Origin of the sequence: Pseudomonas sp. NUPR-001, assembly GCF_052147955.1 — a bacterium.
Taxonomy (GTDB): Bacteria; Pseudomonadota; Gammaproteobacteria; order Pseudomonadales; family Pseudomonadaceae; genus Aquipseudomonas.
Genome location: NZ_CP197353.1, coordinates 4,015,001 through 4,072,040 on the forward strand (window position 1 = coordinate 4,015,001; position 57,040 = coordinate 4,072,040).

51 protein-coding genes (2 of these 51 cut by a window edge) are annotated in these 57,040 nt (G+C 60.3%); 25 read left to right on the forward strand and 26 right to left on the reverse strand.

Annotated features, from left to right (window positions below):
- Both rhtA and ACP6KB_RS18320 read left to right on the forward strand, forming a co-directional pair.
- On the forward strand, positions 1-352 hold the 3' portion of the coding sequence (gene rhtA, locus ACP6KB_RS18315; protein WP_442108746.1) for a threonine/homoserine exporter RhtA. It extends 536 nt beyond the left edge of the window; the window shows 352 of its 888 coding nt (coding positions 537-888); the start codon falls outside the window, past its left edge; the stop codon is at positions 350-352.
- A 183-nt stretch (positions 353-535) separates the two neighbouring features.
- Positions 536-817 (forward strand): hypothetical protein, encoded by a 282-nt coding sequence (locus ACP6KB_RS18320; RefSeq protein ID WP_442108747.1) that lies wholly within the window; start codon positions 536-538, stop codon positions 815-817.
- A gap of 62 nt (positions 818-879) precedes the next feature.
- On the opposite strand, the gene ACP6KB_RS18325 is transcribed toward ACP6KB_RS18320, so the two are convergent.
- Together ACP6KB_RS18325 and ACP6KB_RS18330 are read right to left on the reverse strand one after the other, a co-directional pair.
- Positions 880-2,688 (reverse strand): aminopeptidase P family protein, encoded by a 1,809-nt coding sequence (locus tag ACP6KB_RS18325; RefSeq protein ID WP_442108748.1) that lies wholly within the window; start codon positions 2,686-2,688, stop codon positions 880-882.
- Positions 2,689-2,744: 56 nt separating this feature from the next.
- Positions 2,745-3,905, reverse strand: coding sequence for a cysteine desulfurase family protein (locus ACP6KB_RS18330; RefSeq protein WP_442108749.1), 1,161 nt, complete (start codon positions 3,903-3,905; stop codon positions 2,745-2,747).
- Between the two features lie 243 nt (positions 3,906-4,148).
- On the opposite strand from ACP6KB_RS18330, the gene ACP6KB_RS18335 reads away from it, so the two are divergent.
- Both ACP6KB_RS18335 and ACP6KB_RS18340 read left to right on the forward strand, forming a co-directional pair.
- Positions 4,149-5,264 carry a DUF3182 family protein gene (locus ACP6KB_RS18335; RefSeq protein WP_442108750.1) on the forward strand — a complete coding sequence of 372 codons (1,116 nt, stop codon included), beginning with the start codon at positions 4,149-4,151 and terminating at the stop codon, positions 5,262-5,264.
- Positions 5,251-6,021, forward strand: coding sequence for an alpha/beta hydrolase family protein (locus ACP6KB_RS18340; RefSeq protein WP_442108751.1), 771 nt, complete (start codon positions 5,251-5,253; stop codon positions 6,019-6,021). Before ACP6KB_RS18335 ends, ACP6KB_RS18340 begins: the two co-directional genes overlap by 14 nt.
- Here ACP6KB_RS18340 and ACP6KB_RS18345 read toward each other — a convergent pair.
- Entirely contained in the window at positions 5,997-6,380 is a 384-nt protein-coding gene (locus tag ACP6KB_RS18345) for an antibiotic biosynthesis monooxygenase (RefSeq protein ID WP_442108752.1), read from the reverse strand. The genes ACP6KB_RS18340 and ACP6KB_RS18345 overlap by 25 nt on opposite strands.
- A gap of 88 nt (positions 6,381-6,468) precedes the next feature.
- Here ACP6KB_RS18345 and soxR point away from each other — a divergent pair, with 88 nt between their 5' ends.
- Positions 6,469-6,939 (forward strand): redox-sensitive transcriptional activator SoxR, encoded by a 471-nt coding sequence (gene soxR, locus ACP6KB_RS18350; protein ID WP_442108753.1) that lies wholly within the window; start codon positions 6,469-6,471, stop codon positions 6,937-6,939.
- A 15-nt stretch (positions 6,940-6,954) separates the two neighbouring features.
- Here the strand turns inward: soxR and ACP6KB_RS18355 are convergent, their stop codons facing one another.
- Positions 6,955-7,932: a GlxA family transcriptional regulator gene (locus ACP6KB_RS18355; RefSeq protein WP_442108754.1), complete on the reverse strand. Its 978-nt coding sequence runs from the start codon at positions 7,930-7,932 to the stop codon at positions 6,955-6,957.
- Positions 7,933-8,042: 110 nt separating this feature from the next.
- Between ACP6KB_RS18355 and ACP6KB_RS18360 the strand changes: the two genes are divergently transcribed.
- On the forward strand, positions 8,043-8,600 hold the full coding sequence (locus ACP6KB_RS18360) for a cysteine hydrolase family protein (protein WP_442108755.1): 558 nt from the start codon (positions 8,043-8,045) through the stop codon (positions 8,598-8,600).
- 50 nt (positions 8,601-8,650) lie between these two features.
- Here the strand turns inward: ACP6KB_RS18360 and ACP6KB_RS18365 are convergent, their stop codons facing one another.
- Complete coding sequence (locus ACP6KB_RS18365; RefSeq protein ID WP_442108756.1) at positions 8,651-9,214, reverse strand: helix-turn-helix domain-containing protein; 564 nt, start codon at positions 9,212-9,214, stop codon at positions 8,651-8,653.
- An 83-nt stretch (positions 9,215-9,297) separates the two neighbouring features.
- Here ACP6KB_RS18365 and ACP6KB_RS18370 point away from each other — a divergent pair, with 83 nt between their 5' ends.
- The 7 genes from ACP6KB_RS18370 (at position 9,298) to ACP6KB_RS18400 (ending at position 16,455) form a co-directional block, all read left to right on the forward strand.
- Complete coding sequence (locus tag ACP6KB_RS18370) at positions 9,298-10,245, forward strand: DMT family transporter (RefSeq protein WP_442108757.1); 948 nt, start codon at positions 9,298-9,300, stop codon at positions 10,243-10,245.
- Between the two features lie 149 nt (positions 10,246-10,394).
- Complete coding sequence (locus ACP6KB_RS18375; protein WP_442108758.1) at positions 10,395-13,310, forward strand: monovalent cation/H+ antiporter subunit A; 2,916 nt, start codon at positions 10,395-10,397, stop codon at positions 13,308-13,310.
- The gene (locus ACP6KB_RS18380; protein ID WP_442108759.1) at positions 13,310-13,654 is read left to right on the forward strand and encodes a Na+/H+ antiporter subunit C; all 345 of its coding nucleotides are present in this window, start codon (positions 13,310-13,312) and stop codon (positions 13,652-13,654) included. Before ACP6KB_RS18375 ends, ACP6KB_RS18380 begins: the two co-directional genes overlap by 1 nt.
- Positions 13,651-15,333: a monovalent cation/H+ antiporter subunit D gene (locus ACP6KB_RS18385; RefSeq protein ID WP_442108760.1), complete on the forward strand. Its 1,683-nt coding sequence runs from the start codon at positions 13,651-13,653 to the stop codon at positions 15,331-15,333. Before ACP6KB_RS18380 ends, ACP6KB_RS18385 begins: the two co-directional genes overlap by 4 nt.
- Positions 15,330-15,818 carry a Na+/H+ antiporter subunit E gene (locus tag ACP6KB_RS18390; RefSeq protein WP_442108761.1) on the forward strand — a complete coding sequence of 163 codons (489 nt, stop codon included), beginning with the start codon at positions 15,330-15,332 and terminating at the stop codon, positions 15,816-15,818. Before ACP6KB_RS18385 ends, ACP6KB_RS18390 begins: the two co-directional genes overlap by 4 nt.
- Positions 15,815-16,093 (forward strand): K+/H+ antiporter subunit F, encoded by a 279-nt coding sequence (locus tag ACP6KB_RS18395; protein WP_038612978.1) that lies wholly within the window; start codon positions 15,815-15,817, stop codon positions 16,091-16,093. The genes ACP6KB_RS18390 and ACP6KB_RS18395 overlap by 4 nt, the downstream gene beginning before the upstream one ends.
- Positions 16,090-16,455, forward strand: a complete 366-nt coding sequence (locus tag ACP6KB_RS18400; protein ID WP_442108762.1) for a Na+/H+ antiporter subunit G — start codon at positions 16,090-16,092, stop codon at positions 16,453-16,455. Before ACP6KB_RS18395 ends, ACP6KB_RS18400 begins: the two co-directional genes overlap by 4 nt.
- 3 nt (positions 16,456-16,458) lie before the next feature.
- Here the strand turns inward: ACP6KB_RS18400 and ACP6KB_RS18405 are convergent, their stop codons facing one another.
- A complete protein-coding gene (locus tag ACP6KB_RS18405) occupies positions 16,459-16,668 on the reverse strand; it encodes a hypothetical protein (RefSeq protein ID WP_442108763.1) in 210 nt (69 codons plus the stop codon).
- Positions 16,665-17,135 carry a hypothetical protein gene (locus ACP6KB_RS18410; RefSeq protein WP_442114336.1) on the reverse strand — a complete coding sequence of 157 codons (471 nt, stop codon included), beginning with the start codon at positions 17,133-17,135 and terminating at the stop codon, positions 16,665-16,667. Before ACP6KB_RS18410 ends, ACP6KB_RS18405 begins: the two co-directional genes overlap by 4 nt.
- 315 nt (positions 17,136-17,450) lie before the next feature.
- Between ACP6KB_RS18410 and ACP6KB_RS18415 the strand changes: the two genes are divergently transcribed.
- A complete protein-coding gene (locus ACP6KB_RS18415; RefSeq protein WP_442108764.1) occupies positions 17,451-17,663 on the forward strand; it encodes a hypothetical protein in 213 nt (70 codons plus the stop codon).
- Positions 17,664-17,671: 8 nt separating this feature from the next.
- Here ACP6KB_RS18415 and ACP6KB_RS18420 read toward each other — a convergent pair whose 3' ends face one another.
- The 5 genes from ACP6KB_RS18420 to pqqA form a co-directional block, all read right to left on the reverse strand.
- Positions 17,672-17,887 (reverse strand): hypothetical protein, encoded by a 216-nt coding sequence (locus ACP6KB_RS18420; protein ID WP_442108765.1) that lies wholly within the window; start codon positions 17,885-17,887, stop codon positions 17,672-17,674.
- 172 nt (positions 17,888-18,059) lie between these two features.
- Positions 18,060-18,464: a TraR/DksA family transcriptional regulator gene (locus tag ACP6KB_RS18425; protein WP_442108766.1), complete on the reverse strand. Its 405-nt coding sequence runs from the start codon at positions 18,462-18,464 to the stop codon at positions 18,060-18,062.
- A gap of 284 nt (positions 18,465-18,748) precedes the next feature.
- The gene (locus tag ACP6KB_RS18430; RefSeq protein ID WP_442108767.1) at positions 18,749-20,413 is read right to left on the reverse strand and encodes a PAS domain-containing hybrid sensor histidine kinase/response regulator; all 1,665 of its coding nucleotides are present in this window, start codon (positions 20,411-20,413) and stop codon (positions 18,749-18,751) included.
- Complete coding sequence (gene ercA, locus ACP6KB_RS18435; RefSeq protein WP_442108768.1) at positions 20,397-21,560, reverse strand: alcohol dehydrogenase-like regulatory protein ErcA; 1,164 nt, start codon at positions 21,558-21,560, stop codon at positions 20,397-20,399. Before ercA ends, ACP6KB_RS18430 begins: the two co-directional genes overlap by 17 nt.
- A 150-nt stretch (positions 21,561-21,710) precedes the next feature.
- Positions 21,711-21,782, reverse strand: a complete 72-nt coding sequence (gene pqqA, locus ACP6KB_RS18440; protein WP_009394664.1) for a pyrroloquinoline quinone precursor peptide PqqA — start codon at positions 21,780-21,782, stop codon at positions 21,711-21,713.
- A gap of 196 nt (positions 21,783-21,978) precedes the next feature.
- Here pqqA and ACP6KB_RS18445 point away from each other — a divergent pair, with 196 nt between their 5' ends.
- Positions 21,979-26,520 carry a hypothetical protein gene (locus ACP6KB_RS18445; protein WP_442108769.1) on the forward strand — a complete coding sequence of 1,514 codons (4,542 nt, stop codon included), beginning with the start codon at positions 21,979-21,981 and terminating at the stop codon, positions 26,518-26,520.
- Between the two features lie 56 nt (positions 26,521-26,576).
- Here ACP6KB_RS18445 and ACP6KB_RS18450 read toward each other — a convergent pair whose 3' ends face one another.
- The 8 genes from ACP6KB_RS18450 to ACP6KB_RS18485 form a co-directional block, all read right to left on the reverse strand.
- Positions 26,577-27,350: an enoyl-CoA hydratase gene (locus ACP6KB_RS18450; RefSeq protein WP_442108770.1), complete on the reverse strand. Its 774-nt coding sequence runs from the start codon at positions 27,348-27,350 to the stop codon at positions 26,577-26,579.
- A gap of 14 nt (positions 27,351-27,364) precedes the next feature.
- Complete coding sequence (locus tag ACP6KB_RS18455; protein ID WP_442108771.1) at positions 27,365-28,492, reverse strand: acyl-CoA dehydrogenase; 1,128 nt, start codon at positions 28,490-28,492, stop codon at positions 27,365-27,367.
- An 8-nt stretch (positions 28,493-28,500) separates the two neighbouring features.
- The gene (locus ACP6KB_RS18460; protein ID WP_442108772.1) at positions 28,501-29,694 is read right to left on the reverse strand and encodes an acetyl-CoA C-acyltransferase; all 1,194 of its coding nucleotides are present in this window, start codon (positions 29,692-29,694) and stop codon (positions 28,501-28,503) included.
- Between the two features lie 17 nt (positions 29,695-29,711).
- On the reverse strand, positions 29,712-30,479 hold the full coding sequence (locus ACP6KB_RS18465) for an SDR family NAD(P)-dependent oxidoreductase (protein ID WP_442108773.1): 768 nt from the start codon (positions 30,477-30,479) through the stop codon (positions 29,712-29,714).
- A gap of 12 nt (positions 30,480-30,491) precedes the next feature.
- Positions 30,492-32,144, reverse strand: coding sequence for an AMP-binding protein (locus ACP6KB_RS18470; protein WP_442108774.1), 1,653 nt, complete (start codon positions 32,142-32,144; stop codon positions 30,492-30,494).
- A 129-nt stretch (positions 32,145-32,273) separates the two neighbouring features.
- The gene (locus tag ACP6KB_RS18475; protein ID WP_442108775.1) at positions 32,274-36,776 is read right to left on the reverse strand and encodes an NEL-type E3 ubiquitin ligase domain-containing protein; all 4,503 of its coding nucleotides are present in this window, start codon (positions 36,774-36,776) and stop codon (positions 32,274-32,276) included.
- 77 nt (positions 36,777-36,853) lie between these two features.
- Positions 36,854-37,876 carry an AraC family transcriptional regulator gene (locus ACP6KB_RS18480; RefSeq protein WP_442108776.1) on the reverse strand — a complete coding sequence of 341 codons (1,023 nt, stop codon included), beginning with the start codon at positions 37,874-37,876 and terminating at the stop codon, positions 36,854-36,856.
- A 73-nt stretch (positions 37,877-37,949) separates the two neighbouring features.
- The gene (locus tag ACP6KB_RS18485; RefSeq protein WP_442108777.1) at positions 37,950-38,813 is read right to left on the reverse strand and encodes a LysR substrate-binding domain-containing protein; all 864 of its coding nucleotides are present in this window, start codon (positions 38,811-38,813) and stop codon (positions 37,950-37,952) included.
- Between the two features lie 112 nt (positions 38,814-38,925).
- Here ACP6KB_RS18485 and ACP6KB_RS18490 point away from each other — a divergent pair, with 112 nt between their 5' ends.
- A complete protein-coding gene (locus ACP6KB_RS18490) occupies positions 38,926-40,032 on the forward strand; it encodes a 2-aminoethylphosphonate--pyruvate transaminase (RefSeq protein ID WP_442108778.1) in 1,107 nt (368 codons plus the stop codon).
- A 30-nt stretch (positions 40,033-40,062) separates the two neighbouring features.
- Positions 40,063-40,890, forward strand: a complete 828-nt coding sequence (gene phnX / locus ACP6KB_RS18495) for a phosphonoacetaldehyde hydrolase (RefSeq protein WP_442108779.1) — start codon at positions 40,063-40,065, stop codon at positions 40,888-40,890.
- Positions 40,891-40,958: 68 nt separating this feature from the next.
- Here phnX and ACP6KB_RS18500 read toward each other — a convergent pair whose 3' ends face one another.
- Positions 40,959-41,513: an NADPH-dependent FMN reductase gene (locus ACP6KB_RS18500; protein ID WP_442108780.1), complete on the reverse strand. Its 555-nt coding sequence runs from the start codon at positions 41,511-41,513 to the stop codon at positions 40,959-40,961.
- A 144-nt stretch (positions 41,514-41,657) separates the two neighbouring features.
- On the opposite strand from ACP6KB_RS18500, the gene ACP6KB_RS18505 reads away from it, so the two are divergent.
- On the forward strand, positions 41,658-41,876 hold the full coding sequence (locus tag ACP6KB_RS18505; RefSeq protein WP_442108781.1) for a hypothetical protein: 219 nt from the start codon (positions 41,658-41,660) through the stop codon (positions 41,874-41,876).
- On the opposite strand, the gene ACP6KB_RS18510 is transcribed toward ACP6KB_RS18505, so the two are convergent.
- The 4 genes from ACP6KB_RS18510 to ACP6KB_RS18525 form a co-directional block, all read right to left on the reverse strand.
- The gene (locus ACP6KB_RS18510) at positions 41,860-44,121 is read right to left on the reverse strand and encodes an Orn/Lys/Arg decarboxylase N-terminal domain-containing protein (protein WP_442108782.1); all 2,262 of its coding nucleotides are present in this window, start codon (positions 44,119-44,121) and stop codon (positions 41,860-41,862) included. The two genes, ACP6KB_RS18505 and ACP6KB_RS18510, sit on opposite strands and share 17 nt — an antisense overlap.
- Positions 44,122-44,199: 78 nt before the next feature.
- On the reverse strand, positions 44,200-44,943 hold the full coding sequence (gene dnaQ, locus ACP6KB_RS18515; protein ID WP_442114337.1) for a DNA polymerase III subunit epsilon: 744 nt from the start codon (positions 44,941-44,943) through the stop codon (positions 44,200-44,202).
- A 91-nt stretch (positions 44,944-45,034) separates the two neighbouring features.
- Positions 45,035-45,481 (reverse strand): ribonuclease HI, encoded by a 447-nt coding sequence (rnhA, locus tag ACP6KB_RS18520; protein ID WP_038613019.1) that lies wholly within the window; start codon positions 45,479-45,481, stop codon positions 45,035-45,037.
- Positions 45,482-45,534: 53 nt separating this feature from the next.
- Positions 45,535-46,293, reverse strand: a complete 759-nt coding sequence (locus ACP6KB_RS18525; RefSeq protein WP_442108783.1) for a methyltransferase domain-containing protein — start codon at positions 46,291-46,293, stop codon at positions 45,535-45,537.
- A gap of 79 nt (positions 46,294-46,372) precedes the next feature.
- Between ACP6KB_RS18525 and gloB the strand changes: the two genes are divergently transcribed.
- The 7 genes from gloB to ACP6KB_RS18560 all read left to right on the forward strand — a co-directional run bounded on the left by gloB (position 46,373) and on the right by ACP6KB_RS18560 (position 56,252).
- Positions 46,373-47,152, forward strand: coding sequence for a hydroxyacylglutathione hydrolase (gene gloB, locus ACP6KB_RS18530; protein ID WP_442108784.1), 780 nt, complete (start codon positions 46,373-46,375; stop codon positions 47,150-47,152).
- Between the two features lie 99 nt (positions 47,153-47,251).
- Complete coding sequence (locus ACP6KB_RS18535; protein WP_442108785.1) at positions 47,252-48,673, forward strand: transglycosylase SLT domain-containing protein; 1,422 nt, start codon at positions 47,252-47,254, stop codon at positions 48,671-48,673.
- Positions 48,674-48,843: 170 nt separating this feature from the next.
- The gene (locus ACP6KB_RS18540) at positions 48,844-50,676 is read left to right on the forward strand and encodes an extracellular solute-binding protein (RefSeq protein ID WP_442108786.1); all 1,833 of its coding nucleotides are present in this window, start codon (positions 48,844-48,846) and stop codon (positions 50,674-50,676) included.
- Positions 50,673-52,526, forward strand: coding sequence for an extracellular solute-binding protein (locus ACP6KB_RS18545; protein WP_442108787.1), 1,854 nt, complete (start codon positions 50,673-50,675; stop codon positions 52,524-52,526). The genes ACP6KB_RS18540 and ACP6KB_RS18545 overlap by 4 nt, the downstream gene beginning before the upstream one ends.
- 1 nt (position 52,527) lies before the next feature.
- On the forward strand, positions 52,528-53,601 hold the full coding sequence (locus ACP6KB_RS18550; protein ID WP_442108788.1) for a microcin C ABC transporter permease YejB: 1,074 nt from the start codon (positions 52,528-52,530) through the stop codon (positions 53,599-53,601).
- A 1-nt stretch (position 53,602) separates the two neighbouring features.
- Positions 53,603-54,622 (forward strand): ABC transporter permease, encoded by a 1,020-nt coding sequence (locus ACP6KB_RS18555; protein WP_442108789.1) that lies wholly within the window; start codon positions 53,603-53,605, stop codon positions 54,620-54,622.
- A gap of 1 nt (position 54,623) precedes the next feature.
- Positions 54,624-56,252 (forward strand): ABC transporter ATP-binding protein, encoded by a 1,629-nt coding sequence (locus tag ACP6KB_RS18560; RefSeq protein WP_442108790.1) that lies wholly within the window; start codon positions 54,624-54,626, stop codon positions 56,250-56,252.
- Positions 56,253-56,345: 93 nt separating this feature from the next.
- Here the strand turns inward: ACP6KB_RS18560 and ACP6KB_RS18565 are convergent, their stop codons facing one another.
- A protein-coding gene (locus ACP6KB_RS18565) for a SurA N-terminal domain-containing protein (protein ID WP_442108791.1) crosses the window boundary here: on the reverse strand, positions 56,346-57,040 show its 3' end. Its footprint extends 1,177 nt past the window's final position; only the last 695 of its 1,872 coding nucleotides appear in the window; the start codon falls outside the window, past its right edge; its stop codon occupies positions 56,346-56,348.

Below are 57,040 nucleotides of genomic sequence, written 5' to 3' on the forward strand. Positions count from 1 at the left end.
TGCAGCGCTTGGCGTAATGATCGCAGCACTCTTTGTTGCACCGATCGGCATTGCCCATGCCGGCAGCGCCCTGCTCACGCCAGCCTTGCTGCCAATCGCCCTTGGTGTGGCGGTGCTTTCTACCGCCCTGCCCTACAGCCTGGAGATGGTCGCGCTCACGCGCATGCCCGCCAAGACCTTCGGCACCCTGATGAGTGTTGAACCCGCCTTCGCCGCGCTCTCGGGGTTACTGTTCCTCGGAGAAGTCCTGAGCGTCACTCAGTGGCTGGCCATTGGTGCAATTATCACGGCTTCGGTGGGCGCAACGATGTCGATGCGCAAAGAGAGTCCTGCGCTGGTTGCCGCCGACTGATTTGAGAAATATTTTCATTTAAATCAAGACTGGTCATTGTGCCGCACATCCACGATCTTTAAGCTGTCATGGAACGTCAACTTTTATGTTATCTAATTGACAAGACAGGGACGCAAGGGAGCATCAGGAAGAAGCTGCAGAAATTGACCCGGGCGATAGATCCGGCACGTATTAAGGACGGGAATGAAACGAATTTTGCTCATCCTGGCCATAGTGGCCATTGCCGGATGCGCGGCGACTGCAAAAACTGAAGTCAAACGCGGCAAGAAAGGCCTGCACATCAATTGCTCTGGCCTCTCATCATCCTGGGATCAATGCTATAGCAAGGCGATCAAAGCCTGCGGCGAAAAGGGCTACAAGGTAATTGCCCGCTCTGGCGAAGATGACGCCGAGCCTGGCGACTACCTGTTCGGGCTCAATCCAGCGGGATACACCAGTCGCAGCATGATCGTGATCTGCAAATAAAGAACATTACGTACAAAGGGCAGCCAGATGGCCGCCCTTTGTGCTTTTAGGCATTCTCCGTATCAGATCGCCTGGGTGCGGTTCAGCAACCATTGCAGTGCCGCCCCGTCGAGCAGCGGCGCAAGGCGATCACGCACCTGCTGATGGTAGCCGTTGAGCCAGTTTCGTTCGCACTCGCTCAACAACTCCGGCAGCAAGCAACGCGTGTCAATCGGGCACAGGGTCAAGGTTTCGAACTCAAGGAAGTCGCCAAACTCACTACGCCCCACTTCGCGATTGAACACCAGGTTCTCAATCCGAACCCCCCACTGCCCAGGCCGGTAGGTGCCCGGCTCGATCGATGTGATCATCCCGGCCTGCATGGCTGTTTGCGGTGTGCTTGCCGCTTGGTAGGCAATCACCTGCGGCCCTTCGTGCACGTTCATGAAATAGCCAACGCCGTGACCTGTGCCATGACCGTAATCGACCTGATCGGCCCAGATCGGCGCGCGAGCAATGGCATCGAGCAAAGGCGAAAGAATGCCGCGTGGGAATCGCGCACGGGACAGGGCAATCACCCCTTTGAGCACACGGGTGCAATCCTGTTTCTGCGCTTGACTCGGCGCCCCTACGGGCACCATGCGGGTGATGTCTGTCGTCCCTCCTAGGTATTGGCCGCCCGAATCAATCAATAGCAGGCCATCACCTTCAATACGCGCGTGAGACGCTTCAGTTGCCCGATAATGTGGCATGGCGCCGTTGGCGTTGAACGCCGCAATGGTCGCAAAGCTCAGGGAAACGAAACCCGGACGGCGCGCGCGGGCAGCACTGAGCTGCTCATCGATCGTCAGCTCCGACACTGGCTCACGCCCCAACGCCGCCTCCAGCCAGGCAAAAAACTCGCACAACGCTGCGCCGTCCTGCTCCATCGCATTACGAATGTGAGCCAGGTCCTCGACACTTTTTTGCGATTTGGCCAGGGTGGTGGGGTTGAGCCCTTCAACCAGGCGCACTTGGGCAGGCACATTGTCGATCAAGCCTTGAGTGACCCGAGCAGGATCGACCAGCAACCGACTGCCCGCCGGCAGTTTGGCCAATGCCCAATGGATGGCTGCATAGTCGCGCACATCGATGCCTTCGGCTGCAAGCGCGTGGCGCAGATCATCGTCTAGCTTGTCTGGCGCCACGAAGAGTGTTGCCTTTTCCATGTTGATCAACGCAAACGACACAAACACCGGATTGTAGGGGACGTCGCTGCCACGCAAATTGAACAGCCAGGCAATATCGTCCAGGGTGGCAATGAAGTGGCAGTCAGCTCCCCGCTCACGCATCACCTGGCGCAACTGCGCAAGCTTGTCTGTGCGACTGACCGTAGCCTCCGGTGGCAGGTGGGCATACACCGCGTTGCCCGGCAAAGGCGGGCGCCCTTCCCAAACCTGTTCAAGCAGATCTCTGGACGTCAACAAACTCGCGTTACGGGCAGCCAGGCGCTCGCGCAGTTGACGCGCTGAAGCCAAGGCCATGACCGCACCGTCAACGGCTACCACGCCACCCTCTTTGACCTGTTCACCCAGCCATTCCAGGGGCCCCGGCTTGCCTGGCTGCAGTTTCACCAATTCAATACCGCTACCGGCAAGCTCTTTCTCAGCTTGCTCCCAATAGCGGCTATCCGCCCACAAGCCGGCGAACTCCGGCGTCACAACCAAGGTACCGACCGAGCCGAGAAAACCAGACAACCATTGCCTGCCCTGCCAGTACTCCGGCAGGTATTCGGACAGGTGCGGATCAGCCGAAGGCACCAGCAAGGCGTCGATCCCTTCTCGATTCATGACCTGACGCACTGCTGCCAGGCGTACGTGCACAGCGCCTTGCGGTGAAGATTGGGTGTTCATGCTGACTCCTGCTACCACGGCATCCGTTGTTATAGCCGCAGATAATGGAACAGCCTTCAGCCTCCGGCAACCGCCCAGAACGGCTGTGTCTGTAACGAAGCTTTGATTGCTGCCACAGCCTGATCGATATCGTCCTCCTGAGTGTATCGACCAAGGCTCAGGCGAATGGTCTGGCGCGCGGCCTGCGCCTCAATCCCCAATGCCAACAAGACGTGCGAGGGCTGGTTGCTGGATGAATTGCAGGCCGATGTGGATGAAAACGCCAGGCTGTCAGCCAACGACGCAAAATCAGGGCTCTGAGCGTTGAACGTCAGGCTCAGGGTATGCTCGATACGCTGGGAGGGACTGCCGTTAAGTACCAACCCGGGAATTTCAAGCAGCTGGGCTAGCAGCCGCCTGCGTAACAGAGCAATACGCTGCACCTCTTCATCCTGTAAGGCTGCCGCCAAGGCAAACGCTACCCCCATGCCGGCAATCTGATGGGTAGCCAGGGTGCCTGATCGCAAGCCGCCCTCGTGCCCTCCCCCATGTATTTGCGCGCACAGCAATGGCCGGGCTCGCTCACCGACGTACAAGGCACCCACACCTTTGGGCCCATAGACCTTGTGGGCAGAGAATGACATCACATCTACAGCCCACTGCTTCACATCGATGGTTAGCTTGCCAACCCCTTGTGCAGCATCCACATGCAACAAGGCGCCGTGTCGACGAACGAGCTGGCCGATGCTGGCGATGTCATTGACGGTACCGAGCTCATTATTCACCAGCATCAACGAGACCAGCACCGTGTCATCGCGCAGCGCAGCCAATACCGCTTGCGGACTGATCAGGCCCTGAGCGTCGGGTGCCAGGCGCGTCACCGCAAAGCCTGCTTGCTCCAGTTGCGAGACGGTATCCAGCACGGCTTTGTGCTCAATCTGACTGGTGATGATATGGCCACCCTGATGGCCCTGGGCGAGCCCCTTGAGCGCAAGGTTGTTGGATTCGGTAGCACCCGAGGTCCAGATAATCTGCGACGCTTCGGCCCCCACCACACTGGCAACCTGAGCGCGTGCCTGCTCTACAGCCAGTCGCGCCTCACGGCCGTAGCGGTGCGACCCGGACGCTGGATTGCCGAAATTGCCTGAAGCACCCAGACACTGGACCATCACCGGGATGACGCGCTCGTCGACGGGTGTCGTTGCGGCGTAGTCGAAATACAACGGGAAAGGGTTCATCGCTGCAGGCTCTCTGGTTGTCCATGTCGAGTGAAGTAGCCGGCGCCTTTATATAAAGAAGGCTGACCGTGGTTTCATAGTGCCTTACCACGCCATAGAACAATAAATTATTATAATTACTATAAATATAACCAAAAAATAAAATCAGGATTGCTGGTGAACTTCCGGCCTCCTCAGCCTTCACAACAGTACAGTCCTGATCCGGGGAAACCACCACACGCCCCGGCACCTGCCGCCGAGGAAATGCCCATGCCTCGATCGACCGATCACAAACAGGGCGTCGTGCTGCTCGATACGCGCCAGCACACGCCTGATCATGAGCACAGCGTGCACCTCAAGCTGGCTGAACGCCTGGCGCAGCTGCTCCATACACAGGTGGTGGCGCCCGAAGCATCACCTTCGGCGCACGACAATCTTTACTACCTGCCCACCGAGACCCTGATTGATCCGGCCCGCTACCAGGAGATGGGCATCGTCTCGGACCAGGACCTGTTCGGCGGCATGGTGGCCAGGCCCTATATGGCCACCAAGGCCATTTCCCACCCCTTACCCGCCAATGCCCGCTACCCATTGGGCTGGACCGATGATTTTGCTCGTCAAGCCAGCGATGCATTGCTGCGTGGCTACACGGTATTCAGTTTGGCAGATGCCCGAAGCGCCGCGGCACTGTTACTGCGTGACGGCCCATTACGGATTAAACCGGTGCGAGCCACCGCAGGGCGAGGCCAAACGGTGGTCACTTCGATGGCGCAAGTCGAAAACGCGCTGTGTAACCTGGACGAAAAAGCGTTATCGCTCTGGGGCCTGACACTGGAGGAGAATTTGACTCAGGTGCAGACGTACAGTGTCGGGCAAGCTTTGGTCGCTGGCATTTTGTGCAGCTACTACGGTACTCAGCAGTTAACCCGCGACCATGACGGCGAAGAAATCTACGGCGGCTCGGACCTGGTCGTGGTGCGGGGCAACTACGACAACTTGCTGCAGCTTGAGCTGGAAGACCCGCTACGCCTGGCCATCACTCAAGCCAGGCTCTATGAACAGGCGGCACTGCAGAACTTTCCTGGTTTTTTTGCCTCGCGCCGCAACTATGACGTGGCCCGCGGCCTGAACCACGAGGATAAAGCGCGTAGCGGAGTGCTCGAGCAATCCTGGCGCATTGGTGGCGCCAGCAGTGCCGAAGTGCTGGCGCTGCAGGCATTTGCCGCGGACCCGGCGCTGTCGCGCATCCGCGCCTCCACCCATGAGGTGTTCGAAGCACCCAAGTTGCCCGACGACGCAATCATTTTCTATCAGGGGGATGACCGTGAACTCGGCAGAATCTGCAAATACGCAAGGCTGCGCGACTATGACCATCCATAGCGAAGCCATTGAAATCAACGTCGGTGACGAACGCATCGCCGCAACCATTCTCAGCCCCGGCGACAAAGTACCGGGCATTCTTTTTGTTCATGGTTGGGGCGGCAGTCAGCAGCGTGACTTGGCTAGAGCCAAGCAGATCACCGGCCTGGGTTGTGTATGCATGACTTTCGACCTTCGCGGCCACGAGAAAACCGCCAGCCAGCGCTTGAGCGTCACCCGTGAGCACAATCTGGCAGATCTGCTTGCCGCCTATGATTGCCTGGCCAATCACCCGGCCGTCGACACCCAGGCCATTGCGGTTATCGGTAGCAGCTATGGCGGCTACCTGGCCACCCTGTTAACCGCCCAGCGTCCGGTCAAGTGGCTCGCCCTGCGGGTACCGGCCCTGTACTGGGATGACGAGTGGACACTGCCTAAACAGGGCCTTGATCGCCAACGTCTGAACGACTATCGCCGACGGCCACTGGGCCCTGCCGACAACCGCGCACTGGGTGCCTGCGCCGAATTTGCCGGCGATGTACTGCTAGTCGAGTCGGAAAAGGACGATTATGTACCGCACAGCACACTGATGAGCTACCGCTCGGCATTCGTCAGCGCTCATTCACTCACCCACAGAATCGTCGACGGTGCCGATCATGCACTGTCCAGCGATCGTAACCAGAAAGCCTACAGCTCGATTCTCAGCGCCTGGATCAGCGAAATGGTCATCGGTGCGCGCCTCGATCACTACCCTCACCACTCCCCTTGGTACTCTTGAGCTACCGGCACTTGGCAATGCAGGCCGTCGCTGCTGCTACGCACCAGGCTGCTGAGGGTTTGAAACGCGGCGAAATTCACACCTTTAGCCTGATGCTGACGAATCAGTTGCAAAAAGGGCTCCTGCTCGAAACTGCTGGCCGCCGACTCCCAGGCGCTGCGCGACTGCCATTGCAGGTACTGCATCACACGGCGACCATCCATGCTGGCCTGAATACTCGCGCCGAGCAAACCCTCATGGCGCAGGGCCAATGCCTCACTGCGCTCGGTCAGTGCCTGGGCCAGGGCGTGCTGGTGGGCAGGTATCACTTCGAATTCGATCATCTGGTTAAAGCACAGGCTGCGCTCAGAAACCATCATGGGCATGTTCTCCCTGTCATTGAACTTGCGATACGACGGCAGGCAGGGTAAAACCTCGAGTTAACTCAAGGTCAAGAGATTTATCCGTATGATCCAGCCTTGTACCGCCGAGAAGGTCATGACCGTTGGCCAACTAGCGGCCCGCAGCGGGGTTGCGGTCACTGCCCTGCACTTCTACGAAAGCAAAGGACTGATCCACAGTACCCGCAGCAGCGGCAATCAGCGCCGCTATCCCCGAGAAACCCTGCGCCGCGTGGCAGTCATAAAGATGGCCCAACGCCTGGGCATCCCCCTGGCCACTATTCATGCCGCATTGCAGACGTTGCCTGTTGGCCGCGCGCCCAGTGTTGCTGACTGGCAACGGCTGTCCGAACAATGGCGCCAAGACCTGAATCAACGAATTGAAAAGCTGTTGGTGCTGCGCGATCAGCTCGATGGCTGCATAGGATGCGGCTGCATGTCGCTGCAAAGCTGCCCGTTACGCAATTGCAATGACCAACTGAGCGAGCACGGGCCCGGACCGCAGTTGCTGCAGCCTGGCCCGGAAGCGGCTGAATGAAACGCCAGCCTTCGCTCAGCCAACGCTATCAACGGCCCGCCGCCGATAGTCGCTCGGCGCAAGCCCTGTGATTTTGTAGAAGACTTTGCGAAAGGCTCCTGGGTCTTGATAACCCACACCCCAGGCTATCTGGTCGATGCTGCGGTTGGTGAACTCCAGCATCCGGCAGGCACGCCCCACCCGCACCTGCTGGCAATATTCGGTTGGCTTGAGGCCTGTGGCACTGCGAAAACGACGCAGAAAAGTCCGCGACTCCAGGCCCGCACAATCGGCCATGACCTTCAGGTTGACGTCCCGCGCACCGCTGCTTTGCAACCAGTGCTGCACCTTGAGCACCGCTTCGTCACCGTGATCCAGGCGTGGACGAAAGACGCTGCCTGGCGCAGCACCGCTAACACGTTCTACCGCCAGAAAGCGCGCGGTTTCGGCAGCCAGGGTTTCACCCTGAAAACGTTCGACCAGTTTCAACCCCAAATCCGTCCAGGCCATTAACCCGGCCGAGGTGATGATGTCGCCATCGTCGAGCACGGGCAGGTTGGCCTCGACGTTCACCGCCGGAAAGCGCTCTGCCAGCGATTGCGCAAAATTCCAATGCGTCGTGGCTGGCCGGCCATCGAGCAGACCACTGGCGGCAATAAAAAACACCCCGACGCAGACTGAAACCAGCAAGGCACCTTCGCGATGCCAACGACACAGGTCCTGTCGATAGCGCTCAAGCAACTCAGGTGAAGGGGCCTGCGTCAGGCTTGGTGGAATGATCATTACCCGGGGCTGGTGCTGCCCACCCGCAAGGCTGTCGAACACCACCGTCAACTGGCGCTGCTCATTCTCGCTCCAATGGCTGACGCGCAGCGCTGGCCGCTCCAGTGCCCCCAGTTCCAGACGCAAGCGATTGGCGATGGCAAACAGGTCGGTCAAGCCATGCACGGCAGCCGCCTGCGCACCGGGGTAGACCAGCAAACCGATTTCCAGGGTGTCGCGACCTTTGTCCATTGTCAGTTTTTCCCGCCAATTTGTCGTTCGCGCCAATCTGCAAACGTACTGCCCAAGCCTATAACTATCACCTCATCACAACCACTCGTACCCGCACTGAGGTTTTTACAATGAGTAAGCATGCACTGATCGTTATCGACATTCAGAACGACTACTTCCCAGGTGGCAAATGGACCCTGGAGGGTGCGGACCGCGCCGCCGACAATGCCGCCCGCGTGCTGGCTGCGACGCGGGCGAAAGGCGATCTGGTGGTGCATGTGCGCCATGAGTTCGAGTCAGCCGATGCGCCGTTCTTCACACCTGGATCAGAAGGCGCGCGCATTCACCCCAAGGTTGCGGCCCAGGCGAATGAACCGGTAGTGCTTAAGCATAAAGTCAATTCATTCCTCAACACCGAGCTCAAGGCCTTGCTCGACCAGCACAACATCGCAGCCGTGACGGTCGTCGGCAGCATGAGCCATATGTGCATCGACGGCTTCACCCGTGCAGCGGCTGACTTTGGCTATGACGTCAGCGTGATCCACGATGCCTGCGCTACCCGTGACCTGGAGTTCAATGGCGTGACAGTTCCTGCTGCACAGGTGCATGCTGCCTACATGGCCTCCCTGGCATTTGCTTACGCCCAGGTGATTGCCACTGAAGACTTCCTGGCCAGCAATACCCGCTGACCCCGTTGCGGGGCGGCCTGCTACGCGCTTCACCTGGCGTGCCCCGCAGATCAGATCACAACGTTACGCACAAAGCGCGTGGCGACTTCACCTTCATTGCGATAGGCGTGAACGCAGTTACTGGCGTAACTGAAAAAGTCTCCCGCATGCAAGTGGTGAAGCTGGTCACCAATGGCCAGTGTCAGGCAGCCCTCGGCCACATACAGTTGTTCGCTCCAACCGTCAGCGTCGGCCTCGCATTGATAGACCTCGCCCGGTTCCAGACGCCATTCCCACAGTTCCACTTCACGACTGGCAACGGAGCTGGCCAACAACACCGCCCTGCTACCGGGATGAACCCCGGCCCAAGCCAGCTCGTTGATGCGGCTCGGATCACGGTTGTCGGGGGCTTGAATCAGATCGCTGAAGGCAGCCCCCAGTGCCTCGGCAAGGCGATCCAGGGTGGTCAGGCTGACATTCTTTTCCCCGGCTTCAATAGCGACCAGCATGCGTCGACTGACCCCGGACTTTTCTGCCAAAGCACTCTGGCTGAGTTCAGCGGCGAGGCGCAGGCGTCGAATATTCTGACTGACATGCTGTAGGACGGAGGCACGCTGGCTGGTGTTTTTGTGCACTATATTGCTCACAGATTGGGTTTGCGCAGTATACTGCCCACTTCGCCGCAATTGTGCGTCGACCCTCTTCCGTGTGCAAGGCCATGAACTCGATCAACAGCACAGAACGTCCTTCCGTCTCCTTTCGGCTTAGCCGGGCTGAGTGGGTACTGGTGTTTATCACCATGCTCTGGGGCGGCACCTTTTTGCTCGTCCACAACGTTATGACTGTCAGTGGGCCGATGTTCTTCGTCGGCCTGCGCTTTGCCGCTGCTACGTTATTCGTCGGTCTGGTTTCGGCGCGGGCGCTGTCGGGGCTGACCGCTACAGAATTCAAGGCCGGCGTGCTGATCGGTGTATCGATCATGCTGGGCTATGGTTTGCAAACTTACGGGCTGCAGACGATCAGCAGCAGCCAGTCGGCGTTTATCACAGCCTTGTACGTACCCTTTGTACCGTTGCTGCAATGGCTGGTACTGGGCCGCCGCCCGGGGCTGATGCCCAGCCTGGGCATCGGTTTGGCCTTTTTCGGCTTGATGCTCCTGGCCGGCCCCGAAGGCGGCTCACTGCAGTTCAGCACCGGCGAAATCGTCACCCTGGTCAGCGCCGTGGCAATTGCTGCAGAAATCATCCTGATCAGCCGCTACGCGGGAAAAGTCGATGTGCGCCGGGTGACCGTGGTGCAGTTGGCGACTGCTTCGGTGCTGTCATTCATGATGGTCGTGCCGACCCGGGAGCCACTGCCGGACTTTTCCTGGTTGTTGCTGCTCAGCGCGCTGGGGCTGGGGGCGATGAGCGCGATGATCCAGGTGGCCATGAACTGGGCGCAAAAATCGGTATCACCAACGCGGGCAACCCTGATTTACGCAGGTGAGCCGGTCTGGGCGGGGGTCGTTGGGCGCATCGCGGGGGAGCGGCTTCCCGGCATTGCCCTGCTCGGTGGGCTGCTGATCGTGATCGCGGTGATTGTCAGCGAACTGAAAATCAAACGCCGGGATCACATGGACGATGCGTTTGAAACGCCTGCTCAAGGGCGAGAAGCCGAAGGCTAACGGCCAAATCCGGTCTATCCTTTGAAAAAAACTGTTATAAAAAAATCGTTTGATACAGCGTGTTTGTAGAATTCTGCCACAGCTTGTGTGTTGGTGATCGACGGTGCGCCACGTATGATCCCTTACAAACTTCTGCAGATTAGATATCTATGTCCTTGATAGTGCTACTGCTTCTGCCGTTTATCGGCAGCTGCCTGGCGGCTGTCTTGCCGCACAACGCCCGTAATAGCGAGTCGTTGCTTGCCGGGCTGGTCGCCTTGGTGGGCACCGTCCAGGTCGCTTTGCTGTACCCACAGATCGCCCACGGCGGGGTGATCCGTGAGGAGTTCCTATGGCTGCCAAGCCTGGGCCTGAACCTGGTTCTGCGCATGGACGGCTTCGCCTGGCTGTTCTCCCTGCTGGTGCTGGGCATCGGTACGCTGGTATCGCTGTATGCGCGCTATTACATGTCGCCACAAGATCCGGTCCCCAGGTTCTTTGCCTTTTTCCTGGCGTTCATGGGCGCCATGCTTGGCCTGGTGATTTCCGGCAACCTGATCCAGATCGTATTCTTCTGGGAACTGACCAGCGTCTTTTCGTTCTTGCTGATCGGCTACTGGCACCACCGCGCCGACGCCCGGCGCGGCGCCTATATGGCCCTGATGGTTACCGGTGCTGGCGGCTTGTGCTTGTTGGCGGGGGTGCTGCTGCTCGGCCATGTGGTTGGCAGCTACGACCTGGACAAGGTCCTCGCTGCCGGCGAGCTGATTCGCAGCCATGCCCTCTACCCTGTTCTGCTTCCTCTGATTCTCCTCGGCGCACTGAGTAAAAGCGCACAGTTTCCCTTCCACTTCTGGTTGCCCCATGCAATGGCGGCGCCCACTCCGGTTTCGGCCTATCTGCACTCGGCGACCATGGTCAAAGCCGGGGTATTTCTGTTGGCGCGTCTCTGGCCGGTGCTCTCCGGCAGCGAAGAATGGTTCTGGATCGTCGGCGGTGCAGGCGCTTGCACCCTGTTGCTGGGCGCCTTTGCGGCAATGTTCCAGAACGATCTCAAAGGCCTGCTGGCGTACTCAACCATCAGCCATCTGGGCCTGATCACCCTGCTGCTGGGCCTGAACAGCCCACTGGCAGCGGTCGCAGCGGTGTTCCATATCCTCAACCACGCGACCTTCAAAGCTTCGCTGTTCATGGCTGCCGGGATCATCGACCACGAAAGCGGCACCCGTGACATCCGCCGCCTCAGCGGCTTGTACCGGCTGCTGCCGTTCACGGCAACGCTGGCCATGGTCGCCAGTGCCTCGATGGCAGGTGTGCCACTGATGAACGGCTTCCTGTCCAAGGAAATGTTCTTTGCCGAGACGGTGTTCATCAGCTCCAGCGCCTGGATTGAAGCGGCATTGCCCGTGATCGCCACCGTGGCTGCAACCTTCAGCGTGGCCTATGCCCTGCGCTTCACTGTCGATGTGTTCTTTGGCCCACCTGCCACCGACTTGCCACATACCCCCCACGAACCTCCACGCTGGATGCGTGCGCCAGTCGAACTGCTGGTGCTGACCTGCCTGGTGGTGGGCATGTTCCCAGCGCAGTCCGTCGGCCCATTGCTGGCTGCGGCCGCGCTGCCGGTGGTCGGCGGCACACTGCCCGAGTACAGCCTGGCCATCTGGCATGGCTGGAATGCACCACTGATCATGAGCCTGATCGCCATGAGCGGCGGCATCGTGCTCTACCTGCTGCTGCGCAACCAGCTCAAGCTGGGGCGTTTCCCGCACCCGCCTTTGATCGAGCGGTTCAATGGCAAGCGCCTGTTCGAACACGGTCAGGTGCTGTTGATGCGCGCGGCGCGCCGTTTCGAACGCGTAATGACCACCCGACGCCTGCAGAAGCAGCTGTTCATGCTGGTGCTGGTAGCGTTTCTGGCTGGCCTGCTGCCAATGCTGCAAAGCGGCTTGAGCTGGGGTGACCGGCCAAAAATTCCGGGCTCAGGCGTGTTCGTCACGCTTTGGCTGATCGCCATTGCCTGCGCCCTGGGTGCGGCCTGGCAAGCCAAGTACCACCGTCTGGCCGCCCTGACCATGGTCAGTGTGTGTGGCTTGATGACCTGCATCACCTTTGTCTGGTTCTCTGCTCCAGACCTGGCGCTGACCCAACTGGCGGTCGAAGTGGTCACCACGGTGCTGATCCTGCTTGGCTTGCGTTGGCTGCCACGTCGTATCGAGGGTGTTTCACCTGTGTCAGGCAGCCAGGAGCAGGCGCGTGTCAGACGCCTGCGCGACCTGATTCTGGCGGTACTGGTGGGTGGCGGCATGGCGCTGCTCTCCTACGCGATGTTGACCCGGCCAACGCCCAACGACATTTCTTCGTTCTACCTGAGCCGAGCCCTGCCTGAAGGCGGCGGCACCAATGTGGTCAACGTCATGCTGGTCGACTTCCGCGGCTTCGACACCCTCGGTGAAGTCACGGTGCTGGTCGCCGTAGCGCTGGCAGTGTTCGCCCTGCTGCGCCGCTTCCGCCCGCCGCGCGAAAGCATGCAACTGCCAGCCCAGCAGCGCCTGCTTGCGCCTGATGTGGTTACCGACCTGGTCAACCCGCGCCAGGCGGCCGACACGGCCCTTGGCTTCATGATGGTCCCTGCAGTACTGGTGCGCCTGTTGCTGCCGATTGCCCTGGTGGTGTCGATGTACCTGTTCATGCGTGGGCACAATCAGCCTGGCGGCGGTTTCGTCGCGGGGCTGGTGATGTCGGTGGCCTTCATTCTGCAGTACATGGTGGCCGGCACTCAGTGGGTAGAGGCGCAAATGAGCCTGCGACCGCTACGCTGGATGGGCACTGGCCTGCTCTGCGCTACCCTGACCGGTGGCGGGGCAATGCTGCTTGGCTATCCGTTTTTGACCACCCATACCGCCCACCTGCACCTGCCGTTGCTCGGTGATATTCACGTGGCCAGTGCATTGTTCTTCGATGTCGGTATTTTCACCGTCGTGGTCGGTTCGACCCTGCTGATTCTCACGGCCCTGGCTCACCAGTCGGTACGCGGACACCGTCCGGCCGCCCAACCCAAAGCCCTGCAGACAGGAGCCGCCTGATGGAAGAAGTCATAGCAATCGCCATTGGCGTACTCGCAGCCTCAGGTGTCTGGCTGATCCTGCGCCCACGGACCTTCCAGGTGGTGATGGGCCTGTGCCTGTTGTCCTACGGGGTCAACCTGTTCATTTTCAGTATGGGCAGCCTGTTCATCGGCAAGGAGCCGGTCATCAAGGACGGCGTACCTCATGACCTGTTCAACTACACCGACCCGCTGCCTCAGGCACTGGTGCTCACGGCCATCGTCATCAGCTTTGCCATGACTGCACTGTTTCTGGTGGTGCTGCTGGCCTCTCGCGGCTTGACCGGTACCGACCACGTGGATGGCCGGGAGCCCAACGAATGAGCTTCATGAACCAACTGATCATTGCACCGATTCTGCTGCCATTACTCACTGCAGCGCTGATGCTGTTGCTAGGCGAAAAACGCCGGCCACTCAAGGCCCGCCTGAACCTGCTCTCAAGCCTGCTGGGGTTAGCGATTTCGATTACCTTGCTGGTGTGGGTTCAGGCCCAAGGCCAGGCCAGCGCCATCGGTGTCTACCTGCCGGGCAACTGGCCGGCACCCTTCGGTATCGCCCTGGTGGTCGATCGGCTTTCCGCCCTGATGCTGGTGCTGACCGGTATTGTCGGCATCAGCGCCCTGCTTTTCGCCAGGGCCCGCTGGGACAGCGCCGGGGCCAGCTTTCACGCACTGTTCCAGATTCAGCTGATGGGCCTGTACGGCGCCTTCCTGACCGCCGACCTGTTCAACCTGTTCGTCTTCTTCGAAGTGCTGCTGGCCGCGTCCTACGGCTTGCTTCTTCACGGTTCCGGACGGGCACGGGTCAAGGCCGGCTTGCACTACATCGCCATCAACCTGTTTGCCTCGTCCCTGTTTCTGGTCGGCGCGGCGATGCTCTACGGCGTCACCGGCACCCTGAACATGGCCGACCTGGCGTTGAAAATCCCGTTGGTGCCGGAGGCCGACCGCGGCTTGCTGCATGCCGGCGCGGCCATCCTGGCCATCGCCTTCCTCGCCAAAGCGGGCATCTGGCCGCTGAACTTCTGGCTGGTGCCAGCCTACGCCGCCGCCAGCGCACCAGTGGCCGCACTGTTCGCGATCATGACCAAGGTCGGCATCTATACCGTGCTGCGCCTATGGACCTTGCTGTTTTCCGGCCAGGCTGGCGCTTCATCATTCTTTGGTGGCGACTGGCTGGTCTACGGCGGCCTCGCCACCCTGGGCTGTGCCGCAGTGTCGATTCTGGCAGCGCAGCGCCTGGAGCGAATGGCCGGCCTCAGCATCCTCGCTTCGGCGGGCACCCTCATCGCTGCCATCGGCTTCGGCCAGGTGGCCTTGACCTCCGGCGCCTTGTTTTACCTGGTCAGCTCGACCCTGGCACTGTGCGCACTGTTCCTGCTGGCCGAGTTGATCGAGCGCTCACGCTCAGCCAACGAACTGCCGCTGGATGACGACGATTGCCACCCCTCGCCGCTGGAATCACTGCATCCCCCCAAAGGCATCAACCTCGACGACGATCAGAACGCCGTCATCGGCCAGATCATTCCATGGACCATGGCTTTCCTGGGCCTGAGCTTCATTGCCTGCGCCCTGCTGATCATCGGCATGCCGCCACTCTCGGGCTTCATTGGCAAGGTCAGCCTGATTGCCGCCCTGTTCAATCCTCTGGGCCTGGGCACCACACCCGAGCAGCCACTTTCAGCTCAAGGCTGGGCTTTGGTGGTGTTGCTGATACTCTCCGGCCTGGCGTCGATGATTGCCCTGACCCGCGTCGGTATCCAACGCTTCTGGACACCACAAGAGCGGCCATCGCCCGCGCTGCGCTACTACGAATGTGTTCCGATTGTCGTTCTGCTCGGCCTGTGTATTGCCTTGAGCGTGCGCGCCGAACCCCTGCTGCGCTACACCCAGGACACTGCAGCAAGCCTGCAGGACCCTGAACAATATGTCAGTGCCGTGCTCAGCACCCGGCCAATCCCCGGCCCTACCAGCCAGGCCGCCAGCGCACAGGTACAGCCATGAAACGCGTATTTCCCGCCCCACTGCTGTCGCTGTCACTGTGCCTGTTGTGGTTGGTGCTGAACCTTTCGCTGAGCCCGGGCAATCTGTTGCTGGGCGTCCTGTTGGGTGTCGCTGCACCGCTGCTGATGGCTCCCTTGCGCCCGGTATCGGCACGCATCCGTCATCCCTGGACTGTGCTGCGCCTGATCGCGCGGGTAGGCGTTGATGTGCTGGTCTCGAACCTGCAGGTAGCACGTGGCGTTTGGGCGGCCAAACGCCGTGCACCGCAGTCGCGCTTCGTTCACATCCCACTGGACCTGCGTGATGCCCATGGCCTTGCGGCCTTGTCGATGATCACCACGGTGATTCCGGGCACCATCTGGTCAGAGCTGGCACTGGATCGCAGCATCTTGCTGTTGCATGTTTTTGATCTGGACGATGAGGTGCAGTTCATTGAACATTTCAAACAGACCTATGAACGTCCGCTGATGGAGATCTTCGAATGACTGGCCTGCTTGCCAACGCCATTCTCGCCAGCTTGTTCATCTTTGCCCTGGCCATGGCCCTGACCCTGTTCCGCTTGTTTCGTGGCCCCTCTGCCCAGGACCGCGTCCTGGCGCTGGACTACCTGTACATCCTGGCCATGCTGATGATGCTGGTCCTGGGTATCCGTTATGCCAGCGACACCTACTTCGAAGGGGCACTGCTGATTGCCTTGTTCGGCTTTGTCGGCTCGTTCGCCCTGGCCAAGTTCCTACTGCGTGGCGAGGTGATCGAATGAGCAATGTGAATGAGCTACCCCTGTGGGTCGAGGTGCTGGTTGCGGCGCTGTTGCTGCTCAGCAGCCTGTTCGCCCTGAGCGGAGCACTGGGCCTGATCCGCTTGAAAGAGTTTTTTCAGCGCATGCACCCACCTGCCCTGGCCTCAACCCTGGGCACCTGGTGTGTCGCCTTGGCATCGATTCTGTACTTCTCGATGCTCAAGCATGAGCCTGTGCTGCATGCCTGGTTGATCCCGATTCTGATGGCAATCACTGTACCTGTGACCACCTTGCTGCTGGCTCGCGCGGCGCTGTTCCGCAAGCGTATGGCTGGCGATGAAGTGCCCGAAGAAATCAGCAGTGGCCGCGATCGGGGCCACTAAGCGCTATTGGGTCAGCGCTTGCAGCTCGCGACGTACCATCGCCGCGTACTCAGGCGGGCTCAACTGATACAACTCAGTAGCCACCCAGTCAAACCACGCGCCCTGTAATCGCGGGCGCTGTGCCAGCCACTGCTCGGCTTGCTCACGGGCCTGAGCCTGGTGCAACGCATGGAAATCGGCGCGCCCCTGTGGCGCACTCGCCGAATCACTCATTCGCTGGCCTTGAACGTGGTCAGTTCACCTTTGCGCCATTTGGCGGCCTTGCCAGTGGCGGTCTTGAGGATTTTGCCCAAGCCTTCCTGAAGCTGTTGGTGAGCGGCAAAGATCATCACTACACCCTGACCTTCACGCAAGACAATACCCTCGCCTTCAGGTACTGAAACAAATGCGTAGTCACCCAAGCCATACACCGTCAGCTTGATGTCGCGGAAACGAACTTCCAGCTTGCCACCTTCACGGCTCGGCAATACTGCGGCGCGAAAATGATCGCCTACCTTCAGTTCCAGCCGCTGTTTATCATCGACAACCATCGCTGTTTCAGTGTCGATTTCGGCCATGTACAAGCCTTCCGCGTTTTGTTCGGTGACATAAACAAAACGCGATTGAAACTGTTTGACCAATTTGGCCCGAAGATCGCCCAGCACAAACAGGGCATGTGTATCCAGATTACTGACTGCCAATGAACAATTCCTCAAACCGATTACACGACGCCACCGCAGGAGCAACAGGGCTCCGTGAAGGCACGTCACTTCAATGTCGAAGTCTGAAAGACTAATGGGTAGATGCACGAGATGTCTGTGCGGATGGGCCTTGCAGCGTGCAGGAATTATCCCCCCTGCGAGCCAGCTTGGGCCACACGACAGGCATTCGGCAGATTTCCGTCAATGGAAACGTACTTTCTGACATCAAAACTGTCAGGAAAGTGCGATAGATACATCCTGGCCCCTCGGCAGAACGGGCGCCCGGATCTGATCTACATATCACAGGGAAGGAATATGCACGAAAACACCGAAATCCGTCGAGAGGCAAGCCGCATTTCTTACATCAACAACAATAGCTCAGGCCCATCCGCGAACGGCAAGCGCCATATAGTGATACCTGCTGGCATCAACTTCTTTCATATCACCGAACAGGCCACCGGGCAGGTGAAGGGATTCCGCTGCCGGCATACCGACGCCTGTGAACTGGCGCGAACACTGGAGCGTTGAACGCATGTTCAAACGGCCTGGCGCGCTGCTCCGGGCCGTTGATCACTGTGTAACTGCATCAGCCATGCGTTTTGGCATTCGACGGCTTCAGCACGACTACCGAAGGCTGTGCCGCGCCGCTCGCCATTTACCAATACCACCCAGCACACCCGCTTGCCCTGCGCCTGCATAGACGCAGGAACGCCACTGCCAATCATCACCGCTACATCGACTTGGCTATTCATCATTCCCTCCGGAATTTAATTAGCAACCTAACGATGTGCTCATCATACGCCCGCAGTGGCAGCGGAAAAAGCTATTGCCGACATAGCTGTGTTGCATTAGCCGCAACAAAGCCCGGGCGATAAACGCCAAGGCCCCGCGGATCGCTCCTCGGGGCCTTGGCCAGACTGCCGGTCAGATCTGACGCTGATGCTTGTCGATCTGCTCGTGGCGCTCTTGGGCTTCGATGCAGTACTTGGTAGTTGGGCTGATCAGCAGGCGCTTGAGGCCAATCGGCTCGCCGCTGTCGTCGCACCAACCAAAGCTGTCGTCTGCGATACGGCCCAGGGCCATTTCCAGTTGCGGCAGCAGGCGCTGGTCACGCTCGATGGCGTTGACCAACCAGTGGCGCTCTTCCTCGACCGAGGCAGCATCGGCCGGGTCAGCCGGGCTGTCCAGGCTCTCGATGGTAATGCGGCTCTGTTCGATGCGCTCCTGGGTCTCGACTTTCATCGACTTCAGCAACTCGGTGAAGAACGCCTGTTGCTCGGCGTTCATGTAGTCATCGGCCGGCATGGCCAGCAACTTTTCCTTGGTCATCGATTTCTCTATGAAAATAACGTGCATTTAAGCGATTGGATTGCCATCACCGACAGTTCGCCGACGGCGGAATTCTTCAAGCACCCTGCGGCACTCTATTTCGAGGGGCGGCAGTCTAAGGCGCCGCGCCGCACTGGGCAACAAAAATGACAGGGCAATAAGCCGAAACGGCCCGGAATCCGCCAATCGGCTGTGCCGAACCTGCCACAGGCACTGCAGAGTGCCACTGTTTATCCAACTTTGGACAGTGCGCCGGCTAATAAGCTGTAACAATTACCCGGCGATCAAGCCAATAACTGGCTTAATACTGCGCGCAACTTGCCAGGCTTCACCGGCTTATTGAGCAACGGCGCCTTCAAACGCTGCATGGCCCGGCGACTTTGCTCACTGCGATCAGCAGTGATCATCACGGCGGGAATGGCACTGGCGAAATGTGTACGCAGATCACGCACCACATCACACCCGGTCAAGCCCTGGTCAAGATGAAAATCGGCCAGTACCAGTTCAGGCGCTGTCCCGTCCAACGCCGTCAGTGCATCCTCCAGGTCGCAGGCCGTGACGACTTGGCAGCCCCACTGGGCCAACAACGCAGCCATGCTCTGGCGGATGCTCAGCTCATTATCGAGCACCAGCAAACGCCGCCCCGGTAGCGGGTCACCCACATGGGCCTGAGGCAGTAGCGCTAAAGGTGGTAGCGGCTGCCCGGCAGACAGCGGCACTTCGATACTGAATACCGAACCTCGCCCCGGCCAGGAACGCACCTGCACCCGATAGTCGAGAATGCGGGCAATACGTTCAACGATTGCCAACCCTAAACCCACCCCCTTGCGATCCGCTGCGCGGCCAACATCAAGCTGGTTGAACTCAAGGAAGATCGACTGCAAGCGCTCCTCGGCGATACCACGCCCGCTGTCCCAGACTTCGATGCGCAGATGGCTACCGCGTTGCCGCCAGCCCAGCAGTACGCGACCGCGCTCGGTGTAGCGACAGGCATTGCTGAGGAAATTGCGCAAAATACGCGTCAACAAACGCAGGTCGGTACGCACCACCCGCTCGCCGCCGCGCACCTGCAACCCCAGCCCTGCTGCCTCGGCCACCGGCTGAAACTCCGAAGCGAGCGGACGCAACACTTCATCCAGGCGATAAAGGTCAAGATCGGGTTTGATCGCGGCCTGGTCCAGACGCGAGATATCCAGCAGGTCGGTCAGTAAGTCTTCGGCACCTTCCAGCGCCTGGTGCGCTCGCTCCACCAACAACTGCTCTGACGCTGCAAGGCTACGCTCGCGCAGCGTCGAGATCAGCAGACGGGCAGCATTGAGCGGCTGCAGCAGGTCATGGCTGGCCGCGGCGAGGTACTTGTCTTTGCTCAGGTTAGCCGCCTGCGCAGCATCACGCGCTTCGATCAACTCATTGGTGCGCTCGGCGACACGCTGCTCCAACTCGTCGTTGAGTTGCTGCAGGCGCGCCTGCGCCTGCTTGCGCTCGGTGATATCAGCCACGAAACCTTCGACAACGCCCTCTTCATCAGGGCGCAACAACAGGTTCATCAATACATCGATGCTACTGCCATCACGCCGTCGCAAGCGGGTCTCATAGCCCAGCAGCGCATGCTCACGCTGCAGCACCTGAACGATTGCGAGCAGTTCACTGGCACCACCAACGAACAGTTCACTGGCCAGGTCCAGGCGCGAGAACATCACCGCCTGCGGGTCCGGATAGCCAAGCATGCGCGCCAGGGCCGGATTGGCCGCACGCATGCCCTGCTCCAGGCTGGCCTGAAAAATCCCGTGCACCGCGTGTTCGAACAGCCATTTGTATCGATTGCGCTCAGCCTCCAGCTCATCCAGACGTGCCGCCAACTCCGGGTAGTGGCTTTTGCGTACGGTGTGATTGCTCAGGCCCAGCAGGCCCGCCAGCGCATCACCCTGTGGATCAGAGGGCTTCGCCATAAACAACCTCGACATCACGCTGACTGGAGCTGCGCGGGTTGGTCAAAATGCACGGGTCGCCCATGGCATGGCGGGACAAGAACGGAATGTCGCTGCTGCCAACGCCATGCAAACCCAGGGTTTCATGAAAGCCCACGGCATGCTTGAGGGCAATCAAATGCTCAACCAGGCGGCGGCGCACCTGTTCATGGTTAAGCCCGCGGCAGTCGATCCCCAGGGTCTGGGCAATGACCTTGAAGCGGTCCGGTGCGGCGCTGTAGTTGAAGGCCACCACATGCTCTACCAGCACCGCATTGCACAAGCCATGGGGCAGATCGAGAAAACCACCGAGGCTGTGTGACATCGCGTGCACGGCGCCAAGGATGGCGTTGGAAAACGCCAGCCCGGCCTGCATGCTGCCGAGCATGATCTTCTCGCGCAGGGCAATATCCTGCGGGTTGGCAATCATTTCCACCAAATGCCCATTGATCAGGCGTATCGCCTCCAGGGCATGCGGGTCGGTCAATGGTCCATGCCCCGTGGAAACGAACGCCTCGATGGCATGCACCAGCGCATCGATACCGGTACAGGCCGAGAGGAACGGATCCATGCTCAAGGTCGTTTCCGGATCGATCAGCGATACATCCGGCACTACCGCCTTGCTGACAATCGAGAATTTCATGCGTTGCTGCTGGTTGGAGATGATCACGAACTGTGAGACGTCGGCTGAGGTTCCGGCTGTGGTTGGCACCAGAATCAGCGGTGGGCTGGGCACCCGAATGGTGTCGACCCCCTCGAACTCGAGAATGTGCCGGCCATGGGCGACAACAATGCCGATACCCTTGGCGCAATCCATCGGACTGCCACCGCCAACGGCAACGATCACATCGCATTGTTCCTGGCGATAACGCTCTGCACCGCTCATGACTTCTTCAACCCGCGGATTAGGCGAGACTTCGGCAAACAGGCTGTAGTCAATGCCTTGCCCTTGCAAGCTGGCCTCGATGTCGGCCACCCAGCCGGCGGCGATTACCCCTGGGTCACTGACCAGCAACACCTTGCGGGCACCGAAGGTCCGCGCGTAATTGGCGACATGATGCCGACAGCCGGCACCAAAGATGATTTCCGGGGAAACGAACTTGCGCAACTGGCTCAGATTGGGGCTCATGCAACGCCTATTCTTGTTGTTCTAGGAGTAGTGAGCCTCAGCCTAAAGCATCCAGCCGGCATTGCAATGTGCCGCTCCAGGCGCCCAGCACCGGCACCCGCCGTGGCAGGCAATGGCGGGTGCCGGTGACAGTATCGACACGCAGATCAATCAGCGATTGGCGAAGTACATCGTGACTTCAAAACCAATACGCAGATCGGTGAACGCAGGTTTCTTCCACATAGATACAGCCTCCTCTGGCACCACTCAATTGCGGCGTATTCAGTAATACACCGATGCCGGGCAGGCTCAAATGCTACTTTCGAACCGATTTCGACCCGCTACCGGACAATTGGCCGGGTGCTAAATAACTACCGCACGCAGGCTGTGCCCGGGCGGCTTGATAGCCGTTCTCTTTGCATTGAGCACGGTAGCAACCATGAAAAATCTTGAAGCAAATTCGCTGCAAGTCGGCCTCTTTGACTGCCGATTGACGCGCACCTTCAGTGAGCGCCCAACGCTTTTTACCGTCGCGGGCCAAGTCCTGAGCGAGCAGTGGCAGTCTCGCAACATAAGCGCCCATGCCCCCCTGACGTTGTTCCTCTCCAGTAAAACCACAACGCCGCAACAGCGTTTCATTCGCCCGTTGCAGCACGTACTGCTGGAGCGCTACTGCCGCCGCCAGACACTCAACCTCGATGCCTACCAGGACATCATTACTAGCGATCCTGATAGCCAATGGGGGCTTGAAATTGACTTGCACAGTGTCGAACTGCTGATCAACGACTGCGGCCCGCTGATACTGGATATCTTTCAACAGGCACTGATCGATTACTGGAACACTGCCGACGACTCAGAGCAGACACCCTGGCAGTGGTACACCCAGTACCTGGCCGATCAATACCACGCTATCGTCGAGGCGAGCGTGAAGACGCGGGCACTAACGCCGGACACCACGCACATGGCAGGTCTGGTCAAACTGCACAGTGCCAGCGATGCCCACGATCGCCACGCAGACAGTGAGCACCCGAACGTCTCGTTGCTAACGCTTGACCTGAGTACGCGCGGGCAGCTTGACGCCGACCTGGCTGGCGCCTTGTTGATCGAGCCTAAGCACCCTGCCAACCAACACGCCTCAGTGTTGCTCTACACCCTGACCGGCCAGTTGGTTGCCTTTGCCTCACGCCAAGCGGTGTTGGAAAATCTTGCCCAGCGTTGGCCACAGCAACCTGAGCATACCCCGCAGGTTTACCTGGAACCTGCGCCCGTGCATATGTTTGAACAACAGGCCCGCGCCCTGATCGACCAACAATTGCGCGTCATCAATACGCTGGCTGGCAACTGTCGCTCGCAGTACGATGCCGCGCAACTGAGCATTGATATCGATCGCCTGACTTCAATGCTCGACATTTGCAATGGCAGCGAACCGGCCTACCGTCAACAACTGATGGGCAAGCTACCTGACTGGCTGCGCAATGCCGACAACCCGACACTGATCCGTTTCAGTTCGATGCTAAGCGCCGTGGCCAAGGGTTACGCGCATGCCAACGGCACGTTCTGGCTCGATGATGTTGATGATGCCGAACACTTTGCCTACAAGAAACTGACGCAACAGCTGAGCGCCGACCACCCCGACAACGAACTCGAGCCTTGGGACGTCGACGTGATCAATCATCAGGTCGAGGCGGCGGCAATCCCCGGCCAGGACAGCCTGATCACTGATGGGCTCATCAAAACGGTGCACTTCTCTCTGGCGCAATTGGCGATTGCCAACCTGGGGCTGCTCAAACCCGGGCAAGTCGAACTCAAGACACACTCTGGCAGCCCCTTACCCAGCTGGTTTACCGAAGATTATCTGCGTACGCTGATCAGCGAACTGGATATCGCTACCCGCTACCCACAGATGCTGCGCAGCACACTGCTGGCAGACGAACCGCAACGTCAGCGGCGCCAGCGCCTGCTTGCCGACCAGCTCGCCACACAGCTACCCGCCCTGGCCATGGAACGCCACCTCAATGGCGGGCATCTGAGCATCACTGCGGTTGACGGTATCTGCCAGGTGTTCCAGCACGTTTCCAGCAACGCGCAGAGCACTTGGGTAATGCGCTCTCTCGGGTTCATCAGTGAGCCTGGCGCCACCCCCGACCAGGCTCAAAACACCTGGCTGATCGAGGCCAGCGAAGGCACCTGTGTCCTGTACCGTCCGATGGCTGTAGAACCACTGCTTGAATTCGCCGATCGCCGGGCACTGTTCACTGCTATCAGCACTGCCGGTCAGTTGCAGGACGACCTGCTGCAGCGCTTGCCAGCGACCGCCCGACGCATCTATGCCCACGGCGGCTTCCACGAGCCGCACTTACCGTTTTCGGTCGAAGACGACTTCACCGTACCGACCCACACGCCTGCCCCGCCTCAACTGTCGAGACAAGCACCGCTCACCGACCTGGCTGCTGCGATCTATCCAGCTTGCGTCGAAGAAGCCATCACGCGCTTTGAGGAAAACGCCCACAGTACTCGCGAGACCCGCTGGGCGCGTTGGGAGCAATTGGGCTGGCTGTTGTTCAACACGCTGCTACCGCTGGCTGGCGCCACGCTGGCGCGTGCAACCTGGTTGGTACAGATGGAAATGGCCTTGATCCAGTACGTCGACGCCGCCAACAAGCGCGACCCAGCGCATCGGCGTGTCACTCTAGCCAATCTGCTATCGAGCGTCGCCCTGCTGGTGCTCAGTCACACGCAACGACCGCTCAAATTGGGGGCTCAGCCCCTTGAGCCAACCAATCCGGCCAGCGCCGAAGCACTTGAGATAAACCCAGCACAAACCGCTGCCCTGGACTACAGCTGGTCACAACCCGCCCAGCAGTTGAGCGCAGTACAACGCCAGGCACTTGAGCCGCTACAGGCCACACACTCGATCAGCGAACTGGGCATGCCGATCATCAGCGGCGCCAAGCGTGGTCTGTACCCGTACAACGACCAGTTGTGGGTGAATCTGCAGGGTACGATCTATCGGGTTGAGCTCGACCCGCACAGCGATCAGCCGCGTATTGTCAGCCCTGCCACTGTACAAACAACGGGTCCATGGTTGCGTAGAGATCAGCAAGGACGCTGGCAACTCGACCTTGGCTTGCGCCTGCGTGGCGGCATGCCGCGCAACAGTCGAATCGCGCAGCGCAAAGCCGAAAACGAAAGACAGGTAGAAGAATTGCGCTCGGCATTCGAGGCGATCACCGCCCACGTGTCGCAGCGTCAGAAGGAGCTCAACAAGCTTGCTCAGGTGGTCGATAAGTTCCAGGAACTTACCATCCTCAACAGTACTGCCGACAAGTTACGCACACTGGATACCTACTGGACTGAATACCTGAGCACGCTCAAGGCAAAAAATGCTGTTGCACCGTTGGTGAATTACAAATCCGCTTTGTCGCTTGGCCTCTTTCAGAGGTTTGCTATCCAATGGACCAAGCAAAAAGCGCTCGTCAGCATATTGAATTTGCACAAGCAAAAATTCGATGTGTACATGAGTCAGATCAAGGCTGAGGCAGCATCAGAAGCACCGGCTGTTGGGGAAGGCGCTGGTCTTGAGGTCAATTGGCGTGCAGCGTTGCAGATTCTCGATGACATGACGCCGCAACTGGATGACATTGTGCTCAGCAGTGAACAGCTTCCGCCGACCCGTGAGCAATTGCGTCAACTGGACAGCAACTACAAGCCTGAGATTCGCGAGATGAACCTGAGCGCGGAACAGCTGCTCATGGAAAACCCGGACAGGAGCATCTTCTACGCCCATACCCTGCGCCTTGAGGTTAACTACCAGAAGTTGCTCCTCAACCCCGAGCACGAGCCACGCATTGCCGTGCTGCTCGATCGTTTCTGGAACAACTTGAATCTGTTCAAATCCCAACGTCTGCGCCTGTACGCGCTGGAAGACGTCGGTGAAGAGCTGAAGGCTCAACTGCTCCGTGACATGGCCGCGATCCTTAAAGGTGCCATCCGCCGCCTGGATAACCTGGCGTATGAGCTGACGGAAAACAAACAACAGAAAATCATTCTGGCGCTGCGCAAAGACCTGGCCTTCGCCACTCAAAACGTGGAAGCGGCGGTGACTGACTACCTCCCCACCGCCACCGTCGAACAGCTGCAACAGAAAACCCCAGGCTTGATCGAAACACGCGATCAAGGGCTGCTGCTTGGCACACCGCGCGAGGGCGACGACAGCCTTGTCGACATTTACGACGCCAACGATACAAACCGCCTCGCCACCTACCGCCAGGGGCAAAGCGGATGGGAGAAGGTCTCTGATGCCCCTTCCCCCGCCGCGCCCGCTGCCAGCCAGCAAAGCTGGGCGCGACTGCTGAGAACAAGTGAAGAACTCATCCACAATGCCAACCGCGACCTGAGGTTTCTGGAATCACGCGCTGCGTGGGACTACATACCTGCCGATATCGAAGACATGCTCGAGCATCAGCAGCAGCGCATTGCCGCCCAACGCGACGCCCTGCGCCAGCGCCTGAGCGAAGACACCGCTATCGGCAAGCCCGTGGATGATTCGGCGCAGCAGACGATCGACAGGCTGGACACACAGACTCACGTACTGACCGAACAGGCCCGTACATTGCGGATCAACGCGGCCCTGAGGCAAGCACCGAGGATGGGAGAACTGGAGTACTTGTTGCAACACAACCAGGTCAGCATTCAGGCCAGTGGTGCACGTAAGCTGCTGCCCAAAGTGAAGGGGCGGCAGGACGACTACTTTGACGAGTACGAGATCCGCCACAACGGCCAGCCGCTGTGGTATGCCCACTTTCATTACCGAACCCGTGACGCCGCCAAAACCGCTTTCGTTGCCGGACACCTGAAGAGCGCCAGTCAGCGTTACCTGCGTGGTCAGGTGCAGGTTGACGCCGCCACCGGAAAAACCGTTGAAGTGCATCGCAGCCCCATCAGTACGGGCGCGGCGAAGCAGTACTTTTTCAACCTGTAGCACAAGCAAACGGGCCGCTATGCGGCCCGTCGTTCAAGCGCAAGATAGTCCGAGGATCAGCGATCCTTGAACTGCGCTTCGCGCTTGGCGACAAACGCCGCCATACCTTCCTTCTGATCTTCGGTGGCGAAGGCAGCGTGGAAGACCCGACGCTCGAAACGCACACCCTCGCTGAGGGTGACTTCGAAAGCGCGATTGACGCTTTCCTTGACCATCATGCTCACCGGAATCGACTTGCTGGCGATGCTTGCCGCCACCTTCAGGGCCTCTTCAAGCAATTGCTCCTGAGGCACCACGCGGGCCACCAGGCCTGCACGCTCGGCTTCTTCGGCGCCCATCAGGCGACCGCTCAAGCACAGCTCCATGGCCTTGGCCTTGCCGACGGCGCGGGTCAGACGCTGAGTTCCGCCCATGCCCGGCAGCACGCCGAGGTTGATTTCCGGCTGGCCGAACTTGGCATTGTCGGCGGCCAGAATGAAGTCGCACATCATCGCCAGCTCACAGCCACCGCCCAGGGCAAAGCCCGAGACCGCAGCAATGATTGGCTTACGCCGGTTGGCGATACGGTCAGCATCGCTGAACAGGTCATCAACGTAGATCTGCGGGTAACGCAGGTCGGCCATTTCCTTGATGTCGGCACCGGCAGCGAAGGCTTTGGCAGAGCCGGTGAGCACCACGCAACCGATCGCCGGGTTGGCCTCAAGCTGATCCAGCGCCTGATTGATCTCACCGACGATCTGCGCATTCAGCGCGTTCAGCGCTTGCGGTCGGTTAAGGGTGATCAGACCGACCTTGCCGTGGATCTCCAACAAAATGGTTTCAAATGACATGCAAGCTGCTCCCGTCAAAGATTGCGCGCAATAACCATGCGCTGAATATCGCTGGTACCTTCGTAAATCTGGCAGACCCGCACATCGCGGTAAATCCGCTCCAGCGGAAAGTCACTCAGATAGCCATAACCGCCCAAGGTCTGCAAGGCATCCGAGCAGACCTTTTCGGCCATTTCCGAGGCAAACAGCTTGGCCATCGACGCTTCGACCAAGGCCGGACGCCCGGCATCACGCAGCGCTGCGGCATGCAGCACCATCTGCCGGGCCACGGCAATGCGGGTGGCCATATCGGCCAGGCGAAAGGCCACGGCCTGGTGCTCGATCAGCGCTTTGCCGAAACTTTCACGCTCGCGGGCATAATCGCGCGCCACTTCAAAGGCGGCACGAGCCATACCTACCGATTGCGAGGCAATGCCGATACGCCCGCCCTCGAGGTTAGCCAGGGCAATTTTATAGCCTTCACCCTCCTCACCCAGACGGTTGGCCACCGGCACACGCACGTTGTCGAAAACGATCTGACAGGTATCGGAAGCATGCTGACCGAGCTTGTCTTCAACCCTGGCAACCTGGTAACCCGGTGAATCGGTGGGCACGATAAAGGCGCTGATACCGCGCTTGCCGGCGTCAGGGTCGGTTACCGCGAACACAATCACCACCCCGGCATTCTGCCCGGAGGTAATGAACTGCTTGCAGCCGTTAAGAACGTAATGATCACCGTCGCGGCGCGCCCGGGTTTTCAGGCTGCTGGCATCAGAGCCCGCTTGCGGCTCGGTCAGGGCGAACGCGCCCAGCATCGCACCGCTGGCCAATGGCGTGAGGAACTGTTGCTTCTGCTGCTCGTTACCGAACTTGAGGATCGGTACACAGCCTACCGAGTTGTGCACGCTCATGATGGTTGAGCAGGCGCCATCGCCCGCAGCGATTTCTTCCAGGGCCATGGCATAGGCTACATAGCCGGTATCGCTGCCGCCCCACTGCTCTGGCACCAGCATGCCGAACAGGCCCAGTTCAGCCATTTCTTCAATCGCTTCTTTGGGAAAGCGATGCTCTCGGTCCCATTGCTCGGCAAACGGGCGCAGACGCTCTTGAGCGAATTGACGGACCGCGTCGCTGATCTGCTGTTGTTCTTCATTGACTAGCATGGTGCACCTCAGTACAGACACTCGACGGCCATCGCGGTCGCTTCACCGCCACCAATGCAGATGGCCGCCACACCGCGACGCAGGCCTTTCTGGCGCAAGGCCGCCAGCAGGGTCACCAGAATACGCGCGCCCGATGCGCCGATCGGATGCCCCAGGGCGCAGGCGCCACCGTGGATGTTGACCTTGTCGTGGGGCAGGTCCAGGTGCTTCATGGCCGCCAGGGTCACCACGGCAAAGGCTTCGTTGATTTCGAACAGATCGACGTCGGCCAGGTTCCAGCCGGTGCGCTTGATCAGCTTGTCGATCGCGCCAATCGGTGCGGTTGGGAACAACGCTGGCGTATCGGCAAAGGCGGCATGGCCATGAATCACCGCCAGCGGCTTGAGTCCCTGTTTTTCTGCCTGTGAACGGCGCATCAACACCAGCGCCGCCGCACCATCGGAAATCGAACTGGAGTTCGCTGCAGTCACCGTACCGCCGTCACGAAATGCTGGCTTGAGTTGCGGGATCTTGTCCAGGCGGGCTTTCGGTGGCTGCTCATCGTCGCTGATCAGGCGTTGAGTCTTGCCTTCGGTCACTTCTACCGGAACGATTTCACTGGCAAAGCTGCCGTCTTTGATGGCCTGTTGTGCGCGGGTCAGCGAGGCGATGGCAAAGTCGTCTTGTTGCTGGCGGGTAAAGGCGTTGGCCGCTGCGCAGTCCTCGGCGAAGGTGCCCATCAGGCGCCCTTTGTCGTAGGCGTCTTCAAGGCCATCGAAGAACATGTGGTCAATAATTTTGCCATGCCCCATGCGATAACCGCTGCGCGCCTTGTCCAGCAGGTACGGCGCGTTGGACATGCTTTCCATACCACCGGCCACGACCACATCGGCGGTACCGGCCAGCAGCAGGTCATGGGCCATGATCGCGGCCTGCATGCCCGAACCACACATTTTGTTCAGGGTGGTGCAGGTGGTGGATTTATTCAGCCCGGCGCCCAGGGCAGCCTGACGCGCGGGCGCCTGGCCAAGGCCGGCAGGCAACACGCAACCAAACAGCACTTGCTCGACGCTGTCGGCAGCAACGCCGGCACGCTCTACAGCAGCGCGAATAGCAACGGCGCCCAGCTGCGGTGCGGTGAGGCTTTTCAGGTCACCTTGCAGGCCACCCATGGGGGTGCGCACAGCGCTGACGATTACAATCGGGTCATTGGCGAGGGTCATGTCTACTACTCCTGCAATTACTTGGCGGCCATGCGCAAGGCACCGTCGAGACGGATCACCTCGCCATTGAGCATGCTGTTTTCGATGATGTGCCGGGCCAGCGCCGCGTACTCTTGCGGGCGCCCCAGGCGTGGCGGGAACGGCACCCCGGCGGCCAGCGAGTCACGTACTTCCTGGGTCATGCCGGCCATCATCGGTGTTTCGAAAATGCCTGGGGCGATGGTCATCACGCGGATGCCGAAACGCGCCAGTTCACGTGCTGCCGGCAAGGTCAGGCTGGCGATGGCGCCCTTGGAAGCGGCATACGCCGCCTGGCCAATCTGGCCGTCATAGGCAGCAATCGACGCGGTGTTGATGATCACCCCACGCTCACCATCCTCACTGGCTTGACCTTCGGCCATCACCGCAGCGGCCAGGCGTAGCAGGTTGAAACTGCCGACCAGGTTGATATTGATCACCCGGCTGAAGCTGTCCAGGCCGTGCGGGCCGTTCTTGCCCAGCACCTTTTCCGCGCCCACCACACCGGCGCAGTTGATCAGCCCGTGCAGGCTGCCGAACGCCGCGACAGCCGCATCAACCGCGGCCTTGGCAGCGGCTTCCTGGCTGATGTCGGCCACGGCAAAGTGCGCCTTGCTGCCCAGTGCCTGGGCTTTGGCCTGCACCGCTTCGGCGTTGAGGTCGACCAGCATGACCTGTGCACCGGCGGCGATGAGCATTTCGGCGGTAGCGGCGCCAAGGCCCGAGGCCGCACCGCTGACAATGAAGTTTTTATTGGCGATCTGCATGATGCTGTGTCCTCAAGCGCTGGCGGTCTGGGCCAGCGCAGCGTGTTGTTTGGCAATTTCCTGGTTACGCAGGATGAAGCGCTGCAGCTTGCCGCTCGGGGTCTTGGGCAGCTCGCTGACGAATTCGATTTCCCGTGGATAAGCGTGGGCATACAGGCGCTGGCGCACGTGCTGTTTCAGGGCTTCAGCCAGTTCCTCGCCGGGTTGTTGACCGCTGGCCAGCACCACGAACGCCTTGATCAGTTCGGTGCGCTCCGGATCTGGTTTGCCCACCACCGCCGCCTCGATCACTGCAGGGTGCTCAATCAGTGCACTCTCGACATCAAACGGCCCGACCCGGTAACCGGAGGTGGTGATCACATCATCGCTGCGGCCAACGAAGCTGATGCTGCCATCGGCGTTGAGCTCAACGGTGTCACCACTGAGGTAGTACTTGCCGACGATCGATTTGGTAGGCACACCGTGATAACCACCGAACCAGCACAGCGGTGACTGCTCGCGGTCAACAGCGAGAATGCCCGGCTGGCCGGCAGGCAACTCCTGGTGCTGGTCATCGAGTACGACAATGCGGTGGCCGGGGATGGCATAACCAGCCGCCCCCAGGTGCACCGGGTGCTGTAAACCGTGGTGGTTGCACAACACCATGCCCAGTTCGGTCTGGCCGTAATGGTCATGGATGGTCACGCCCAGTTCCTGGCCGAACCAGCGGATCACTTCCGGGTTGAGCGGCTCACCGGCGCTGCTGACCACCCGCAAACGGCCCTTGATCGGGGCTGAGAATGCATCACCGGCGGCAATCAACAGCCGATAAGCCGTCGGTGAGCCTGCCAGGTTGCTGATGGCGTACTTGTCGATCACCCGGCAGGTGCTCTCGACGCTGAACGGACCATCGAAGAAGGTGGTGGAATGGCCGAGCGCCAACGGGCCGGTCACGGCGTAATACAAACCATAGGCCCAGCCCGGATCGGCCAGGTTCCAGAAATTGTCTTCATCACGCAGGTCGATGGCGTCGCGCATGTAGCCCTGAAAGGCGACGATGGCGCGCAGCGGCACCAGCAACGGCTTGGCCGGCCCGGTGGTGCCGGAGGTGAACATCATCAGAAACGGCGCATCGCCGTTGAGCAGCACCGGCTCGCACAGGTCGCTGGCAGCCGCCACGGCTTGATGGAAGTCCAGGTCGCTGGAGCCGCTTGCAGCGTCGATACAAATGATCGACGGGCACCCCTCCACATCATCGAGCTTGCCGCGATTGCCGCGATCAGTGATGACCACGCGCGCACCGGACTGATGCACGCGATGTTCGACCGCTTTAGGCCCGAACGCAGTGAACAGTGGCTGATAGACAGCGCCCAGGCGCCAGGTGGCCAATACGGTAACCAGCAGTTCAGGAATGCGTGGCAGCAAACCGGCAACCCGATCGCCTGGCCCTACTCCCTGAGCGCGCAGGACATTGGCGAAACGTGCAGCCTGCTGTTGCAACTGCTCGAAGCTGTACTGGGCACTCTGACCGTCGCGGCCTTCCCAGTTCAGCGCAATCTTGCCGCTGCCAACATGGCGATCACAGCATTCGACACAGGCATTGAGCCCATCGAGGCTGCCGTGCAGGGCTGCCTCAGCCACCTGAAGATAGTCAAAGCCGCTCGCGGCTACAGCGTAATCACGCATCGTCAGACTCCTGGTTGTTATTGTTGGAGTAGCACCATGAATCTGACGATAGTCGCGCTGGATGGCCCCCGGGACAATGGCCAAAGCTGTCAAACTGGATGACTGGTTTGGCCTGGCCCTGGGTGGGCTTCAACGACCTCCTTCACCCGCCAGGTCAGCAGCCAGTGCTTCCTGGGTGAGCTTCAGGGCCAAGGCCTTGATTGCCTGCTCGCGCTCGCTGGCCAGTTGATTGGCCTGCTGCAGGTAGGCACCTTCGCTCAGGTCTTCCTGATCGCTCAACGCATCGAGCCGCGTCCAGAACGGTTGCTCGACCGTAGTGAATCGCTCGGCATACTCACGACGCAAGTGTTCCAGCCAAAAATCCCGCTCACTGATAAATTGCGCCAGCGCAGCGCTGCCTTCAGCTTCACGGACAGCCGCAGCGGCGTCGGCAAGCTGCGTTTCGCTGACTCTGGCAATCTCCTCAAACTGCATGGTGCTGGGCTGGCCCGGCAAACCAAGCTGACGCGCAAGGCCGCTGCGATAGGCCAGGCTCACTTCGATTTCATCGACACCGCGCCCTGCTGCAATTCGCGCGGCGATATCTGCACGGGCAATCCGCTCGACCTGATCCAGGCGGAACAAGCGCCTTGCCAGGTCAAGCCGAGCAGCCTGAGCGCTGCCGAGCGTAGTGTTTTGCAAGGCACGTGCAACAAACACCCGAACCTCCAGGGCACTGAAACACGACGCAACACTGTCGACACAGGTACGCGGATTGCCGGCCAGGCTGAACAGTTCCTGACGTAGTTCAGTGCTGCGCTGCGCCGCTTCGAACATTTCCCAGACCCGGCGTTCAAGATCTTCCCGGGCCCGGCGAAAGTCACTGGTCCCGGAGAGTTCACTGATCAGTTGAAAGAAGTCATCACTGCCCGGTTCGGCCCGCAGACTGTCCCATAGCGTGAGGTGCTGTTGTTGTACCTCTGCATCTGCGAGCTGCGTCCACAGCTGCCGAGAAGCCTGTTCACCCTCCTCTTCGGCCTGTGCAGGAACAGAGTCGGGCGCAGCCAGGCGTTGTTGAACCGCAGGGCTCAGGGCATTGCCCTGCATCGCAAGCGTTCGTCGGAACGAGCGAGGCGCCTGCAGGATCATTTCCGGAATAGTGCTGATGCGGTTGTTACGCAGGTCGGCATACTCAAGAAACGAGCATCGGATCAACCCCGACGGGACTGTCTGCAACGCACAGTTACGCAGGTACAACTCGCTTAGGTGCGACAGATTGCGCAGCTCCAAACTGACTGCCCCAAGCGGGTTATGGCATAACATCAAACTCTGCAACTGCTGCAGGCTACCCAATATGCCTGCGCCAAGCTGGGTCATCTGGATCATATTGTTGTTCAACTGCAGCACCCTCAGCTCTGTAAGCCGGACAAGGCTTGCCGGTACAGTGGTGAGGCGGTTGCCACTCAAATTCAGCCGGTTAACCCCCCTAAAACAGCGCAGAAATCCAGCAGGCAACAGGCGCAACTGCAGGTTCACCAGCGTCAATTCCGTGACATGAGCAAATTCGACCCGTGCAGGAATCTCCGGTAACGTCTGAATCGCGCTACCGATCAGGGACAGGCGCATACCATGCGGATTGCCATGGCGGTCGATGGACCGATCACCCTGCAAGCGCCAGCAACGACGCAGTTCGTCGGCAACCGAGCGACGCGTAGCAGGCCCGGAAGCTTGCCCAACCTCAGCTTCCCAGGTCACCAGGGCCGCATCCAGTAACTGGAACTCCTGCTCCTGGTCCAGCAAATTGTCAAAGGCTGAGCCTGGCGCTTGCAGCAACAGGTTCAGAAAATCTTCCACCTGTTGATCAGTGAAGCCGAGATACAGGGCCCGAATACGCGCACGCAGTGTGGCTTCTGCTTGACTGCGCCCCTCCCCGCGACCACTGAGCAAATACCCCACCCGGCCATCTGCCAGGCGTTGTCCAGGGTTGAACCAAGGCTTGATCTGCGGCCATCCCAGCATACGCTCCAACGCTTTAGGTTGCGTAGGCATCCAGCGCTGCAGATCTTGCCGTACCTGGTTGGCGGCACTGTTGGTATCCCAGCCCAGACGCGTCCGATCGGCTTGCGGCAAGACCGCAAGCAGCACCTCAGGCAGACCGGCCGGATCATCGACCTCAACATCCAAAGCGCCCCCCTGTTCGTCGCTCAGCTCAAAACGCCCATCGCGCCACACCATCACCCAAGGGTTGCGGTTCTGCGGATCAAGCACCGCAAGGCGGCGGCCATATTTAGAGCCTTCGCGCAGCTCAAGGTTGACAGTGCTCGGCCAACTGGCGTGTTTACGAAGCAGGTTGAACACCAGATCCACCGTGTCGGGCTGATAGCTTTGACCTAGAAACAACCCTTCACGCATCCGGGTCAGCCGGGCATGGCGCAGCAGCGAACGCGCCTGCTCCGCCAGTGCCAGGGGAATTTTCCGGCTTTCGGTGATGCGCAGCCGCTGCGCATCACCCGCTTGCCTGAGCAAGTACGACGCGTAAGCATCGGGCAACCCGGGAAAATCCCGCTGAATCACCGCCAGGCCATCCTCTGCGGGCACATATTGCCGGGCGAAATGCTCAAACAGCCCCGAGCGCAACTGTCCGGCCTTTGCCACAACTTCAGCGCGCTGCTCGGCATCGCTCAGCCCTGCGGGATCAATCTGCGCCAGGCACCAGTTGTAGAACGCCTTCTCGGCTTGCTGTGTCGGTTGCTTTTCAAGATCGGCGAAAAAAGCATCGACCCGAGCATCGACACTGAAGCGCTCCAAGGTGTCACGCAGGCTCACCGGCAGCGCTCGATTCTCGACCAACAGACCGCGCAGTTCATCTTCATCGACACCTGCAACCTGCAGAACCTGCTCAATACGCTGCGCATCGAGACTCGCCGCGTCAGGCCACAGCCGACGCAACAGCCGTGCACTGCCTTGCCACTCCAGTGGTCGTTCAAAATCCAGGCGCCAACTACGCTCGCCATTGGACTGCAACCAAGGGCCGTAGGCGTCCTCCCGCTGAGGATGCTGCAACTGCCAACGACCCTGACGCTGGCGAACCTGGTAATAATTGCTTTCGTGCCGCCACCAGTAGCGTTGACCATCACTGTGCAAACCATTGCTCTGCACCTGGGCCAACTCGGGTACGCCGCTTGCGATGTAGGGTTGCAGGTCTTCAGACCACAACCGTGGCGCATCGGCAGCGTTGCTGACCGGTACCAGCCCCTCAACAAAAGCGCTGCGCGCAAAACCTTTGGCAATGACATGGGCACCGCCAGCGACCGCAGCCCCAACTGCCAGGGTTTCAGCCACACCTAGTAAATGTTCCAGCGCCTCATGCTGACGGCCACGTGACCAGTCGCGCACCCCTTCGTAGGTTTCCGAGGTCAATTGCACGACCGTCTGAGCCAGTAACAGCGTGCCCAGCACCGGGACGAAAAAACCGGCCACATTGAGCATCACCAGCCCCGCGTTCTGCATCGCTTCCAGGCGCTTTTCCGAGGCTGCGTGATCGGCATCATCAGTCGGCACCAGCAGTTTGCGGGCATCGTCCTTGATGCGCTGAACCTGCTGAGTTGCCAGGCTTGCGAAGATATCACCAACAGGGGCCTGCCCAGCCACTTGCAGGTCTGGTACGGGATCTGCGAGACGCTTACGCAAGGTATTGAGCATTGCCGGTAACTGCCCAAGGTTGACCCGGCGCCGCAGGTACTGCTCATCCTGTGCGCAGCGCAACTGCGTAGCCAGGGTATCGTTCAACGACTGCCAGGACTCGAACCCGTAGAGCTCCCGCTCGGGCGCTGCGGGCAGGTACAGCACCACGCGAAGCACCTGGCCATCGGCATCTTGCTGCTCAACTGCCAATGCGCCATCAATGGCGCAGTCGAGCAGCCGGAACTGCAACACCTGCCAGCCGGAGCCCGGCGTGTGAAGTTGCGCGGTGTCAGCCACCAAGCGGCGTAACATCTCCAGTTCGGCCGCGGTAATCTCACCCTTCATCGAAGCAATTTCTGCCGCCAGTGCCAGCCCGCTGCGCTTGTCCAGCGTCAAGGTGGTCAGTGCCTTGGCATCAAAGGCCTGATCAAGGTGCGACTGATAACTCTGCCCTATGTCTTCCTCACGACAGAACAGGCTGATAGCGTCGGTTTCTGCACTGACCAGATCAGCCTGACTGGTAACCGGGTCGGGATCTATATCAGACGTGGCCAGGCCTGAGCCGAGGTAGAAGCTCGCATCTGACTCGAAGTTCTGCATCAGTCGCTGCAACGCCGGTTGATGAATAAAGCGGATCGAGTCCTCAGGCAGCAGCCCGCCCACAGGGACACGGAATGAACGCCTTACCTCACGCCAGTAAAGCGCACGAATATCGTCAATGAGTGCCAAAGGCCCCTGCAAAAAAGGCTCAAGCTGGTTAACGGCATAAGCATCCGGCGAGGTGATTGCAGCCACCAGCGTATGTAACTGCTCTTGCGTGTGCTTATGTGCGCCAATGCGCGCGCGTAATGCGTTGATCTGCTCGGGTGAAGCCTGCTTCAACCAGGCGGGCAGACGCGCCTTGATAAAGTCATCGGTTGCATCGGTGATCTTTGCTTCCACGGCAGCGCTGGATTGCTTGGGGGGCATGACGGTCGTCCATCAGAGGAATGAACCGTCAGCCTCCGCCGTTCAGGCCGATCAATGCAGCAGGAAAGCCCTCGCCTTCAAGCCTGTGCCTGGCCCTGCAAAATCACCGTTCGATAATGCCCCGGGTTACACCCGAACCACTTGCGAAACGCCTTGTAGAACGAGCTGCTGTCAGCAAAGCCCAAACGCTCGGCAATTTCCGCAAAGCTCAGCTCGACTTCCGCCAGCCAGATGATCGCCAGCTCCCGCCGCACGCTGTCTTTGAGGCCTTGATAGGTCTGGCCTTCTTCGGCCAGGCGGCGACGCAGGGTCGATGCCGACAGACACAGTTGACGCGCCAGGCTATCGGCATCGGGCCAGTGGCCGGGGGTCATCTGCAACAGATCCTGACGGATGCGCCGCGCCAGGCTGGCGGGGTCGCGGTACTTGACCAGAATGTTGCCCGGCAATTCGCACAAAAAACGCTGCAGTTCTTCCTCGCTGCGTTTGAGCGGCAGGTCAAGGCAATCGGCAGCGATGATCATCCGTGTACGCGGGCGATCGAATTGCAGATTCTCCGAGAACATCACCCGGTAATCATCGCAAAACGGCGGCTCGACACAGCGCAGCTCGATGGCCAGGATCGGAATGCGCCGCCCGGCCAGCCAGCAGGCCACGCCGTGGACAATCATCCAGAAGGTGAAATAGGTAAAGGCGCGGCGCGGCTGCTCACGCGGCTCGCCAATGACAATCTCGGCCAGGCTTTGCTGACGGACCAGGCTGGGTTGCACATCTTCGAGCATCAATGACAGAAAGGCCAACGCCGTTTCCAACCCGGCGCCGAGCGTTGGCTGCGCCATCGCTGCACGACAGAGAAACGCCAGGCTGCCACTGCGCAGGCCACGCGGGTCCATGCCGAAGAATTCATCATGGCCACGCCGCGCCAGCAATCGCCAGAGCTGTGCGTAGGCACTGGCCGGCACCCGCGCATCGGCCTGTTCAAGCAGCGCCGGATCGATGCCGATGCGGTTGAGCAGCGCCTGCGTCGGCGCGCCCGGCGCACAGCTCTGCAGCAATGCCTCGCGCACCAATTGCATGGAGATGGTGTCTTTGCCCGCCATCAACAGTTTTTCGCCTTACCCGACTGGTTTGACCGCCATCTTAGGGGCCGCAAGAAAAAATGCCAGCACCGCTTCACGGGCTGGGTGCCAGGCTCAGGAATGCCTGGATCAAGCGCAGTTCACGGCGACGCTCCAGACAGCCGATCATGTGCTGGTTGACCAGGCCTGCCCCGATGATCTCGCGCGCCACCACGCGCGGGTCATGGCTCATCTCTACCGACGAGACGATTCCGATACCCAGCTCGGCGGCGACCGCTTCGGTTACCGCCTCACGGCTGTCCAGCTCAAGCAGCACCCGCGGCTGCACCTTGGCCTGCACACAGGCCTGGTCAAAGGTGCGTCGGGTGATCGAACTGGGCTCGCGCAGTACCATGATCTGCCGGTCCAGGGCACTGAGCGCCAGTGCCTGGCGGTCTGCAGCCAACGGATGGCCGGCCGGCAGCAAGGCACAGATCTGCGATGCGCCCAGATGTTGCAGGTACAGCCCCTTGCGCGGCTCGACCTCGGTCAGCACCGCCACGTCCGCATGTTCACTGAGCAGCGCCGCCAAGGTCTCCTGGGCATTGCCCAAGCGCAAATTAACGGTAATGCCGGGATAGCGCGCACGCAATTGCGCGAGCATCGGCATGACCCGGTGTGGCCCGTCGGCCGCGACTTCCAGGCGCCCGGTGAGCAACTGGCGATTGGCCTCAAGCATGGCCTGGGCTTCCTCGGCCAGACCAAACATGGCCCGCGTGATCGCCGCCAGGCGTGTGCCCTCCTCAGTCAGCTCGACGCGCCGGGCGGTGCGCCGCAACAAGGTGATCTGGTAGTGCTCTTCCAGGGCCTTGATATGCCCGGTGACCGCCGGCTGGCTGATGAACAACCGCGCCGCAGCACGGGTAAAACTGCCCTCGCGGGCCACCGCATCGAACGCACGGAGCTGAAACAGGTTCATATCTATCGGCCTGACTTATGGCTGGCATAACAACAAACAATTTGATTGATGACGCGCAGAATTGCAACTTAGGCCCCGTAGTTTCAGCCCACCGCTTGTGAGGAACTTCGGAATGAGCAACGCCCCTATCCTGCTGACCCCTGGTCCATTGACCACCTCGTCCCGCACCCGCCAAGCGATGATGGTGGACTGGGGCTCCTGGGACCGTGATTTCAACCAGCTGACCGCCAGCCTGTGCGAGCAACTGCTGGCCATCGTCAACGGCGCCGACAGCCACCACTGCGTGCCCCTGCAAGGCAGCGGCACCTTCGCCGTGGAAGCGGCGATCGGCACCCTGGTACCACGTGATGGCAAGGTTCTGGTGCTGATCAACGGTGCCTATGGCCAGCGTCTGGCGAAGATCTGCAAAGTGCTGGGCCGTGCCTACAGCACCTTTGAAACCGCTGAAGACGAACCGACCACCGCTGCCGACGTCGACCGCCTGCTGGGCGCTGATGCCAGCATCACCCATGTGGCACTGATCCACTGTGAAACCAGTACCGGCATCCTCAACCCGTTGCCCGAGATCGCCCAGGTCGTGGCCCGCCACGGCAAGCGCCTGATCATTGATGCCATGAGCTCCTTCGGCGCGCTGCCGATCGATGCCCGCGAAGTACCGTTCGACGCCCTGATCGCCGCCTCCGGCAAATGCCTGGAAGGTGTACCGGGCATGGGCTTTGTCTTCGCCAACAAAACTTCGCTGGCTGCGGCTGAAGGGAACTCACCGTCCCTGGCCATGGACCTGCAAGACCAACACGCTTATATGGCCAAAACCGGCCAATGGCGCTTCACCCCGCCAACCCATGTGGTTGCCGCGCTGCATGAAGCACTGTTGCAGTACAACGAAGAAGGTGGTTTGCCCGCCCGCCACCAGCGCTATGCCAGCAACTGCAAAGTGCTGCTCGACGGCATGGCGGCCATCGGCCTGCACAGCTTTCTGCCGGCCGAGATCCAGGCGCCGATCATCGTCACCTTCCACGCGCCGAATGACCCGCGCTATCAGTTCAAAGACTTCTACGAGCGGGTCAAGGCCAAAGGCTTCATCCTCTACCCGGGCAAGCTGACCCAGGTGGAAACCTTCCGCGTCGGTTGCATCGGCGTCGTTGGCCCGGACGGCATGCAAGCCGCCGTGAACGCCGTGGCCGACGTGCTGCGGGAAATGGAAGTACTGGACATCTGAACCGCCGACCCTCTTTCTAGGAATGTGCACATGAACTACAGCAATCCAACCCAACTGCAAGCCGCCATCCTCGACTGGGCCGGTACCGTGGTCGACTTCGGCTCCTTCGCCCCGACGCAGATTTTTGTTGAAGCTTTCGCCGAGTTCGACGTTGAGGTGTCCATCGAAGAAGCCCGCGGCCCGATGGGCATGGGTAAATGGGACCACATCCGCACCCTGTGCGATCAACCGGCTATTGCCGAACGTTATCGCAAGGTGTTTGGTCGCACCCCGACTGACGACGATGTGACCGCAATCTACGAACGCTTCATGCCCTTGCAGATCGAAAAGATCGCCGTGCACTCGGCGCTGATTCCCGGCGCCCTGGATACCCTGACGGGCCTGCGCAACGAGGGCCTGAAAATTGGCTCCTGCTCCGGCTATCCGAAAGTGGTGATGGACAAAGTGGTCGAGCTGGCCGCACAGAATGGTTATGTCGCCGACCACGTGGTGGCCACCGATGAAACGCCGAACGGTCGCCCTTGGCCTGCCCAGGCACTGGCCAACGTGATTGCCCTTGGCATCGATGATGTTGCCGCGTGCGTGAAAGTCGACGACACCGTGCCAGGCATCCTCGAGGGCCGCCGTGCTGGCATGTGGACTGTGGCGCTGGTGTGTTCGGGGAACGCCCTGGGCCTGACCTACGAAGGTTACCGTGCCCTCGCCTCGGACAAGCTGGACAGTGAACGCAAGCGCATCCACGCACTGTTCGAAGGTTCACGCCCGCACTACCTGATCGACACCATCAATGAACTGCCGGAAGTTATCGCTGATATCAATAAGCGTCTGGCGCGTGGGGAGATGCCGCAGGCGGTGTAATAAACAGAGCTTTGATCGCGGGGCAAGCCCGCTCCTACCGGGTAGGAGCGGGCTTGCCCCGCGAAGCTTTACTCCTGATACCGCTCTACCCACGCCGCATATCTATCGATAAAGCCCTGCAGGAACGGCCGCGTCTTCTCCGACAGCTTGCCATTCTCATCAAACAGACTCGCCGCCCCGCCGATGTAGGCCTCCGGCTGTTGCATGCACGGCACATCGAGAAACACCAGGGACTGGCGCAAGTGATGGTTCGCGCCAAAGCCGCCCACCGCCCCCGGCGAAACACTGATGACCGCGCCAGGCTTGCCACTCCAGGAACTTTGCCCATAGGGCCTGGAGCCCACATCAATGGCGTTTTTCAGCACCCCTGGCACCGAGCGGTTGTATTCCGGGGTAACGAACAGCACCGCATCACTGTCGCGCAGTTGTTCACGGAAGGCGGTGTAGGCCGCCGGCGGTTCAACATCGATGTCTTCGTTGTAGAGCGGCAAATCGCCGATTTCGACAATTTTCAATTTGAGGTTAGCGGGCGCAAGCTCCGCCAGTGCCAGGGCGACTTTGCGGTTGAGAGACGCCTTGCGCAAGCTGCCGACAACGACGGCTACCGAATACTCCTGACTCATGGCAATTTCCTGACATAGAGGACAAAGGAACTTGTAGGTATAGATGATCTGCCCAGCGGCGAAAGTTTTTTTCCGAGCGGGCAAAACTACAGGGGTAATCGGTGGTCTATGCCTGACAGAAAATTCCTAGAGGTTGCACGGTAAATGACAGCAGTACTTGTCGGACGGTTTCATGCACGGGACGCAGAAGGCCGCATCTACCCCGTTCATGAGTTTCAGGAAGCCATTCCGAACGCCGACGGTAGCGCCCCTTCCCTGCCCATTACCACCTACACCCTGGCTATTGGCGATAAGGTCAATCATTTGGGTGATGACCGCTTCGAACTGGCCCGTACCGGCGTCGAGATTATCCGCATCCCGTGATGCAATCGACGGTATAGACCCGCCCGTGCGCCCCGGTCTGATGCTGCAGGCCATGCACATCAGCGACAAAACCGGGGAAGCCGCTGTCGAAGGCCGCGGCGAATGCCAGATAATCAATGATCGAACGCGTCGCTTCGGTGAAGCGCTCGCCAGGCATCACCAGCGGTATACCTGGCGGATACGGCACCAGCATGACTGCGGCGACCCGCCCAATCAGTTGGTCGATCGGCACCGCCTCTACCTCCCCGCGCACCATCCGGTCATAGGCGTCAGCAGGCTTCATCACCACTTCGGGCAAGCGTGTAAACAGCCGCTTGAGCTGTTTGGCCGTGGCATTGCTGCGGTAACAGGCGTGCAACTGATCACACAGGTCACGCAAACCCAAGCCCTGATAGCGCAGTGGATCAAGGCGGGCGACACAAGGCAGGCTCTCCAGCAGGTCGGTGTTGGCGTCGTAGTTGCGTTTGAACTCCAGCAACTCCGTCAGCAAAGTGCTCCATTTACCCTTGGTAATGCCCATGGAGAACAGCACCAGAAAGGTATAGAGCCCGGTTTTTTCCACCACCAGGCCTCGCTCCCAGAGAAATTTGCTGACCACCGCCGCCGGAATGCCATGTTCGCTCAATGCACCACCCGCATTGAGCCCGGGCATAACCAAGGTCACCTTGATCGGATCAAGCAACACATAGTCATCGCTGACCTCGGCAAACCCGTGCCAGTCGGCGTGCGGCGCCAACAACCAATCGCTTGTGCTGAGTTGATGCACACCCTCGCCCTGGGGTGGCTGCCAGATGCTGAACCACCAATCGTCGGCGGCAATGTGCTGGCGCAAATTGGCCATCGCCCGGCGAAAGCTCAAGGCCTCGTCGAACATTTCCTGCATCAACGAACGCCCTGCAGGCCCTTCCATCATGGTCGAGGCCACATCCAACGACGCCAGGATGCTGTATTGCGGTGAGGTGGAAATATGCATCATGAACGCTTCGTTGAAACGGTCACGGTCCAGTTGCCGGGTGCCCCCATCCTGCACATGAATCATCGACGCCTGGCTGAAAGCCGCCAGCAGTTTGTGTGTCGAGTGCGTACTGAACACTAAGGGGCCATCCGCGCTACGCGACGTGCCCATGGCATAGCGACCGGCAAAAAACGGATGGAAGGCCGCGTAGGCATACCAGGCCTCATCGAAATGCAGCACTTCGACACTGTTGCCCAGCACCTGCTTGATCAACTCGGCGTTGTAGCACAGGCCGTCATAGGTCGAATTGGTCACCACCGCCAGTTTCACCTTGGGCTCGCGCCCCTGGGTCAAGGGGTTGGCCTGGATCTTGGCGCGAATCGATTCCGCGCTGAATTCACTCAGCGGAATCGGCCCGATGATCCCCAACTCATTGCGCTCTGGGCACAAGTACAGCGGGATCGCACCGGTCATGATGATGGCGTGTACCACCGACTTGTGGCAGTTGCGGTCAACCAGCACCAGATCGTCTCGTCCGACCATCGAATGCCAGACGATTTTGTTGGCCGTGGAGGTGCCGTTGATCACGAAAAACGTGTGGTCGGCCCCGAAATTCTTTGCCGCTCGGCTTTCAGCTGCCGCCAAAGGGCCGGTGTGATCGAGCAACGAGCCCAGCTCAGGTACCGACACCGAGAGATCCGAACGCAGGGTGTTTTCGCCGAAGAACTGATGGAAAGCCAAGCCGACCGGGCTTTTGCGGTAGGCCACGCCGCCGCCATGCCCCGGGGTGTGCCAGGAATAGTTGGACTGTTCGGTGTGCTGCACCAACGCTTTGAAAAACGGCGGCAACAGGCCATCGAGGTAGTTGTGCGCTGCCCGCGCCACTTGCCGGGCCAGAAACGGCACGGTGTCTTCAAACAAATACAGAATGCCGCGCAGCTGATTCAATTCGCTCATGACATCGGCCGGCGCATTTTCCAGGGTGACCTGTTCGCCCAGGGCAAAGATCGGCAAGTGCGGTGCGCGCATCCGCGCCAGGCGAATCAGCTCAACCATGTTCTGCAACAGATGGCGGTTCTCACCCGCACCTTCGGCGGCAATCAGCATGCAGGCCAGACCGTGATGGGTCGAGGCAACCAGGCGGCCTTCGCTGTAATCGACTGCCGAAAGAATGGTGAAGCCGTCCTGGGCCAGCTCTTGGGCAATACCGCGTACGCGCTCGCCCGCTACCGAGTCGGTCTTGATATCGCGGTGAACGATCAGGACAGGGAACTTGAGGTCCTTGTACATGAGGGGGCGTCTACTCCGAATGACACGCTTGTCATTTCAGGGTAGAAGCTTGCACGCCCCCTTGCGCGGCAATCTGCCTCAGGTACGCTCGGCCAACTGCTGCCACAACGCCGGGCCACCGGCCGACTTGGCAATGGCTTCCAGGCGAGCGAGGTGAGCTTCAAGCTCTTGCTCGGTGGCCTGAATGATCCGGCCCGGTTGCCGGCCGCTGAGGCGACGAATTTCGCTGCCGCGGCTGCCTTCACCGCCTTCCTCGCCCTCTGCGCCCTGCCCGGCCAGCGACAGGCTGGTCTGGCCGCCCGTCATGCTCAGGTAGACGTCAGCCAGCAGCTCCGAGTCGAGCAATGCGCCGTGCAGCTCACGGCCCGAGTTGTCGATACCGTAGCGTTTGCACAAGGCATCAAGGCTGTTGCGCTGCCCGGGGTGGCGGGCGCGCGCCATCATCAGGGTATCGAGGATGGTGCAATGCTGTGAGATGTCAGCGCGATCATGCTGACCGACCAGGGCGAACTCGTTGTTGATAAAGCCAACGTCGAACGCTGCGTTGTGGATGATCAGCTGAGCGCCCTGGATGAACTCGAAGAATTCATCGGCCACTTCGGCAAAACGCGGTTTGTCGAGCAGGAAGGCGTCGGTGATACCGTGTACGCCAATCGCCCCTTCGTCGCTCTCGCGGTCCGGCTGCAGATAGACGTGAAAGTGACGCCCGGTCAGACGTCGGCCCATCAATTCGACACAGCCGATCTCGATGACGCGGTGGCCGTCGGTAACCGGCATACCCGTGGTTTCGGTGTCCAGGACGACCGACCTGTTGCTCTGAATCTCCACGCCGGTGGCCTCCTGTCGCCTACAACTTGCTTGGTGAAAGCCGCGCATTCTACCTCAGCTCGCGGCCAAGTGGCGGCTGGTGTTCTCAGCGCAGCCCGCGCACTTCGTCAACACCACGGTTGGCCAACTGGTCGGCACGCTCGTTGCCATGATGGCCAATATGCCCGCGCACCCATTTCCAGGTCACTTTGTGGCGCCCTACCTGTTCGTCGAGCAGTTGCCAGAGGTCGGCGTTTTTAACCGGCTCTTTGGCGGCGGTTTTCCAGCCGCGCTTCTTCCAGTTGACCATCCACTCGTTGATGCCCTTCATCACGTACTGGGAGTCGGTGACCAACAGCACCTCACACTCGCGCTTGAGGGCTTCCAGGCCCTTGATCGCGGCCATCAGTTCCATGCGGTTGTTGGTGGTTTCCGGCTCGCCACCCCACAGCTCCTTCTCGACGCCCTTGCAGACCATCAGGACGCCCCAGCCACCCGGGCCAGGATTGCCCTTGCAGGCACCATCGGTAAAGATTTCGACGCTATCGCTCATTTACAGCCTTTTCATCAATGATTGTGGCCTGCGTGATGCGCAGGGCCGGACACTCAGGGTTCGGAGTGGCGTCGGTTGACCTTGGCCATCGGCAAGGGCAGCAGTTTGCCCATGGGTTCGCGGCGTTCCAGGCGCAATGGCCGCAAACCGACCACCATCTTGCGCGCTACCAGCAGATAGACGCCACCCCCAGCACCTTGCCAGCCGCTGGCAACTCGCTCCCAGCCCGCAAGACGCTGTTGCCAGGCCGGCGACGCGAGCGGCGGACGATAGCACCCGAACCGGCGTTTCTCCAGCGCGAAGCCCAGCAGGTTAAGCCAGTCGCCGACCCGTGACGGGGAAATACAGCGCGCCTTGCGCAACGCATCGTGGGCGAACACACGACGCACGCCCCAACTGCTCCAGGGGTTGATGCCGATGATCACCAGATGCCCGCCCGGGCGCACACTGCTGGCGGCTTCACGCAGCAGGCCATGGGGCGACAGGCTGAAATCCAGGCCGTGCTGCAACACCACCACGTCGGCAGCGTGTTCGCTCAGCGGCCAGGCCTGTTCTTCACAAACGATCTCGACCCCCGGCAACGGCGCGCCAAGACGCACGTTGCGTTGCACCTGCGGCGCTTTCGGCGGCGGCTCGGCACAGGGCCCGTAGTGCACCAGATAACCGCCAAAGTAGCGCCCCAGCTCGTCTTCGAGCAGGCGCTGTTCTTCATGAAGCATCAACTGCCCCAGAGGGCCGGCGAACCAGTCGCGGGCCAGGCTGATCAGCTCCAGCCACTGCGGATCGGCCTGGGCGAAGGCTTGATCGGTCATTGCAGTCTCCCTTGAAGGTTCTCGACAGCGTGCATAGCTACTAAGATGCACCCATGTCCAACGTTTGGCGAATTGCACCATGATACAGATCGATGCCCTGCGCGCTTTCACCGACAACTACATCTGGTTGTTACAAGACACTGCCAACCAGCGTTGTGCGGTGGTCGACCCGGGCGATGCGGCACCGGTGCTGGCGTGGCTCACCGCCCACCCGGGCTGGCAGCTGAGCGACATCCTCATCACCCACCACCATCACGACCATGTGGGCGGTGTCGAAGCCCTGAAGAAAGCCACTGGCGCCCGGGTCTGCGGCCCAGCCAACGAACGCATCCCAGGCCGCGACCTGGCGCTGGACGACAATGCCAGCCTCAACGTTCTCGGCCTCGACCTGCAAGTGCTGGCCGTGCCTGGGCACACCCTGGGGCACATTGCTTATTATTGCGGGCAAACGGCCACCCCGCTGCTGTTCTGTGGCGACACGTTGTTTGCCGCAGGATGCGGACGCTTGTTCGAGGGCACCGCCGAGCAAATGCACCATTCGCTACAGCGCCTGGCTGCTCTGCCCGCCCAGACTCTGGTGTATTGCACCCATGAGTACACCCTCAGCAACCTGCGTTTTGCCAAGGCGGTGGAGCCGGAAAACCAGCACATTGCCCAACGTTTTGACGACGTTACCCAACTGCGCGCGCAAGATCGCATCACGTTGCCATCAACCCTGGCACTGGAAAAACTCACCAACCCCTTTTTGCGCACCGCCGAAACATCCGTTAAAGAAAAAATAGACGAACGGAGTGCCCGCATAACCCCTACGCAAAGTGCTGTTTTTGCTGGATTACGGGCTTGGAAGGACAGCTTCTAAGCAGCGGCTGCTAGGACCCAAAAGTTCTCAAAGGTTGACCACAGGGGGGCCGCTTTCTAGAATCGCCCGACATTTTTGCCCGGAACTTTGTCCTCGCCAATGTCGTCCAATAGCCGCAGAACCTTCAATTCCGTCGCCCTGACGCGCCTGGCCCAAGCCAGTGCGCTGGCCCTGGCCGCCACCCTGGTGGGCTGCCAGAGCACCCGTCAGATCGACGAATCCGAGAGCGTTCGCGCGCACAACTACCAGGCGCGGATGAAGCAAAAACCGGTGTTCGTGCCGGTCAAGCAAGCCGAGCAGGCGCCTCAGGATGTCTGGGAGCGCATGCGCCAGGGCTTCGCCCTGCAAGACGACATGGCGGTCAATCCGCGCATCGAACAGCAACGCCTGTGGTTCGCCAGCAACCCGTCGTTCCTGGAAACCGCCGGTGACCGTGGCAGCCTGTACATCCACTACATCGTCGAGCGCCTTGAAGAGCGCAACATGCCGCTGGAACTGGCCCTGTTGCCGGCGATTGAAAGCGCCTACAACCCGATGGCCTATTCCCGCGCCCATGCGGTAGGCCTGTGGCAATTCATTCCCTCGACCGGCCGCCACTTCAACCTGCGTCAAACCCGCTTCTACGACGGCCGTCGCGACATCACCGCCTCGACCAACGCGGCGCTGAACTACCTGACCCGTCTGCACGACATGTTCAACGGTGACTGGTTGCTCGCCCTGGCGGCCTACAACGCCGGCGAAGGCACGGTCAGCCGGGCGATCGAGCGCAACGAGCGGCTCGGCTTGCCTACCGACTACTGGAACCTGCCTCTGCCGCAGGAAACCCGTGACTACGTGCCAAAACTGCTGGCGCTGTCGCAAGTGGTCATGACCCCGCAGGCCTATGGCGTCAACCTCAACCCGATCGCCAACGAACCCTACTTCGAAGCTGTCGCCATCAACGACCGCCTCGACTTGTCGCGGGTCGCCGAGCTGGCCGAGATCGACGAAGACGAGCTGTTCCAGCTCAACCCGGCGTTCAAGAAACGCATGACCGTCGATGGCCCGAAACAACTGCTGGTGCCCACAGCCAAAGCGCAGATGCTGACCGCCAGCCTGTCGAACCTCAAGCCTGAAGAGCTGTTGTCCTTGCAGCCTAAAAAGGCCGTATTCGAAGCGGCCCTGGCTGAAGCAACGCCGCGTACGAGCACCACTCGCAACAGCCGCTACCGGGTCAAGCGTGGCGACAGCCTGGGCAGCATTGCCAAGGCCAACAAGGTCAGCGTCAAAGACCTGCAGCGCTGGAACAAACTCTCCGGCCACCGCCTCAAGGCCGGCCAGACCCTGGTGATGCAAAGCGCCCAGCCGGTACAGGGCAAAAACCAGAAAAAATCCACCCAGTACAAGGTCCGCAAAGGTGACTCCCTGTACCTGGTGGCCAAGCGCTTCAACGTCGAGATGCAGCACCTCAAGCGCTGGAACCCTCGCAGCGGTCACGCCCTCAAACCCGGCCAGACCCTGACCGTCTACCTGCCGCACTAAGTCCCAGGTTTGCTGTAGGAGCGGGCTTGCCCCGCGATGCGATGTGACTGATACACCGCAATCGCGGGGCAAGCCCGCTCCCACCAGGCCATCTCCGGTCTTTTTCCAGTCCATACAAGCTGTTACTGTAGCCGCAACAAAGCCCAAGCCGCCTGGATCGGATCGCCGACTTGATACGTCCCCTCCTGTTGCTGACATTCAGCCTGGCCTTGAGCTTTCCTGCGGGCGCCACAATCAGCGAAAGCCACGGTTACGCCCAGTTCGGCACGCTCAAGTATCCAGCCAAATTCACCCACTTCGACTGGGTCAATCCGCAAGCGCCCAAGGGCGGTACCTTGCGTGCCATGGCATTCGGCACGTTCGACACCCTTAACCCCTATACCTTCAAAGGTTCAAGCCCGGTTACCACCCCCAACTTCTTGCAGTATGGGGTCACCGAGCTCAACGAGCCGTTGATGGTCGGCACTGGCCAATACGACCCGTCGGGCGATGAACCCACCTCCAGCTATGGCCTGATCGCCCGCTCTGTGGAGTACAGCGAAGACCGCAGCTGGGTGGTATTCAACTTGCGCGAAGAAGCGCGATTTCATGACGGCCAACCGATCACCGCCAGCGATGTAGCGTTTTCCTACCGCACGCTGCTCAAGGAAGGCCACCCGATCTATCGCACTAACCTGCAGGAAGTGAAACGGGTCGACATCCTCAACCCGCGACGTATCCGCTTCGTGTTCAAACGCGCCGGTAATCCGCTGCTGATCCTGCGCCTGGGCGAGATGCCGGTGCTGCCGGCGCATTACTGGAAAGGTCGCGACTTCAAAGCCACCACCTTCGAACCGCCGCTGGGCAGTGGCCCCTACCGCATCACCCAGGTTCAGCCGGGGCGACGCCTGGTGTTCGAGCGTGTTGAGAACTATTGGGGCAAGGACCTTGCAGTCAATCGCGGCAAGTACAACTTCGCCCGCGTAGAGTATGAGTTCTACCGCGACAGTGCCGTGGCCTTCGAAGCCTTCAAAGCCGGCGAGTTCGATATCTATATCGAACATCAGGCCAAGAATTGGGCCAACGGCTACAACTTCCCGGCCGTGCGCCGTGGCGAGGTGATCAAGGCACAAATCCCGCACAAGATCCCGACCCAGACCCAAGGGCTGTTCATGAACAGTCGCCGGGCCACCTTCAGTGACGCGCGGGTTCGCCAGGCCCTGGGCCTGATGCTGGATTTCGAGTGGACCAACCGCACCTTGTTCAGCAGTGCCTATCGCCGTGCAAAGAGCTACTACCCTAACAGCGAGTTCGCCGCCAAGGGCCTGCCGGTGGGGAAGGAATGGTTACTGTTGGCGCCCTACCGGGATGAGTTGCCTGCGGCGATGTTCACCGAGCCTTACCAGGTCAGCCACACCGACGGGCGCGGCATCAACCGCCAGACCCTGCGCAAAGCACTCGGCCTGCTGACCCAGGCGGGCTGGAAACTCAATGGCCAGCGCCTGGTCGACAGCCAGGGCAAGCAACTCAAGCTTGAGCTGTTACTGGTGAACCCCAACCTCGAGCGGATTCTGCAGCCGTATGTCGAGAACCTTGCCAGTATCGGCATCGACGCACGCTTGCGCACTGTCGACCGGGCCCAGTACAAACAGCGCCTGGACCAGTTCGACTTCGACATGATCCTGATGACCTTGAACCAGACCCTCAGCCCGGGCCTTGAGCAGTGGCTGTACTTTCACTCCAGCCAGGCCTCGACCAAAGGCAGCAAGAACTATGCTGGCGTCAAAGACCCGATCATCGATCACCTGCTCGACACCCTGCTTGCCGCCAACAGCCGCGATGAACAAGTGGCGGCGGCGCGGGCCCTGGACCGGGTATTGCTGTGGCACCACTACATGATTCCCAACTGGTACCTGGATAACCATCGCCTGGCCTACCGCAATCGGTTCGCCTTCGTCGCCACGCCGCCCTATACCCTGGGGCTCAACAGCTGGTGGATAAAGCCTTCGGAGAATGCCCAATGATGTCACTGCCCGACCTGCGCCTGAAGGCCTGCGCGGTGCTGCTGGCCTGCTTTAGTTTCCAGGCACTGGCCGCCCCGCAACATGCACTGACCCTGTACGACGAGCCGCCGAAGTACCCGGCAGACTTCAAGCACTTCGAGTACGTCAATCCGGACGCCCCTAAAGGCGGCACCTTCCGCCAGGCCGGTTTTGGCGGCTTCGACAGCCTCAACCCGTTCATCAACAAAGGGGTGCCGGCCGATGACATCAGCCTGATCTACGACACCCTGATGACCCAAAGCCTCGACGAGCCGTTTACCGAGTACGGGCTGGTGGCCGGCAAGATCGAAAAGGCCCCGGACAACAGTTGGGTACGCTTCTACCTGCGCCCCGAAGCGCGCTTCCATGACGGCCACCCGATACACGCCGAAGACGTGGTGTTTACCTTCAACACCCTGGTCAACAGTGGCGCCCCGCTGTTTCGCACCTACTACGCCGATGTTGCCGAGGTGATCGCCGAAGACCCGCAGCGCGTACTGTTCAAGTTCAAGCACAGCAACAACCGTGAGCTACCGCTGATTCTCGGGCAACTGCCGGTGCTGCCCAAACACTGGTGGGAAGGACGTGAATTCACCAAGGGTAACCTGGAGGTCCCCTTGGGCAGCGGCCCTTACAAGGTTGCCGAGGTAAAGGCAGGGCGCTCGATCCGCTACGAGCGCGTCAAGGACTACTGGGGTAAAGACCTGGCGGTCAACCGTGGTTTCTACAACTTCGACGTGATGACCACCGACTACTACCGCGACAGTTCGGTGTCGCTGGAAGCGTTGAAAGCCGGCCAGTTTGACTACCGCCTGGAAACCGCAGCGAAAAGCTGGGCCACCGCCTACGACGTGCCCGCTGTCCGCCAGAAACGCCTGCTCATGGAAGAGCTGCCCAACGGCAACCCGACCGGCATGCAAGGCTTCGTCTTCAATATTCGCCGCCCGCTGTTCCAGGATGTCCGGGTACGCGAGGCGCTAAGCCTGCTGCTGGACTTCGAGTGGACCAACAAGCAACTGTTCAACGGCGCCTATACCCGCACCGGCAGTTACTTCGAAAACTCCGACATGGCCGCCCGCGGCTTGCCTGATGCCGCTGAACTGAAGATTCTCGAGCCGTTGCGCGGCAAGATCCCCGATCAAGTCTTCACCCAGGCTTTCAGCAATCCGGTGACCGATGGCAGCGGCATGATCCGCGAGCAGCAACGCAAAGCCTACAAACTGCTGCAGGACGCCGGCTGGCGCATCGTCGACGACAAGATGGTCGATACCCAGGGCAAACCGGTGTCCATCGAATTCCTGCTGGCCCAGACCGAGTTCGAGCGCATCCTGCTGCCGTTCAAACGCAACCTCGCCGACCTGGGCATCGACCTGGTGATTCGCCGGGTCGATGTGTCCCAGTACATCAACCGCCTGCGCTCGCGTGATTTCGACATGATCGTCGGTGGCTACCCGCAGTCCAACTCACCGGGCAACGAACAGCGCGAATTCTGGCAGAGCGCCGCTGCCGACAACCCCGGCAGTCGCAACTTCATCGGTCTCAAGGATCCGGCCATCGACAGCCTGGTCGAAGACCTGATCAACGCCGACTCACGGCAAAGCCTGATCGAGCATTGCCGGGCCCTGGACCGGGTGCTGCAGTGGGGCTACTACGTGATCCCCAACTGGCACATCAAAACCTGGCGGGTGGCGTACTGGAACCACATTGGCCATCCGAAGGTATCGCCCAAGTACGACATCGGCATCAACACCTGGTGGATCAAGCCGGATGTCGAGCCGTCGATACCCTTGAACCCTGCGCCAGATGCGCCACCGACCGAAGGGACGCACTAGCATGCTGGCCTATATCTTTCGGCGTTTGCTGCTGATCATCCCCACCTTGCTGGGCATTTTGATCATCAACTTCGTGATCATCCAGGCTGCCCCCGGCGGCCCGGTCGAGCAGATGATTGCCAAGCTCGAGGGCTTCGAGGGCGCCACCAGCCGTATCGCCGGTGGCGGTGCCGAAGTTTCGGTGGCCGGCTCCAACTACCGTGGCGCCCAGGGCCTGGACCCGGCGCTGATCAAAGAAATCGAAAAGATGTACGGTTTCGACAAATCGGCACCGGAACGCCTGTGGATCATGATCAAGAACTACGCCCAGCTGGATTTTGGCGAGAGCTTCTTTCGTGATGCCAAGGTCATCGACCTGATCATCGAAAAGATGCCGGTGTCGATCTCGCTGGGGCTGTGGAGCACCCTGATCATGTACCTGGTGTCGATCCCCCTGGGGATCGCCAAAGCCACCCGCCACGGCAGTCACTTCGACGTCTGGACCAGCTCGGCGATCATTGTCGGCTATGCGATACCGGCATTCCTCTTCGCCATATTGCTGATCGTGGTGTTTGCCGGTGGCAGCTACCTGGACTGGTTTCCGCTGCGCGGCCTGACCTCGAACAACTTCGATGAGCTGAGCACCACCGGCAAGATCCTCGATTACTTCTGGCACTTGGTGTTGCCGGTCACCGCGCTGGTCATCGGCAACTTCGCCACCATGACCCTGCTGACCAAGAACAGCTTCCTCGACGAGATCAACAAGCAATACGTGGTGACTGCCAAAGCCAAAGGCTTGAGCCCTAACCGGGTGCTCTACGGCCATGTGTTCCGCAACGCCATGCTGCTGGTGATCGCCGGTTTCCCCTCGGCATTCATTGGCATTTTCTTCACCGGCTCGCTGCTGATCGAGGTGATTTTCTCCCTCGACGGGCTGGGCCTGATGAGTTTTGAGGCGGCGATTAACCGAGACTACCCGGTAGTCTTCGGCACCCTGTTCATCTTCACCTTGCTGGGCCTGGTGGTGAAACTGATCGGCGACCTGACCTACACCCTGGTCGACCCGCGAATCGACTTCGACAGCCGGGAGCACTGAGATGAACCTGTCCCCTCTCAACCGTCGACGCTTCGAGCGTTTCAAAGCCAACCGCCGCGGCTGGTGGTCACTGTGGCTGTTCCTGATCCTGTTCGGCCTGAGCCTGGGCGCCGAACTGATCGCCAACGACAAACCGCTGGCAGTGCGCTACGACGGCGAATGGTATTTCCCGGCGCTCAAGCGCTACCCGGAAACCACCTTTGGCGGCGAGTTTCCGCTGGAGGCCAACTATAAGAGCCCCTACATCCGCGAGCTACTGGCAGCCAAAGACAGCTGGGTGCTCTGGGCACCGATCCCGTTCAGCTACCAGAGCATCAACTACGACCTCAAGGTGCCTGCCCCGGCGCCACCTTCGGCACAGAACTGGCTGGGCACCGACGATCAGGGCCGTGACGTGCTGGCACGGGTGATCTACGGCTTCCGCATCTCGGTGCTGTTCGCCTTGACCCTGACCATTCTCAGCTCGATCATCGGCGTGGTGGCCGGCGCCGTGCAGGGGTTTTATGGCGGCTGGGTAGACTTGATCGGCCAACGCTTCCTGGAAATCTGGTCGGGCCTCCCCGTGCTGTACCTGCTGATCATTCTCGCCAGCTTCGTGCAGCCAAACTTCTGGTGGCTGCTGGGGATCATGCTGCTGTTTTCCTGGATGAGCCTGGTAGACGTGGTACGCGCCGAGTTCCTGCGCGGGCGCAACCTGGAGTACGTTCGCGCGGCCCGCGCCCTGGGCATGCAGAACGGCCCGATCATGTTCCGGCACATTTTGCCCAACGCCATGATCTCGACCATGACCTTCATGCCGTTCATTCTCACTGGCGCCATCGGCACCCTGACCGCGCTGGACTTCCTCGGCTTCGGCCTGCCGCCGGGCGCACCCTCGCTGGGTGAGTTGGTGGCACAGGGCAAGTCCAACCTGCAGGCGCCCTGGCTCGGCATCAGTGCCTTCGCCGTGCTGGCGCTGATGCTCAGCCTGTTGGTATTCATTGGCGAATCGGCCCGCGATGCCTTCGACCCGAGGAAATAAGATGAGCAACCCAACCTTGATCGAAGTGCGTGACCTGTCTGTCGAGTTCGTCAGCGGCGAGCAAACCCAACGCGTGGTCGAAGGCATCAACTTCGACATTCGCCGCGGCGAAACCCTGGCGCTGGTGGGCGAAAGTGGCTCAGGCAAATCGGTGACTGCCCATTCGATCTTGCGTCTGCTGCCCTACCCGCTGGCCCGCCACCCCTCCGGTACCATCAAGTACGAAGGGCGCGATCTGCTGACCCTGGACGAAAAGCAGATGCGCAGTATTCGTGGCAACCGCATCGCCATGATCTTCCAGGAGCCGATGACCTCGCTCAACCCGCTGCACAGCATCGAAAAGCAGATCAACGAGATCCTCCTGCTGCACAAGGGCCTGCGCGGCAAGGAGGCCTCTGCACGCACGCTGGAGCTGCTTGAGCTGGTGGGCATACCTGAGCCGCAGAAACGCCTCAAAGCCCTGCCACACGAGCTCTCAGGCGGCCAGCGCCAGCGTGTGATGATCGCCATGGCCCTGGCCAACGAGCCGGAACTGCTGATTGCCGACGAGCCGACCACCGCCCTGGACGTCACGGTACAGCTGAAGATCCTTGAGTTGCTCAAATCGTTGCAGGCGCGCCTGGGCATGGCCCTGCTGCTGATCAGCCATGACCTGAACCTGGTCAAACGCATTGCCCACCGGGTGTGCGTGATGCAGCGTGGCTGCATTGTTGAACAGGCCGATTGCACAACCTTGTTCCAAAACCCGCAACACCCTTACACCCAGATGCTCCTGGGCGCCGAACCCAGCGGTGGCCCGGCAGACAACCCGGCAGGCAAGCCGATGCTTGAAGTCGAAGACCTGCGCGTGTGGTTCCCGATCAAAAAAGGCCTGTTGCGGCGTACCGTTGATCACGTCAAAGCGGTGGACGGCATCAACTTCAGCCTGCCCCAAGGCCAGACCCTGGGCATCGTTGGCGAAAGTGGTTCGGGCAAATCTACCTTGGGCCTGGCGATTCTGCGCCTGCTGGGCAGCCAGGGCGGCATTCGCTTTCAGGGCACCGCACTGGAAGGCCTGAATCAACAGCAAGTACGCCCGTTGCGCCGGCAGATGCAGGTGGTGTTCCAAGACCCGTTCGGCAGCCTCAGCCCGCGCATGTGTGTCAGCGATATCGTGGGCGAAGGTTTACGTATTCATCGAATTGGCACCGCAGCCGAACAGGAGCAGGCGATCATCGCTGCTCTGCAGGAAGTCGGCCTGGACCCACAAGCCCGCCACCGCTACCCCCATGAGTTTTCCGGCGGCCAGCGTCAGCGCATCGCCATTGCGCGGGCCCTGGTACTCAAACCGGCGTTGATCCTGCTGGATGAACCCACCTCGGCACTGGACCGCACCGTGCAGCGTCAGGTGGTGGAACTGTTGCGCTCGCTGCAGAGCAAATACAACCTGACCTACCTGTTCATCAGCCATGACCTGGCGGTGGTCAAGGCGCTGAGCCACCAGTTGATGGTGGTCAAACAGGGCAAGGTGGTGGAACAGGGAACGGCAGCGCAGATCTTCGCCGCCCCGCAACACACCTACACCCGCCAGTTGCTGGAGGCGGCGTTCCTGGCACCGGTAGGAGCGGGCTTGCCCCGCGATACGGTGTGACTGATACACCGCAATCGCCGGGCAAGCCCGCCCCTACCACAGGAAACAGAAAAGGCCGCATAAGCGGCCTTTTCTGTTTCAAGCGTGGATCACTCAGTAGCGAGTGATGTCCGCCTTGGCTTCCAGCTGCTTGCGGTACGCCGCGAAGTCCTGCTGGCCAGCACGCGAAGCGAGGAAACGACGGTAGGCCGATTTCTCTTCGTCAGTGGCAGCAGCACCGTCGTTGACACCGTTCAGACGCAGTACCACCAGGCTACCGTCGTTCAGCGCTACGCTGCTGTACACCGGCTTGTCCTTGGCTTCTGGCTTGGCCATGCGGAACACTGCCTGCAGCTCAACCGGGTCAATGCCCTCCTGGTTGCGCGAGACCGCTTCCTGCACCTTCCAGCCCTGACCGTCCTGAGCGGCATCCGGCGCGATGGTGCCATTACGCAGACCCGCGATCAACGCATCAGCCTTGGTTTTCAGCGCAGCAGTTGCCTGCTCTTTGGCCAGGTGCTGACGGATGCTGTCGGAGACCACGTCCAGCCCCAGTTGCTCAGGCTTGAGGTGTTCCTTGACGCGCAGTACCACGACAGTTTCCGGGTCCAGCTCGAGCGCAGTGCTGTTGGCACCCTCTTCCAGCACTTCTTTGCTGTAGGCGGCCTGAATCACGGCACGGTTGGCGGTGATGCCATCACCACCTTCACGACCGAAGGCTGCCGAGGTGTGTACCTTCAGACCCAGGTCCTGGGCTGGCTGAGCCAGGTCCGACGCTTCGAATGCAGCGTCTTCCAGTTGCTTGGTCA

What these genes read in the sequence shown, in the direction of transcription:
- ACP6KB_RS18320 (WP_442108747.1), top strand. Translation starts at nt 536, where the DNA reads ATGAAACGAATTTTGCTCATCCTGGCCATAGTGGCCATTGCCGGATGC.
- ACP6KB_RS18325 (WP_442108748.1), bottom strand. Translation starts at nt 2,688, where the DNA reads ATGAACACCCAATCTTCACCGCAAGGCGCTGTGCACGTACGCCTGGCA.
- ACP6KB_RS18330 (WP_442108749.1), bottom strand. Translation starts at nt 3,905, where the DNA reads ATGAACCCTTTCCCGTTGTATTTCGACTACGCCGCAACGACACCCGTC.
- ACP6KB_RS18335 (WP_442108750.1), top strand. Translation starts at nt 4,149, where the DNA reads ATGCCCATGCCTCGATCGACCGATCACAAACAGGGCGTCGTGCTGCTC.
- ACP6KB_RS18340 (WP_442108751.1), top strand. Translation starts at nt 5,251, where the DNA reads ATGACCATCCATAGCGAAGCCATTGAAATCAACGTCGGTGACGAACGC.
- ACP6KB_RS18345 (WP_442108752.1), bottom strand. Translation starts at nt 6,380, where the DNA reads ATGATGGTTTCTGAGCGCAGCCTGTGCTTTAACCAGATGATCGAATTC.
- soxR (WP_442108753.1), top strand. Translation starts at nt 6,469, where the DNA reads ATGATCCAGCCTTGTACCGCCGAGAAGGTCATGACCGTTGGCCAACTA.
- ACP6KB_RS18355 (WP_442108754.1), bottom strand. Translation starts at nt 7,932, where the DNA reads ATGGACAAAGGTCGCGACACCCTGGAAATCGGTTTGCTGGTCTACCCC.
- ACP6KB_RS18360 (WP_442108755.1), top strand. Translation starts at nt 8,043, where the DNA reads ATGAGTAAGCATGCACTGATCGTTATCGACATTCAGAACGACTACTTC.
- ACP6KB_RS18370 (WP_442108757.1), top strand. Translation starts at nt 9,298, where the DNA reads ATGAACTCGATCAACAGCACAGAACGTCCTTCCGTCTCCTTTCGGCTT.
- ACP6KB_RS18375 (WP_442108758.1), top strand. Translation starts at nt 10,395, where the DNA reads ATGTCCTTGATAGTGCTACTGCTTCTGCCGTTTATCGGCAGCTGCCTG.
- ACP6KB_RS18380 (WP_442108759.1), top strand. Translation starts at nt 13,310, where the DNA reads ATGGAAGAAGTCATAGCAATCGCCATTGGCGTACTCGCAGCCTCAGGT.
- ACP6KB_RS18385 (WP_442108760.1), top strand. Translation starts at nt 13,651, where the DNA reads ATGAGCTTCATGAACCAACTGATCATTGCACCGATTCTGCTGCCATTA.
- ACP6KB_RS18390 (WP_442108761.1), top strand. Translation starts at nt 15,330, where the DNA reads ATGAAACGCGTATTTCCCGCCCCACTGCTGTCGCTGTCACTGTGCCTG.
- ACP6KB_RS18395 (WP_038612978.1), top strand. Translation starts at nt 15,815, where the DNA reads ATGACTGGCCTGCTTGCCAACGCCATTCTCGCCAGCTTGTTCATCTTT.
- ACP6KB_RS18400 (WP_442108762.1), top strand. Translation starts at nt 16,090, where the DNA reads ATGAGCAATGTGAATGAGCTACCCCTGTGGGTCGAGGTGCTGGTTGCG.
- ACP6KB_RS18405 (WP_442108763.1), bottom strand. Translation starts at nt 16,668, where the DNA reads ATGAGTGATTCGGCGAGTGCGCCACAGGGGCGCGCCGATTTCCATGCG.
- ACP6KB_RS18415 (WP_442108764.1), top strand. Translation starts at nt 17,451, where the DNA reads ATGCACGAAAACACCGAAATCCGTCGAGAGGCAAGCCGCATTTCTTAC.
- ACP6KB_RS18420 (WP_442108765.1), bottom strand. Translation starts at nt 17,887, where the DNA reads ATGAATAGCCAAGTCGATGTAGCGGTGATGATTGGCAGTGGCGTTCCT.
- ACP6KB_RS18425 (WP_442108766.1), bottom strand. Translation starts at nt 18,464, where the DNA reads ATGACCAAGGAAAAGTTGCTGGCCATGCCGGCCGATGACTACATGAAC.
- ACP6KB_RS18430 (WP_442108767.1), bottom strand. Translation starts at nt 20,413, where the DNA reads ATGGCGAAGCCCTCTGATCCACAGGGTGATGCGCTGGCGGGCCTGCTG.
- ercA (WP_442108768.1), bottom strand. Translation starts at nt 21,560, where the DNA reads ATGAGCCCCAATCTGAGCCAGTTGCGCAAGTTCGTTTCCCCGGAAATC.
- ACP6KB_RS18445 (WP_442108769.1), top strand. Translation starts at nt 21,979, where the DNA reads ATGAAAAATCTTGAAGCAAATTCGCTGCAAGTCGGCCTCTTTGACTGC.
- ACP6KB_RS18450 (WP_442108770.1), bottom strand. Translation starts at nt 27,350, where the DNA reads ATGTCATTTGAAACCATTTTGTTGGAGATCCACGGCAAGGTCGGTCTG.
- ACP6KB_RS18455 (WP_442108771.1), bottom strand. Translation starts at nt 28,492, where the DNA reads ATGCTAGTCAATGAAGAACAACAGCAGATCAGCGACGCGGTCCGTCAA.
- ACP6KB_RS18460 (WP_442108772.1), bottom strand. Translation starts at nt 29,694, where the DNA reads ATGACCCTCGCCAATGACCCGATTGTAATCGTCAGCGCTGTGCGCACC.
- ACP6KB_RS18465 (WP_442108773.1), bottom strand. Translation starts at nt 30,479, where the DNA reads ATGCAGATCGCCAATAAAAACTTCATTGTCAGCGGTGCGGCCTCGGGC.
- ACP6KB_RS18470 (WP_442108774.1), bottom strand. Translation starts at nt 32,144, where the DNA reads ATGCGTGATTACGCTGTAGCCGCGAGCGGCTTTGACTATCTTCAGGTG.
- ACP6KB_RS18475 (WP_442108775.1), bottom strand. Translation starts at nt 36,776, where the DNA reads ATGCCCCCCAAGCAATCCAGCGCTGCCGTGGAAGCAAAGATCACCGAT.
- ACP6KB_RS18480 (WP_442108776.1), bottom strand. Translation starts at nt 37,876, where the DNA reads ATGGCGGGCAAAGACACCATCTCCATGCAATTGGTGCGCGAGGCATTG.
- ACP6KB_RS18485 (WP_442108777.1), bottom strand. Translation starts at nt 38,813, where the DNA reads ATGAACCTGTTTCAGCTCCGTGCGTTCGATGCGGTGGCCCGCGAGGGC.
- ACP6KB_RS18490 (WP_442108778.1), top strand. Translation starts at nt 38,926, where the DNA reads ATGAGCAACGCCCCTATCCTGCTGACCCCTGGTCCATTGACCACCTCG.
- phnX (WP_442108779.1), top strand. Translation starts at nt 40,063, where the DNA reads ATGAACTACAGCAATCCAACCCAACTGCAAGCCGCCATCCTCGACTGG.
- ACP6KB_RS18500 (WP_442108780.1), bottom strand. Translation starts at nt 41,513, where the DNA reads ATGAGTCAGGAGTATTCGGTAGCCGTCGTTGTCGGCAGCTTGCGCAAG.
- ACP6KB_RS18505 (WP_442108781.1), top strand. Translation starts at nt 41,658, where the DNA reads ATGACAGCAGTACTTGTCGGACGGTTTCATGCACGGGACGCAGAAGGC.
- ACP6KB_RS18510 (WP_442108782.1), bottom strand. Translation starts at nt 44,121, where the DNA reads ATGTACAAGGACCTCAAGTTCCCTGTCCTGATCGTTCACCGCGATATC.
- rnhA (WP_038613019.1), bottom strand. Translation starts at nt 45,481, where the DNA reads ATGAGCGATAGCGTCGAAATCTTTACCGATGGTGCCTGCAAGGGCAAT.
- ACP6KB_RS18525 (WP_442108783.1), bottom strand. Translation starts at nt 46,293, where the DNA reads ATGACCGATCAAGCCTTCGCCCAGGCCGATCCGCAGTGGCTGGAGCTG.
- gloB (WP_442108784.1), top strand. Translation starts at nt 46,373, where the DNA reads ATGATACAGATCGATGCCCTGCGCGCTTTCACCGACAACTACATCTGG.
- ACP6KB_RS18535 (WP_442108785.1), top strand. Translation starts at nt 47,252, where the DNA reads ATGTCGTCCAATAGCCGCAGAACCTTCAATTCCGTCGCCCTGACGCGC.
- ACP6KB_RS18545 (WP_442108787.1), top strand. Translation starts at nt 50,673, where the DNA reads ATGATGTCACTGCCCGACCTGCGCCTGAAGGCCTGCGCGGTGCTGCTG.
- ACP6KB_RS18550 (WP_442108788.1), top strand. Translation starts at nt 52,528, where the DNA reads ATGCTGGCCTATATCTTTCGGCGTTTGCTGCTGATCATCCCCACCTTG.
- ACP6KB_RS18555 (WP_442108789.1), top strand. Translation starts at nt 53,603, where the DNA reads ATGAACCTGTCCCCTCTCAACCGTCGACGCTTCGAGCGTTTCAAAGCC.
- ACP6KB_RS18560 (WP_442108790.1), top strand. Translation starts at nt 54,624, where the DNA reads ATGAGCAACCCAACCTTGATCGAAGTGCGTGACCTGTCTGTCGAGTTC.